The organism is Chitinophaga sp. GbtcB8 (genome assembly GCF_019091455.1).
Lineage (GTDB): Bacteria > Bacteroidota > Bacteroidia > Chitinophagales > Chitinophagaceae > Chitinophaga.
The window spans coordinates 1-57671 of record NZ_JAGXJN010000046.1 but is presented as its reverse complement, the minus strand read 5'-3'; the positions used below and the strand labels follow the sequence as shown (position 1 = coordinate 57671).

Here is a 57671-nt window from a genome sequence, read left to right as displayed (position 1 = left end):
GGTACAATATTCTCCTGGTGTGCGCGCGATGCCAGCTCAGGCACCACGCCCCCATATTGTTCATGTACGGTTTGATTGGCAATGATATTGCTTAACACCTTACCGTCGGTAAGTACGGCTGCACTGGTCTCGTCGCAGGAAGATTCTATAGCTAAAATATGTACGGGCATGGGTGCAAAACTACAGCATTTGCAGCTTTTATTGCGCCTTAATACAGTCTATGCGCACCAGCTTACCCGACATGCAGGCAGACATTTGCCCGCGCAGCTCCGTATAATTTACCCGTACACGCTGGCCGGGCTGCAGGTGAAAGCTTGTATCTATAATGGCCAATGGTTGCAGGCGGGTATGTGCGCTGTCGTTCAGTATGATCATTAACCCGCAGCCATCCAGTCCCCTCATGTCCATTACAATGCCTTCATAACGGCAGTCGCGGGTATTGATCTGGTTAGTGGTGGAGCAGGAATAAGCAAAGGCTGCCAGGCAAAAGGCAGCAATGTATATACGAAGTTTCATACACAGACAATGTTTGGTCATGAAAGCGCGAAGTTAATATTCCGCCCTCACTTTTCATGTTAATTGCTTCGGATAGCAACCACCGGATCCAGCTTGGAGGCAGAAAAAGCAGGTATAAACCCGGCCACAATACCCACAACGGCGGATATGCTCAGGCCAAGAATAATGTTCTTGACCGATAAGGTAATGGTAAAACTCTGGCTGCCGGATGCCAATAACGTACCCGTATACACGATCAGTAATCCAAAGCCCCCGCCTATCAAACACAATACAATTGCTTCCAGCAGAAACTCCATCAAAATTACACTGCGGCGCGCACCAATGGCCTTTTTAAGCCCAATGATGTTGGTACGTTCTTTCACGGTTACAAACATAATATTGGCAATACCAAAACCTCCCACTATCAGGGCAAATATGGCGATGATGCCACCGGCAACATTCATGATGGAAAACAGCCCGTTCAGGTTATCGCTCAGGGTAGTGATCTCGTTGAGGGAAAAATCATCTTCCTCACGTGGCCGTAAACGGTGCATGGCGCGCTCCACGCCCCGCAGCTCGTCTTTCAGCTGTACCAGGGGCACATTGGGCGCTGCTTTTACCATTATATAAGGATCGCCAAAACGGCGTTCATCCATAATAGTACGCCCGTAACCGTAAGGCACTATTACCGCGTTATCATAATTAATACCGCCCAGCAGGCTTTCTCCCTTTTTCTTCAGCAGGCCTATCACTTTACAGGGGCGGCCTGCAACCTGCACCACCTTATTCAATGCGGCATCCGAACTGTTGAACAGCCCTTCCCAGATGTTGGCGCCCAGTATCACTACGTTGGAGCTGTTTTCATTACCTGTAAAATAACGCCCGTTAATGATCGCCGGGTTCTGGATCTTATCAAAATCCTGTGATACCGCCATCACCTCTACCCCATCCATATAATCATCCCGGTATTCTATTTTTTTGCTGTAGGCCGAAAAAGCAAAGGCAGCAGAGGCAGCGCTTTGCACTTTATCCTGTATCACCTTCAGCTCCTTATGCTCAGGCTCCGGACGGTTCATGTATTTCCACCAGGGATATTCGCCCCCGCCGCCCCAGGGCCATTTCTGTATGTAGATCACATCACTGCCTAATGCCTGTACATCGCTGCGGATGTTGTTTTCCATACTGTCTGTAACGGTAAAAACGGCAATAATGCAAAAGATGCCAATGGTAATGCCCAGTAAGGAGAGAAAAGTGCGTAGCTTATTCACTTTCAGCTCCAGCAGCGCCATTTTAAGGCTGTTCCATAGTATTTTAAGGGTAGCTAACATATTCCCAAATATAATCTATTAAGTTAATAGTTGAGTAGCCGATAGTCCATGGCACACGCCACATAACAAGTTTATCCGGGCCATGGTACCGGCAACGCAGCGCTGGTAATGCTTAACTATGCCATGGACTATCAACCATGGATCATGGACCCAAAAATTTTACCTATTTTTGCACCCATTTTACAAAAACTACGAATGAAGTACTCCAGCGAGATCAACAAACGGAAAACATTTGCCATCATAGCCCACCCGGATGCCGGTAAAACCACCTTAACGGAGAAATTCCTGTTATTCGGCGGCGCCATACAAACGGCCGGTGCGGTAAAATCCAATAAGATCAAGAAGCACACCACCTCTGACTTTATGGAAATTGAGCGGCAGCGCGGTATTTCCGTGGCTACCTCCGTGATGACCTTTGAATACCGCGATGTGCTGGTAAACCTGCTGGATACCCCCGGTCACAAAGACTTTGCAGAAGATACCTACCGCACCCTTACCGCGGTAGACAGCGTAGTGCTGGTAATTGACTGTGTAAAGGGCGTGGAAGAGCAAACCGGAAAGCTCATGGAAGTATGCCGCATGCGCGATACCCCCGTGATCATTTTCGTGAACAAAATGGACCGCGACGGTAAAAACCCCTTTGACCTGCTGGATGAGCTGGAAGAAAAGCTTAACATCAAAGTACGCCCTCTGAGCTGGCCTATTAACGGCGGAACGGATTTCAAAGGCGTGTATAACCTCTATAACAAAAGCTTTGTATCCTTTTTGCCCAATAAAAAGGCTACAGATGATGATATAGTGCCGCTGGCCGATCTCAGCTCCACTTATATAGATGAACACTTTTCCGCAAAAGATGCCGCACAGCTGCGCAACGATGTTGAGCTGATAGAAGGCGTATATGATCCCTTTGATAATAAGCCCTACCTGGAAGGCAAACAGGCCCCTGTGTTCTTTGGCAGCGCGGTGAATAACTTTGGAGTAAAAGACCTGCTGGATACTTTTGTGGAGATAGCCCCTGTGCCCCGCGACCGGGAAGCCAGCACCCGCCCTATTGCGGTAGGGGAAGATAAGTTCAGCGGCTTTGTATTTAAGATCCACGCCAACCTGGATCCCCGCCACCGCGACCGTATTGCATTCCTGCGGGTATGCTCCGGCCGTTTTGAGCGTAACAAATTTTACCACCATGTACGCCTGGATAAAGATGTGCGCTTCAGCAACCCTTACACTTTCCTGGCCCGTGAAAAGAACGTGGTAGATGATGCCTACCCCGGCGATGTGGTAGGTCTTTTTGATACCGGCAACTTTAAGATCGGCGATACCCTTACAGAAGGCGAATCCTTTTACTTCACCGGCATTCCCAGCTTTTCACCGGAGCTGTTCAAAGAGCTGGTGAATAAGGATCCGATGAAAACAAAACAGCTGGAAAAAGGCATCCGCCAGCTAACGGACGAAGGCGTGGCCCAGCTGTTCACCCAGCATGGCGGCAACCGCAAGATCATAGGCTGCGTGGGCGACCTGCAGTTTGAAGTGATCCAGTACCGCCTGTTGCAGGAGTACGGAGCAGCCTGCCAGTTCAATACCCTGCCCTTTTACAAAGCCTGCTGGATCACCGGCAATAAACAGAAGATCGAAGAATTTACCCGTTTTAAACAGGCTAACATTGTAGAGGATAAAGATGGCCACCTGGTATACCTGGCCCAGTCTGAATGGTACCTGAATACAGAACGTACCAACAACCCGGAAATAGAGTTTCACTTTACTTCAGAAATACATAAATAAATGTGTGGATGTGCAAATATGCAGATGTGCGGATGAAGGTACTCCGCTTTAAATCATCTGCACATTTGCATATCTGCATATTTGCTCATTTACATCTTTCCGCTTCACGTAAATCGTTTTCCCGAATGCATAAATGCCTTATGCAGGGTACTCTTATTTTTGCATCATTCAATTAACACGTGGTAAAGCAATTTGCTTTCTTAGAAATAGCAACGTAGTTTAATTTGAGTTGGTCGTACAAAAAAAGCCGCACCTGTTCCCGGGAGCGGCTTTCTTTTAATTACGGATTATTTAATTACTCCTGCTTATTATACTGAAATAAGAATTCCCCCACCGTATTCCCCTGCTTCCCTTCCACCTTCACATCAAGGTGAGTTTCGCTTTTCCAGCGATAGGTGATCTTTTTAGGGAAATCATTAGCGGGGTTCTCTGCTATAAAGCCAATGGGTTTTAGTACGGTGAGTTTAACGCGTGCCGGTGTATTATTGAGCTGCCCGGTCATCACAGGAATATAATAAATGCCATCTGCGGCACGCACCAGCTGCATACTTTCCTGCAGGCTGCTATCCCGGCCAACAATGCGCCAGGTGTGGCCCTGCCAGGTGGAGTCATTAACCCTATGCCACTGCTCCGTGATCACACTTTCCCGGGTACGCATGTTCCAGGTACCTTCCAGCAGGTTTAAATAATGGAAGTCTGCTGTACGGGCCTGCCCCGCAGCCGTAGCGCCCCACAGGATCAATAGCAGGAACAGGCTACTGCTGCACCACCGCTTCTTCTCCATATATCTGGTGTTTGTATTTCAGGGAGGGTGATGTTATGAAAGGTCCCAGGTCCAGCGCTTTCCACTTTTCATCTACCTTCTGGATGGTAGCATCATCTGCCACAATAATATTAGGCCAGTCACGCTCAAAATTATCCAGGATGCGGGTTTTCAGCGTACCGTCAAAGCCAATGCCGGCCCTTCTTTTACCATTGGGCAATGGTAGGTTCACTACAAAGCTGTCGCGTTTAGGGTCCAGGTTATTGCAAAACCGCCACAGGGCAGAAGGCAGGTCGCTTACATCCACGGTATGTTCTACATACAGCACCATTTTAATACCTGCCATTTCCGGCAGTTCATATAAACGGTCATTCAGCTCTTTAATATGAAAAGGCCGTTTCTTTTCCACTGCTACCAGCAAACAGGAAATATCCATTTTCAGCAGCGCCGCATTCACTCCCTTTATCTCCGCAAACCGCTCCAGCAGCGCCGCTGCATTAAATTCGTAATTCGTAATTCCTAATTCGTAATTCTCATCTATTTCCTCTTCGTACTTCCTCGTTCCGTCAATACACATTTTACCGCCAAAGCCCATTTTAGAACAGGAATGGTCCAGCACATCCATAGGGCCCTGGCTTAAATAAATATCCGTAGCGGGGTTCAGGTGACGGAACACATACTGCGCCAGCTGTTTATAATCCTGTATGCCAGTACCTTCGTCTGTTACTACCAGTATTTTATTGAACATCATTTGCCCGGCGCCCCACATGGCGTTCATCACTTTTTGCGCCTGGCCGGCATAATCCTTTTTGATCTGCGCAATTACCAGGTTATGGAACACGCCTTCCACCGGCATATCCATATCCACTATTTCGGGTACCAGCGTCATTTTTATAGGCGCCAGGAAAATACGTTCTGTGGCCTTGCCTATCCAGGCGTCTTCCTGCGGAGGTATGCCTACTATCGTTGAGGGGTATACGGCGTCTTTACGGTGGGTAATGCAGGTTACATGAAAACGCGGGTACCAGTCGGCCAGGGAATAATAACCGGTATGGTCGCCAAAAGGTCCTTCCCATATCAGCTCTTCCCCGGGGTCTACATATCCTTCTATTACAAAATCCGCATCTGCAGGCACTTCCAGCTCCGGCTGGGTTATACATTTTACCAGCTCCACTTTCCGCTTACGCAGAAAACCAGCCAGCATGTACTCATCTACATTCTCCGGTAAGGGGGCTGTAGCAGAATAGGTATATACGGGATCGCCGCCCAGTATAACTGCCACGGGCATACGCTTGTTCAGCTTTTTGTATTCCATAAAGTGTTTGGCGCTCACTTTATGTTTATGCCAGTGCATACCCGTCATGGTTTTATCAAACACCTGCATGCGGTACATGCCCACATTGCGGCTGCCATTGTTCGGGTCTTTGGTGTGTATCACCGGCAGGGTTATAAAAGGGCCGCCATCTTTAGGCCAGCATTGCATTACCGGCAGTTTGGCCAGGTCAGGGTCGGCCATCACTACTTCCTGGCAGCTGCCTTTGCCGCCCACTACCTTGGGCATCCAGGAAGCAAACTGGCTAAGCTTGGGCAGCATAGATAATTTATCCAGGATGCTTTCTTTGGGTTTTGACAGCATTTTAAACAGCCCTTCAATCTCCGAAGCCACATCATCCAGCTCCTGCACGCCCAGCGCGAGGCACATACGTTTATAGCTGCCCATGGAGTTGATCAGCACCGGGAAATCATATCCTGTGTTCTCAAACAGCAGGGCCTTGCCCCCGCACGGCGATTTGCTTACCCGGTCGGTGATTTCGGCTATTTCCAGCTTAGGATCTACATAAGTTTTGATGCGTATCAGCTCTCCCGCCTTTTCCAGCGTATCAATGAAGTGTTTTAAATGCTTGTATGACATAGCGAAATGAAAAGACAAAGTAAGCTCAAAAATATGTCAATAAAAAATGTCCCGTCACGGAACTAATCCATGACGGGACTTTACCTATTTCAATCTTCATCTAAACATTTCAGACAGCACAAGGCATTTTCACAATATATATTAACGGACAAATGTAACACCCGCATTAATCACCACGTGGGCACGTGGTCTTGCCGGGTAATAAACTACAGGTGGAGGTGGAGGAGGAGCAACATATACCGGGGGGCCATATACTACCGGGCGTTCATACACTACTACCCTGCGGTCCCTGCACTCATTGTAATACCCGCCATAATAACGGCGGTCATCGCAACGGTCTCTTTTCCAGTGTTTGTGATGTCCCGGAGGTCCATAGCCCCTTCTTTGCGCCTGAGCAGATAATACGATGCCCCCTAACAGCAGCATCATGAATAGTACGCGTTTCATGCTGTTTCAATTTTAGTTCTTAATAATTGTTGTGAGCAGATGGTAGATGCTACCAGAGAATGGTCAAAGGCGGATTGTGTTTTTCGGTTTGCCGGTTGATAGATTTAAGTTAGCAATGATACGGTGTATATTATAACAGGTAGTTGAAGCGTCCCTCCTGGCGGGCCTTTCCGGCTCTTACTCTCTTCGCGGTTTCTGATCCTTATGGCAGTTGCCGGTGGGTCATCCGCTTCTTATATACCTGTTCTGTTGTATATATTTCAAAGAGTATGCCAAATAAAAAAAATCCCGTCAACAAGATAGTTGACGGGATACCTTTTTTTTATTGTGGACTTTGTTGGGGGCGAATGATTGTACGCTTAACCAACAAGTACTATGCCAAAATGAGTGCTGTACTAGTATTTGGGACAGGTAGAAAACTTTTGTTTGCCGAACATACCGCGACCGCCTATACGATAAGTGAGGGTTAAGCCGGAAAAAATGTACCAGTCCTTATTTTTATCAGATCCTCTGATAGTGCCGTCTGCAGGGTAAGTGCCGGGCGTAATGCCTTTGGTATTTACTTCATCCCCGCGGTAGGCAAAATCAACGGCCTCCTGCCCTCTCCAGTATCTTAAGCGGGTTGCTTCGTCAACATAGGTTTTGCTTACATCATCCAGGTAATCGGTAAAGGTTTTACGGAAACCAATCTCCAGTCCCAGGGTCCAGGTATCATTCAGCATTACCTTTATACCCGCGCCAAAAGGAATGGCAAACTGGTGCAGCGCATATTGCCTTCTGTCCGGGTATTCCGGGAGGTTCTGCCCTTCAGTGCTCAGGCGGCGCAAAGGCACGCTATTACCCAATGAGTCTTTTGTTGTGGGATAGAACTGGAAAAGTGCGATCCCCCCAAATACATAGGGTGTAAAGCCTTTCTCATAAATATCCAGGAAATTAAATTCTGCAATGAAATGCCCATCCCATATCACTGAACGGAAGCTCAGGTTGCGTTTAAGCAGGTCCTTACTTTCATTGGTGCTGTCAGCGCCTGCAATGTGCCCCCAGTTAAGACCGGCCCGTAAGGTCAGATAACGGTTGATGTCTCTTTTTACCATCAGGCCCAGCGCAGGACGCGTATACTTCATATCTACCCGCTGCTGTGCAAGATCGCCGCTGTAATTACTGATCCCAGCAAAACCACCAATATGCCAGTCTTGTGAAAACGCGCTGAGTGGGGCCAGAAAACTAAGCAATAGTACCCATTTGATCTGTTTCAACTTGATAAGGTTTTTTTAAGAGGCTAATAGAATTATTATTAATAACGTTAAAAAATTGAAAAAAAGTATAAAGTTATAAGTTTCAGTTACCCGTTAATAATTTTTTCTCCATTCCTGCCAAAAACATTAATTTTATTTTAATTGGCAAAAATACATTATTTATTGTTTTTTACATACACCTATAAACGACTGTGTACCAGCAACTTAATCTAACCTCACTAAAACCTGTAACTAATAATGAAGCCCAAAGCGCCCACAAAAGATCAATTGGAGCAATATGCCCTGCGCGGTCTGGGTTATGCCGATGATCATGTAATGGAGTCCTTTAACATGAAGGAAGTATCCGACTGGCTGGGGATCTCCTACTCTTATTTTTATCACATCTTTGCAGAGATCATGGGCGAACCTTACTGGCAGTACGTAAAACGTCATCGCCTGGAACTGGCCGCCGGCCTGCTGCGCCACAGCGGGTATAATATCGGGGAGATCAGCGACCTCTCAGGCTACGCTACCATGGCCGCTTTCACCAAAGCCTTTACCAACCACTTCGGCGGCAGCCCGCGTTATTTTCGCCGGATAGAGGAGCTGCCCAACGAAAAAAGAACCCTGGAAATGACGGCCATGATCACGGCTGTACATGCCCAGCAAGGCAGCACTATCAGCAACTTTTTCAGCTTTGAAAGGGCAGAACATGTAATACTGCCCGATTCCATCATGTATTACACCCTCATTTCCTATGGCCAGGACCCCATAGCCCAGCTGGTAATGAGAATGAGCCGCTACGAGCAGCGCTTCCGCAAAATGCTGGATCTGCTGGATCTGCCACAAGGTAAAATTGTTACCGGTACCCTGGATGCTGTGCCGGTTACCGATTATGAAAGACTAAGCATGTATGCCGGTGTATGCATTCCCGTTAAGGATACCCAGGCTAATATCCAGTTAAGCGAGCAGGTGAAGAATTTAATTCGGAAACGTATATCAGGTGGCCATTACCTGCGCCTGCAGGTGCCGCTGGACTTTGTTAGCGCCGGGGTGCCCATGTATGACTTTATTAACCGCTGCTGCCGCGAAGGCATTTATAAGATGAGCGGCAATCATTTCTTTATGTCACTCACAGGTCCCAATTTGTGCGAGATCTATATTCCCTACATGAAGAATATCTGAATAATGAGCGGATGTGCAAATATGCAGATGTGCAAATGACGGATTACGCTTCAATCCATCTGCATACCTGCATATTTGCATATCTGCACATCTATTTAAACACTGCCTTAAAGCAGTTGGTTGAGGTATTTTCCCCGTCTTTTGCATTGGTCTTGCGGCCGTAATATTCATCCAGAAAAGCCTCTGCCGGCGACCATACCGTTTGCATCATACCCTGGTACATTGGTTTCAGCTCTTTGGTAGCATCCCTGCGAAAATGATCCAGGTCATCCAGCTGGGCTACAGCTACCTGCGGTTTGCGCCAGGGGCAGGTGATCACGCGCAGGCCTTTCATAGCAAAATACACCGGCGTTTTATCCGGGCGGTCATAGTGCCAGTCACAGATCATCACATCTTTCGGGATCAGGTCTACTGCACGGTGGGTATTATTCATGCTGGCCTCCCACATACCCATGCCCGTGGTTTTACCATCCAGCAGGCGGTCGCCCCAGATCCACAGCTCACGGTGTTTCTCTGCCAGGTGGTTGCGCAGCGTACGTACCTCGCCGGCAAAAAGTTCCGCTTTATCACGGCCGCCACAACGCGGGCATTTATCATTGCCTATATAGAACACTTCATCCATACCGGCATGAAAAGCATCTGTTTCAAACGCATCACAAATTTCATCCATCACATCAAACACCACCTTATGCACTTCCGGGTGCAGCGGGCAATAGCTTTTACAATAAAGGCCGTCTTCATTGGGCCATACATAGTTAGCCGGCATTTTCACCTCCGGGTTTTCATCAAACGCAGGGTATACCCGTAACAAAGTACCGGTGCTGCCTGCCCAGGATTGGTGCCCCAGCAGGTTCACCTGTGGTATCAGATGTATACGGTCTTCCTTACAGGCCTGTACCAGTTTGGCCACATCCTGTTTGGATAATGCACCGGGATCACTCAGCTCCGGGTGGCTTTTATACTGGTAATTATAATCTATGCGCAGCACTAAGGTATTGATATGGCGGGGCGCCAGCTCCTTGTGAATGAAGGTGATAAATTCATCCAGCCCCTTTACGGAAGGTGCGCCAATACAGAATCCGCGCACCGGCAGGCTGTCTATTGGATTGTATTTTGCCGTGGACTGGGCATGGCTGTCAGCATGTACCAGCAGTATCAGGCATAGCGGTAACAGGTATAGCAATTTTTGCATCTGGTTAAATTGGTTTAATCATTGATGATGTGATAGGCAGCTTAAACTACTAATAATAAATTGATAAACCAACTAACCAATAATCTGTTATTTTTGAATAAATCTTTATATAAGATGAACGAAAGCAGACTCCCTTTTAATGCGCGCCTGGCCTTCACCCTGTTATCACTTGTACTGATCATTTACATTGCGCATTTCAGCGCCACCATCCTCATTCCGCTGGTGTTTGCCTTTCTGGTGGCCATTATGCTGCTGCCGCTGGCCAACCTGCTGGAGAGCTTCCGCTTTTCCCGGGGCCTGGCCGCTTTTTGCGCGGTGTTCATCTTCATAATACTTTTATCCAGCGTAGTAGCCCTGCTTACCACGCAAATGGGAGCTTTTGTATCCGACTTTCCGCATTTACAGCAACAGCTGATAAAAAGCCTGGATTCCTTACAGCTATGGATAAACGAAGAATTTCACATGAACGCACATAAGCAAATGGATTACCTGGAGCAGCTGGCCATGGGTACCCTGGGCTCTGCCACTACCTTCCTGAGCCAAACCTTAGGCGCCGTATCATCCATGCTGGTGTTCATCATTTTTGTATTGCTGTATTCCTTTTTCCTGCTGTTATACCGTTCCCTGCTCATAGCCTTCCTGGTAAGGCTTTTCCAGGAAAAACACCGGGAAAAGCTGTTGGATGTGATAAAACAGACCCGCATCATTATTAAAAGCTACGTAAGTGGGTTAATGATAGAAATGGTAGTAGTGGCCGTTGTAAACTGCGCCATCTTCTGGACGCTGGGCATTAAATATGCCACGCTGCTGGGTATTATGGCAGCCGTCTTTAACATTATTCCTTACCTGGGCATTTTTACCGCTATTATTATTAGTATGGTGGTAACCATGACCACCAGCACCTTTGGCGCCAGCGTGCAGGTAGGTGTTGCATTGCTCACCGTGCACTTCCTGGACAGTAATATCCTGCTGCCCCGTATCGTGGGCTCCAAGGTAAAGATCAATGCATTGGTAACCATTATTGGTGTAGTAACCGGTAACCTGCTCTGGGGTATCCCGGGCATGTTCCTGGCCATTCCGATTATTGCCATCCTGAAGATCATTTTTGAGCATATTGAGGTAATGCAGCCCTGGGCCATTCTGCTGGGTGAGCTGCCGGAAAAGCCCAAAAAGAAAAAGATAAAGCTCACCACACCGGACGAATAAAGTATTTTTACCTCCCATGTCACTCAATTTCCGTAATGCACTCCTCTCCGATCTGCCGCTGATCGTAGATATTTACAACACTACCATTCCCTCCCGGATGGTAACTGCAGATACCGCACCTGTTACCGTTGAAAGCCGTGAAAACTGGTTCCATGCCCATGTACCGGGTAAGCGTCCCTTATGGATGGTAGAAGCAGATGGCCAGGTAGCCGGCTGGGTAAGCCTGCAATCTTTTTACGGCCGCCCGGCATACAATGCCACGGTGGAGATCAGTATTTACCTGCATCCTGATTTCCGCGGCAGGGGTTTGGGCAAAGCCGTATTAAGCTACGCCATGGAACAATGCCCGGCCTTAGGTGTAGAAACCCTGTTGGGATTTATTTTTGCGCATAACCAGCCCAGCCTGTTATTGTTTGAAAAAATGGGTTTTGAAGAATGGGCCCACATGCCCGATATTGCTGAATTAGACGGCATAAAACGGAGCCTGAAAATATTAGGAAAAAAGGTAAAGGGCTAAATGGATGACCGTTAAATACTTTCAATCCCTAAATTTGTGTGCTTTAACCATACCCCTATTGTAAAATGGCCATATCCGTAAAAATTGACTTTGAGAACCTGTATGAGATAGAGCACATTTCCGAAGACCTCCGCATCAGTACCTTTAAAACCGAACTGGAAGACGGTACCTATTTACCGCTAAAGGTGGAGATCAGTAATGAATGCCATACCCTGCTGCCCAATGTGTATAACCTGGCCTTTGGCCCGCTGGATAAAAAGGGCGAGATCAATGACAAGGCCCAGCTATCCCATAAGGATTATTCCCGTGTGTTTTCCACCATCCTGTTCGATGGGCTTAATTTCCTGAACAATAATAAAGGTCATTACCTGGGCATAGATGGCTCTGACAATGCGCGGGCCTATATGTATTATATGTTCCTGCAAAGGAATTATGACTACCTGAGCAAGTACTTCAATATTTACGGGCTTAAGTATTATGTGCGTATTACCCGCTTTGGTAAGAACCAGTACGATAATCCTTTTGATTTTACAGATATACAGCCGGTACCGGACCGCATACTGAAAGGCAGCCGGCTGCCACCACCGGTTATGTATAATTATTTCATTTTCAATTCAAAAATTGCAGAATAGAGTGTGCCTGCTTTAAACATAATTTTTTTAGCCTTACTATTTTTTTCTTAACTTTACTTTCATGAAAGAATCCATAGAAGCTAAATTATTGGCCCTCACCAAAAAGGCCAAAGAAAATGGAGCTAACCTTAAAGGGTCAGGCGCTATCCGCAATGGGTCCTCTTTGCATAAAATAATTAAAACCAAAGAGCAAGCCGCTACCTTTATGAAGCTCTTGCAATCTTTATAATTTCATACGTTTTTCAATTTATCAAAAACCTGTCTGTTCAGACAGGTTTTTTTTATTCATACTATTACCATTAAATCCTTAATAATATGTGGTGGCTTTATGCATTACTCTCCGCGCTTTTTGCCGCACTTACAGCCATATTTGCCAAAATAGGTGTATCAGCAGTGAACTCTAACCTGGCCACGGCCATCCGCACCATTATTATATTAATAATAGCCTGGGGCATTGTGCTGGCCCGCGGGGAGGCAAAAGGACTCAGCGGCCTGTCTAAGCACAACCTGCTGTTCCTGGTATTATCCGGCATAGCTACCGGCCTTTCCTGGATCTTTTATTTTAAAGCCTTGCAATTGGGTAAAGTATCCCAGGTAGCCCCGGTAGATAAATTGAGCGTGGCGCTCACGATCATCCTGTCCGTGATCTTCCTGCACGAGGCCCTAACCCTGAAAACAGCCATTGGGGCATTATTAATTATAGGAGGTACGTTGGTGTTGATCTTTTAGGGGTAGTTCCCTGGATAAAAGCAGGGTTGTATGAGGGAGTAACCAGGATCTGACATGAGAGGGACCTGGGAGGGACCTGGGAGCAACATGAAAGAAACACGGGTGCAACCTGGGGTAAAAGCGTATGAAAGCCATAGTAAAAGCGTATACCACTCCTATTAAAAGCGCACTTAATCTTCTTTGAGCGCCAGGTTTTCGATAAGATCAATACGGTACACACAGCGGTGATCGCCGGAAACAATATGATCCGTACGGTGGATCTTTACTTCATCCCCCAGGATGGTGCGGAAGGTCCTTAACTCTGATTGGCAGATATTTACACATTGGGCAGCAGCGCTGCAGATGGGGCAATGATTCTCAACAAAGGTAAAGCCATCCCCGTCCTTACGCCATTCTGCTAAAAAGCCTTCGGCGGTGCGCAGGGCAGCAAAACGGGCTATTTTATCTCCTACATCGGCAGCACCCTCCAAAGCAGCACGGTATTTTTCCAGCTGCTGGTTTTCCCGGGCGCTAATAATCTGGTCCAGCGCTTCCTGTCCCAACTCATGACGGATGGTTTGCATCAGCTGCAGGGTAAGTGCAGCGTGGGTATCCGGAAAATGGGCATTGCCCTGCGCGGTCAGGTTCCATACCTGTACCGGCCGGCCTACGCCTTTGGCGCTTGTAGTAGCAGCCACCAGCCCTTCTTCTGCCAGTTTCAGCAATTGCAAACGGGCCCCTTCTCCTGTCATGCCCAGTTCGGCAGCCAGGGAGGCAGCAGTTTGCGGTCCACGGGTCTTTAATAATACCAGAAACCGGTCGGCCGCAGCTTTGATCTTTGGCATATAATTTTCCAAGTACTTGCTTGTTTTATTGTAAATGTCGTAATTTTGTGTTATTCAAAAAAATATTGTTGTAAGGTTATACGACCTTTGCGGAAGCATCCCAACCGATCTTATCACGTTACAACAATTAACAAACTGATAATTAGATAGTTAAATGAACGTCCTGATATTTAACGGCTCCATGGATGACCGGCCACATGCTACGGCGGGGCGGGTAACCGGCTACTTTGAGGATGCGTTCCGTCAAAAAGGCTTTACCACAGAGGTGTTTAGTCCGGCCAGCACAGAGATACCGTTCTTTGACCCGGCTAAACCTGGCATACCAGCCGGTGTGCAGGCCATGTGTGATGCTTTTTGCAAAGCGGAGCTGCAGGTATGGCTTACCCCCTTATATCATGGCAGCATGACCGGGGTAATGAAGAACTGCCTTGACTGGCTGGAGCTTACCAGCAGGCATGGCCGCCCCTATTTAACGGGAAAGGTCGTAGCTTTGGTGAGTTGGGCCAATGGCACTCAGGCCATGCAGGGTATTAATGCCATGGATGCTGTAGCCAAGGCTCTACGCGCATGGGTGCTGCCTTTTTCAGTACCTGTGCTAAGAGATCATTTATTTGAGCCGGATAGCAGTACCTTTGCACCTTTATACCGGACCAAATTTGACCAGATGATAACGCTGCTGGCCGATGCAAGGCCCGTAGCCATATAATAAAAGCTGTTGGCCGTTCGCTTTTGGCAGTAAGCTGAAAGCCGCCGCTAATAGCTAAACTCTAAAAGCTAAAAGCTCGATATATATGATTACCATTTCAGAAAAAGCAAGTGAATACATTAAGGACCAGATGGTAAGGGAAAATCATGTACCCGGCACTTTTGTGCGCGTAGGCGTAAAGGGTGGCGGCTGCTCCGGCCTGGAATATGTGCTTAAGTTTGAACAGGATGAACAGACTGGCGACCAGGTATTTGAAGATAAAGGCGTTAAGATAGTGGTACAAATGAAAAGCCTCTTATATCTTTACGGCACAGAACTGGACTATTCGGACGGTCTGAATGGTAAAGGATTGTATTTCAACAATCCGAATGCCACCAGGACCTGCAGCTGCGGGGAAAGTTTTGCCGTATAAGATTAAAAGGTAAGGAAAGGAACTTTTAAAGGATTTTAGGTTTACGATTTTAGGCCCGGGTGTAACAATCCTCATATTAAACTAAAATCACCAACCTAAGATCGTAAATCACACAAAGCAGTATGAGAAATAGTAACGAGATAATCGATGATATTGCCAACAAGGAATACGAGTATGGCTTTACCACCGATATTGAAATGGATATAGCGCCGGCAGGTCTTGATGAAGACGTGATCCGCTTTATATCTGCCAAAAAAGAAGAGCCGGAATGGCTGCTGGAATGGCGTCTGAAAGGGTACCAGGCATTCAAGAAAATGCAGCTTCCGAAATGGCAGCATTTTGATATGCCTGAAATGGACTTTCAGAAAGTATCCTACTATGCAGCTCCCAAGAAGAAAAAACAACTCAACAGCCTGGATGAAGTAGACCCTGAACTGCTGGCCACCTTTGAAAAGCTGGGTATCCCGCTGAATGAACAGAAAGCATTGTCAGGCGTAGCCGTAGATGCCGTGTTTGACAGTGTATCCGTTGCTACCACCTTTAAAGGCAAGCTCAAGGAAATGGGCGTTATCTTCTGCTCCTTTGGGGAAGCGGTAAGAGAGCACCCGGACCTGGTAAAGAAATACCTGGGCTCGGTAGTTCCCCACTCCGATAACATTTTTGCAGCATTGAACGCCGCGGTATTCTCCGACGGCTCTTTCGTATATATTCCTAAAGGCGTGCGCTGTCCCATGGAGCTGAGCACGTACTTCCGTATCAACGCACAGAACACCGGCCAGTTTGAACGTACGCTCATCATTGCTGATGACAGCAGCTACGTAAGTTACCTGGAAGGCTGTACCGCTCCTATGCGCGACGAGAACCAGCTGCACGCAGCCGTTGTGGAGCTGGTAGCCCTGGACCACGCGGAAATCAAATACTCCACCGTACAGAACTGGTACCCCGGCGACAAGGACGGTAAAGGCGGTATTTACAACTTTGTAACAAAACGCGGTATCTGTAAAGGTAATAGCAGCAAGATCTCCTGGACACAGGTAGAAACCGGCTCCGCCATTACCTGGAAATATCCCAGCGTAATCCTGCAGGGCGATGATGCCATGGGTGAGTTTTACTCTGTAGCCGTTACCCGCAATAAACAGATTGCAGATACCGGCACCAAGATCTACCACCTGGGCCGCAATACCCGCAGCCGCATTATTTCCAAAGGTATCTCTGCCGGACAGGGAGAGAACACCTACCGTGGCCTGGTACAGGTAGGCCCCCGTGCACACAATGCCCGTAACTTTACCCAATGCGATTCCCTGCTGATCGGTAACCGTTGCGGCGCGCATACGTTCCCTTACATTGAGTCCCGGAACAAAAGCGCCACAGTAGAGCACGAAGCCACTACCTCCAAGATCGGGGAAGACCAGATCTTTTACCTGAACCAAAGAGGTATTGATACGGAAAAAGCAGTAGCACTGATCGTAAATGGTTATGCTAAGGAAGTGCTGAACCAGTTACCCATGGAATTTGCCGTAGAGGCGCAAAAGCTGCTGTCCATCACATTAGAGGGCAGCGTAGGTTAATTATAACGAATAAAACAACAGAGAAACACAAACAATATCATGCTGACGATTAAAAATCTGCACGCAGAAGTAGACGGAAAAGAAATACTGAAGGGTATAGACCTGGAGATCCGCAAAGGCGAGGTGCATGCCATTATGGGACCTAACGGTTCCGGCAAAAGCTCCCTGGCTTCTGTACTGGCAGGCCGCGAAAATTATACTGTAACACAGGGTGAAGTGAACTTTGACGGCAAGGACCTGCTGGAACTGTCGCCCGAAGACCGTGCCCGTGAAGGCATGTTCCTGGCATTCCAGTACCCGGTAGAGATACCCGGTGTATCCAACATCAACTTCCTGAAAACAGCCCTGAACGAAATACGCGCCTATAAAGGTTTACCGGCCATGGAAGCAAAAGAGTTCCTGAAGCTTACCAAAGAAAAACAACAGCTGGTAGAATTTAACGCCAACCTGATGAACCGTTCCCTGAACGAAGGTTTTTCCGGTGGTGAAAAGAAACGTAATGAGATCCTGCAGTTAGCTATGCTGGATCCCAAATTAGGCATCCTGGATGAAACAGATTCCGGTTTGGACATTGATGCGCTGCGTATTGTAGCCGGTGGTGTGAACAAGCTGCGTGGCCCGGAAAAATCTTTCCTGGTTATTACCCACTACCAACGCCTGCTGGATTATATAGTGCCCGACTTTGTACACGTGCTGTACAACGGCCGCATTGTAAAAACCGGCACCAAAGAACTGGCGCTGGAACTGGAAGAAAAAGGCTACGACTGGCTGAAAGAGGCTGAGGTGCATGTCTAAATTAATTATGAAGAATGAATAATTAATAATAAAGGAAGAGGCATTTCAATTCACAGCCTGCTTTTCGTAGCACTTATTAATTATTCATTGTTAATTATTAATTATTACTACAGGACTTATTAATAAACGAATAATTACAATAGCGATGTTGCAGGATGAACCCGCCACCATTATTATTAATTATTCTTTATTAATTATTAATTAAAAAGGATGACAAGCGATATAACAACACCATTTTACCAATATATCCTGGATGGGGGCAATGGGCTTACACCCAAGGAAGATGTGCTGTATGGCGTGCGGCAGGATGCGCTGGCAAGGTTCCGGACACTGGGCCTGCCCGACCTGAAAACAGAAGCCTGGCGCTATACCAACATTCAGCGTGTTTTAAAGGAACAGCCTTTTGTGCTGCAGCAGCAGGCATTACCTGTAACGGCTGCACAGCTGGCGCCCGCTTTTATCCCGGAGCTCTCCTGCTACCGTGCAGTATTGGTGAACGGACACCTGCAACCGGAGCTCTCTGAGCTGCCTGCCGCTAAGGATATTACTATTACCAAACTAAGCGAAGCTACTCAGCAAAAAGGTTTTAAGACCTTCTTTGACAAACACCCGCACCTGGCAGATCAGCCCTTTGCAGCGCTGAACACCGCGCTTTTTGCAGACGGACTTTTCATAGAACTAAAAGCCAACGCAGTACTGGATAAACCTTTACATATCATTCACGTATATACGCTTACACAACATGCTTTCCTGCAACCCCGCCACCTGTGGATCGCACATCCGCACGCATCGGCTACGGTAATAGAAAGCACCCTGGGCCTGCATAATGATGCAGTTGCCTTTGTGAACAGCGTGAACGAAGTGGTGCTGGAAGAAAATGCCGAACTATGGCATTACAACATCCAGAATGCTGTACAGAACAGCCGGCACATAAACCAAACCGCTGCCCGGCAGGAAACCTACAGCCGTTACCACCACTATAACTTTGCATTGCCGCAAGCTACCATGATCCGTAATAATACCAGCGTAGCGCTGACCGGCAGCTATACAGAAACAGACCTGCATGGCCTGTACCTGGCTAACGGCAATCAGCATGTGGACAATCATACTTTTGTAGACCACCTGGTACCCCATTGCAACAGCAATGAGCTGTACAAGGGCGTGCTGCTGGATACCGCCAACAGCGTATTCACCGGCCGTATCCATGTACACCAGGATGCACAAAAGACCAATGCTTTCCAGCAGAACAACAACCTGCTGCTGAGCGAAAAGGCCACCATCAACTCCCAGCCCCAGCTGGAAATATATGCAGATGATGTAAAATGCAGCCACGGTTTTACCGTAGGTCAGTTCAGCGATGAATCCCTGTTCTACCTGCGCACGCGCGGTATTGGCGCAGAAGCAGCCAAACACCTGCTGGTGAATGCATTTGCCTTTGATATCACCGACCAGGTGCATATCCCCGCCCTGCAGCACTATTTGACAGAAGAGATCAGAACTGTGATCAGTAATTAATAATTACGAATTGTCAATTACGAAATGCGAAGCATTCATGAATGCCATTGAAAGTAATTATGATATGAATAATTACGAATTGGGTATAGCGTGGATGTCGTAATTCGTAATTTCGTAGTTCGTAATTGAAAATCGTAATAGTATGGACAACGTATCAACTCTCGCCGCCCCGGCATTGGACGTAGCACGCATCCGGAAAGATTTTCCGCTGTTGCAGCAAGCCACCGTGTATGGTTTACCCTTAGTGTATCTTGATAATGGCGCTACAACCCAAAAGCCGCAGGTGGTGCTGGATACGCTGGAGCAATATTATACCGGGTATAACAGCAATGTGCACCGCGGCGTACACCACCTGAGCCAAAAAGCTACAGATGCTTACGAAGAAGCCCGCAAAACTGCCGCCGGTTACATCAACGCACAATACAGCCACGAAGTTATTTTTACCAAAGGCACTACTGACAGTATTAACCTGGTAGCCAGCAGCTTTGGCCGCACCTTCCTGCAAGGGGGCGATGTGGTGCTCATCTCCACCATGGAGCATCATTCCCACATTGTTCCCTGGCAAATGATCTGCGAAGAAAAAGGCGCAGAACTGAAGGTGATCCCCATTAATGAAAGGGGCGAGCTGCTGATGGACGAATTTTCCCGGCTGCTGGATGAGCGCGTGAAAATAGTAGCTGTAACATATGTATCCAATACCATGGGCACCATTAACCCGGTAAAGGACATTATTACACAGGCGCATGCACGTAATATACCCGTATTACTGGATGCTGCACAGGCCATTCAGCACATTACCATAGATGTGCAGGAGCTGCAGCCTGATTTCCTGGCCTTTTCCGGCCATAAAATATACGGCCCTACCGGTATTGGCGTGCTGTATGGAAAAGAGGCCTGGCTGAATAAAATGCCCCCTTACCAGGGCGGTGGCGATATGATCAAGACCGTGACCTTTGCCAAAACGATCTATAACGAGCTCCCTTATAAATTTGAAGCCGGCACCCCGGATGTATCCGGCGCTATTGGCTTAGCTGCTGCCTTAAACTACCTGCAGCAGGTAGGGCTGGAAAAAATACAGCAGTATGAAGAGCAGCTGATGGAATATGCCCTACAGGCATTACAGCAGGTGCCCGGCATACGTTTTATAGGACAGGCCGCACACCGCTCCGGCGCTATCTCTTTCCTGGTGGATGATATTCATCCCTATGACCTGGGTGAGCTGCTGGACAAACAGGGCATTGCCGTACGTACAGGCCACCATTGTACAGAACCTTTAATGGACCTGTTTAAGATACCCGGGACCGTACGCGCCTCCCTCTCCTTTTACAATACTTTTGAAGAAGTGGATAAGCTGGTAGCTGCCGTAAACAGGGCTGCCGCCATGCTGCGCTAAATAACCGACGAAAATGACGATCAACGAAAAACAGGATGAGCTGGTAGCGGATTTTTCCATGATGGAAGAATGGATGGATAAATACGAATACATTATTCAACTGGGAAAAGAGCTGCCGCTGATAGCAGAACAATATAAAACCGACGATAACCTGATCAAAGGCTGTCAGTCAAGAGTGTGGCTGCATACGGAATTAAAAGACGGCAAACTTTTTTTCACCGGCGACAGTGACGCCGTGATCACCAAAGGCCTCATCAGCCTTATGATATCCGTACTCTCCGGCCAGACACCTAAGGATATTGCAGCCACAGAGATTTATTTCATTGACGCCATCGGCCTGCGCAGCCACCTGTCCCCTACCCGATCCAACGGCTTACTGAGCATGCTTAAACAAATGAAGCTGTATGCAGTAGCCTACAAGGCAAAAATGGAAAGTTAACGTACAATTCAATACTAAAAACATGGAAGAACTTAGCTTACGGGATCAGATAGAAGCCACGCTCAGAACCGTATATGACCCGGAGATACCGGTGAATATCTTTGAGCTGGGACTGGTATATGAAATTAAGATCGGCGAAAATAACCGCATAGGCATCACCATGACCCTTACCGCCCCGGGCTGCCCCGTTGCCGGCGATATTATAATGGAGGTAGACCAGAAAGTGCGTGCCATTGAAGGGGTGAGCGATGTAGATGTGCACCTTACTTTTGACCCGCCCTGGACCAAGGAAATGATGACAGAAGAGGCCCGGCTGGAGCTGGGGTTCATGTAGAAATAATTCTTTAGTTACAGCAAAGGGTCCCGGTATTTGCACCGGGACCCTTTGTATTTTTAGCGACCTGCGCGCTTAGCTTAATTGTAAGGTAGGCTGCAGCACCATTCCCAGGTGAATATGCGCACCGGTATGATACTGGTCTGCTGTCAGGATCTGCTCAAACATCTTTTTAGCCTGTGGCTTTTTACCCAAGCCCAGCTGCCCTAAACCGATCAGGTAGTGGCAATGCAGGCGGTTACGGCGGTTCAGGTCATCGTCCCATATCAGCAGGTCAGGCAGCGACACGGCAAAGTAATCGATCTTTACCTCATCAAATAAATGCTGCTCCCCATAGTCTATCAGCTTATTAAACCGGCTGTGCGCTTCTGCAGTACGGTTCAGCCGCAGCAGGGCCAGTCCCTGGTAAAAGATCTTATCCGGCTGCTGATCATTATAATACATAGCTGCCGAAGGTACGGCCTGCCCGGTGGCAGCGCGCTCCCAGCAGGCTTTTGCTTCTGCGGTTTTTCCCAAACCGGCATAGGCGCAGCCGCTCCAGTAATCAATATCATTTTCCTGCGCGCCATACAGCTTGCCTTCTCCCAGGTTATGCGGGTATTGGCGGGCCTGTTCCAGCAGCTGTAATGCTTTCGTATAGTCAGCCGCGTTAATGGCCGCTTTGGCCATAGAAACCAGGCTATACACATACTGGAAAGTTACCTTTCCCTCACCGCCTTCCCAGGGGTGAAAGTTGCGCTGCATCAGCAGGTTATAGGCTTCCTGGTGGCGGCCCAGCAGGTTATATAAGGTGATCTTTTCCAGGAACAGATCGTCACGGTCATTTACCAGTGCAGGGTATTTTTCCAGCATAAGCAGGCGGGTGGCCGCCGGTTTATTCAGGCGTTTGTACAGCTGGTCCAGCTCCATGCAAATGCGGGCGTCGGTTTCATCCAGCTCAAAAGCTTTTTCAAGGCTGGCCGTAGCTTCTGCAGGCTGGTTACGTTTGTTATACAGCGCTAAGGCCAGGTTACGGTGCACGGTGGTAAAACGGTCGTCCAGCTGCCGGGCTTTTTCCCAGCAGGCAATGGCTTTTTCATACTGGCGGAAATGGTACCAGTAGTTACCCAGGTAATAAGGCGCACGCGCATCTTCCGGGTGTTGCTGTATGGCCAGCTGTAAGGCCAGGGCAGCCTCCTGCTGATGCGGGAAACAATAATCCGGCGCAGCCTGTGCTGCTTTTTTCCAGTAATTGTGTGCAGCGGCTGTATTGCCGGCTTCCCATGCAGCGGATGCCATAAAATACCACGCTAAAGGGTATACGCTGGTTTGCTGGTCAATACCGGCTTGCAGCAGCTGCAATGCTTCCGCATACATGCCGGCAGCCTGGTAGTCCAATGCAAACTCTATGTAGTTATGAATATTGCCGCGTAACAATACCTGCAGCTCCTGTAATACTTTTTGATCGTTCGTCAGCAGGTATTTTTCAAAGTGCGCACCGGTATTAAAATGATCCAGCTGCAGGGATGCATTGGCTAATTCCAGCGCTGCTGCCTGTTTGCCCTGTTGCCGTAAAATGCTGATCAGCAGGTGGCGTGTTTTATGATGGTGCCAGTTGCCGTGCAGGGAGCGGGTAGCTTCGTCCAGCGCAGCATCCCAGTTCTGGCGGGTAGCAGATATCAGCGCCAGCTGGTAGTAACCGGCAGGCTGCCAGGCTGCATTCCAGGCGCCTTTATAGAACGCGCCGTAGGCTTCCGTTAAACGCTGCTGCCAGCGCAGGCACAGGCCCAGGTTGTAATAAGGCTCTCCGTCATAAGGGTTGGGATTCCGGCTGGTTAAAGTATCAATAGCACGGCGGAAACATTTTTCCGCATCCTCTAATAACAAACGGCGCAGGTACCATTTCCCCAGGGCATTGTTGCAGCGCACATCTCCAGGATCGCGGCGCAGGCCTTCCTGGTAATAATCTACCGGGTTATAGGTGGCATGCCGGTATTGTTCCAGGTGCAGGCCGGTAAGATACAGCTGTTCTATCTCCGTTATATCTGCCGGCGCCAGTGCAGCGCGGGCTGCCAGGGGCATAGCTTGTATAGTATCCGGCGCGGGCTGCCATTCCAGCATTAGCTTACCCTGCTGGTTGTAGATGGCAATACGGTAACGGGTGCTTTCGCCTGCATCTGTTAAAGCAATGGCTTCTTCCAGGTAAGCGGCAGGCAACAGGTCTGCCGTGCGGCTCCAGATCTCCGTACCCTGGTCATACAGCACAATGCGACTTTGCGGGAAAACGCCGGTAGCGTAAAGCTTCAGCATAGCCGTGCCGTTACTTACCTCCAGGTTCATCACCAGGTCTTTGCTGGCATTTTTCACCAGCCCTACCTGGCTGTAAGGCATAAAGTATTGCGTAAAACTTTTTTCCTCATAGGGCATCAGCCAGGAAAAATCCGGCTGGTTATCGGTGTACACACCGCACATCAGCTCTATATAAGGCCCGTCTTCATCCGTAAGGTTGCGGTCCCAGGCCAGTCCAAAATCACTGTTACCCCAGGTCCACTGTTTTTTACCGGGCGATACGTGATGATTGGCCACATGCAGCAAACCACCCTGCGTATCATGCTCATAACCGCCTACAAAATCGTAGTTAGAGGTAATGGCCATGTAAGAAGTAGGTACGGGTATATTACGGTAGCGGGAAATATCCACGCCCGCGGAATAATCTACTTTATAATAAGTGCCTGTAGCCACCGGGAAGCGCGATACATCCCGCTTACCGTGATCAAACACTGCATGTACATCCGGCGGAAATACGGACTGGGAGTGCTCATTCACATGCACCGCGGGGTGGGCCCACCATAAAAAGGTTTGCGGCAATGGGGTACGGTGGTAGAGCTGCACTTTTATTTCCATATACGCCTTATCCGGGTACAGGGTAAAACCGGCCATGCCTTTGGTACGGAACATTCTTTCCAGCTCACTGCACCATACGGTTACGCTGCCATCCGCGAAGTGTTCAATGCTCCAGTCAACCGGCTCATACGTACCGGGGCGGTGGTGCTGGGGCCAGTTAAACTCTATGCCGCCGGAGATCCAGGGCCCGGTAAGGCCCACCAGCGCAGGTTTTATAACCTGGTTATGATATACAAAATGCCGTTGTTTCACTTTATCATAGGCGCGTTGTATGCGGCCGCCCAGTTCCGGCAGGATCATAATAAGCAGGTAATCATTTTCCAGGAAAACGGCCTGCCATTCCTGGTCCGTTTTTTCATCCAATATTTTCTCTACTACCGGGTACGGGTATACGGCGCCGCTGCTGCCCTGGTATACTCTTTTTTCCAGGAATACCGGATGTTTCTCAGGCTGCCCGATGCCATAGGTTGGGATACGGACGGCCTGCTGCCAGGCTTTAACTTCCATAACAAATTGTTGTATTTAAATGAGATAATGTACGCTTGTTAATTAGCGGCAAAATGCCGGCCGTCTGCAACAGCCGTTGTGCCAATGGATTGTTCTATCTCTTCCAGCGTTTTGCCTTTTGTTTCGGGTAAAGAGCTCCGGATAAATATGAAACCTGCAATGCAGATCACGCCGTAGCCCCAGAATGTGCCGGAGGCGCCCAGGGCGCTGTTCAGCAAAGGAAAGGTGTATGTAAGCCCAAAGCTGGCCGCCCAGAGGGAAAGTGTGGCTATAGACATCATACTACCCCGCAAGCGGTTAGGGAAGATCTCAGAAAGCACCACCCAGGTTACCGGCGCCAGCGACATAGCATAACAGCCAATAGCCATTACCACCAGCAGCAGCAAAGGCCAGCCGCTGAAATGCATAAAGTATAACAGCCCCATAATGGCGTAGATCATAGCCAAACCACCAGCCCCAATCAGCATTAAACGGCGCCTGCCCCAACGGTCTACCGTGTACATGGCCACCAGTGTGAATATTAAATTCACGCCGCCGGTGATCACAATATTCAGCAGTATCTGCGATACGCCATAACCGGCCGCCGCAAATACTTCCTCCGCATAATTGAAAATAACATTGATGCCGCACCATTGCTGGAATGCCGCAATGACGATCCCTATGAGCAGAATGCGTGACACACCGGGTTTCAGCAGCTGCTGTAAGCGCACGCGGGTATCGCCATCCGTAGTTTGTGTAATGGCCTGCAGCTCTGCCTGCGCATAGGCTGCGCCACCTATTTTGGTGAGCACCTGCCGGGCTTTATCACTATAATTTTTAGTGGCCAGCCAGCGCGGGCTTTCCGGTAACCAGATCAGCAACAGCAGGAATAATGCAGAGGGTACCAGCGCAGCCCAGAACATAATACGCCAGCCGGTTTGCCCGTTCCAGGATTGCAGGATAAGATCGTCCGTAGCGCCGGTAGGTACCGGTTCTGCGATCAGCCAGTTAAAGATCTGTGCAGCCAGTATGCCTATTACCAGTGTAAGCTGGTTAATGGATACATATTTGCCCCGCAAATGGGCCGGTGTAACCTCTGCAATGTACATAGGCGACAGGTTGGAGGCCAGGCCAATACCAATGCCGCCAATAATACGATAGACCACAAAACTCTGGAAAGAATGCGCTGCGCCTGTAAGCCAGGAGGATACCAGGAACAAGGCAGCAGACAGCATCAGCAGTTTTTTACGGCCATACCGGTCACTGAGGATACCGGAAATAGCCGCGCCTGCCAAACAGCCTACCAGGGCACAGCTCATGGCCCAGCCCTGTGCAGCCGGTGACTGGGTGATACCAAAAAAGCGTTCGTAAAAAGGTTTAGCCCCTCCTATCACTACCCAGTCGTACCCAAAAAGGAACCCGCCCATTGCGGAGATCATGGAAATAATAAACAGGTAAAGGTGGTTGTACGTATCATTTTTCATAACAACGCTAAATTACAATATCCCCCAGCCTGCTGACAATAGAGATTCTTTTTCAATTGATGGACAATTTTTCTATTTTTTCTGCTCACTAATGTATACCGGCCGCATAGCTATTATAAGAGTACCACCTGTTACAAATCACCGGACCTCCTTTGCCGCAATGCCAGTACTGACACGCATTAAAGGGCATTTCACCACAGTAGTCTGCGCGGTCATTGCCTGCTATTATTACTCCTGCCCGCATTTTTCCCCTGCTGTTACCTGCGCTTTTTGTACATCATTCCACCACTATGTAAAAACGGTTAAAACCCTTTAAAATTAAGGCATTCCCAGGCGCTTCTCCGTTTTACCCCCGTAACCTGATAATAATATTGTCCATTAAAAAGGTTAGGCCATTTTGGGTGTTACGCCTGTGGCTGCTGCTGTTTTAGCTGGCCTGATGCTTGTATAGGCATAGTATAACCAAAACCCAATGTTATGCTTACTTCATTAGTTGTGCTGGGTATTCTCCTTTTGTTAGTGATCATTTATATCGTGTGGCCTTACCGTGGCAAAAAAGGTACCATGAAGGAAAAACAGTAGCGATCACTCTTTAAAAATTGATATTATGCAAACAAAAGATCAACTTGACCCGAAACAGAAGCAGAACAATGATCTGCGCGATCCTTCCAACAGCAAAAATTCGGGGTTAAACCCACAGGATGATCAGAGTTTACGGATGCAGGACCAGGATGAGCGCGAAGATGAGGAGGACAAAAAACATCGTGATACAGCGGATCTGAATGAATCCGGTTTTGAAGAGGATGAATTAACGGACGGAAAACCTACAAATAGCTAAGACACAAACAACGGAATGGAAATAACACATAACCCCAGCTATTCAACAGCCTCAAAACGTGTGTTGTACACGCATTTCACGGGCTACCGCAATTTCAAATATGGGGATTCTGTTTACAATCCGTGTTTAAAAATCCACATTCATTACCCGCCTGCTAATTCCTGCCAACCGCATGCACAGTCTATAATTACGTGATAATCATATCAATAGAGCATACTCCTTCTGCCTTAAAAAGGATGCAGGGTTTTAGTTACCTGTATTAATGAAATTTTATCACTCACCATAAAAATTAAGTCATGAAAAAGCATCTCACCATTTTAAGCTTAGCCATGGCCTTTGGTGGCCTGGTCATAGCACAGGGCACCATGCCCCATAATGTAGCCCCCTCTAATTCATATCAGCAGGACACTTCAATACGGGACACTTCCATGAGAAAACACAAAATGAAAGGAGACAAAGAGTGGAAGAAAAAGGACAAGGACTGGAAGAAGAAGGATACTACCATGAAGTACTAATAGTGAAGAATTAAGAATGAATAATTAATAGTCAGATAGCCAGGAGTGCAAAAAATGAGGGGGGCGATTATTAATTATTCATTCTTCATTATTATTAATTCTTAAGGACACCGTCCTTAAGCAGCTGCGCCACCAGCTTTTGCGGATATTCCCGCACAAACTGATCTACACTGGCGGGATTAATAGTTTCAGACTGGGCAGACCATAACAGCTGCTCATTACCGGCATCATAAAGGTTAGCCTCCAGGAAATACGTTCTTTCCTTTGCATAATACCCCGGATCATACACCCAGGGATACCAGTGTGCGTAATAAGCATAAAAACCGCGGTACCATCCATAAGCAGGCACCGGCGCATAAGTAATGGCGCCCGGTACATAACGGGTTTCACTACGCTTATCCAATAAGGACACTGTAAAAATAGTTTGTGCACCGCTGGCCTGGATCTTCTGTACCAGCTCCTGCCGCTCCGGCATACGTTTTTCTACAAAACGGGGGGATAAATAATCTGTGCTCTTGAAGGGTTTAATATCGCGCATATCAGCCTGCACGGCCAGGGCATTTTCCAGCTTCACACGAACTTCCGGATTGCGGATCATGGCGGCAATAAAAACGCTGTTATAACTTTTTGCAGCTGGTTTGGCCTCCGGATTTTTCCAGGAGCCGGTAATACGTGTGGAACCTGAGCAGGCGCCCAAAACAATGCCTATACCCAGCAGAACACTCCGCAACTTTTTCATTACGATCATTTTATGTGAATTTGTAGCGTATGACGGTTCCTCATAAGGGTGGCATGGTTATAATTATAACAGCACGCTGCATAAAATGTTTATCCCATCCCGAAACAGATACCACTAAAATGCCATATCTACATATTATCGTTTTTTATTATTTTTGAAACGTCACTATTCCAATATTCCTATTAACCGACTTGTACACCTATGAAGACCAACAGCTTTAAGGAGGGGGTGGCCCTGGTTGCCACGATTGCTGCCATCGCATTAACATCATTCCGGAACAACGACGAGGGTAATACGGATCGCCCCTTTCTGCAAGCTATTAACAGTCATGCCAGTACTACACTGATCACTTACAATCTGCAGCATGCCATTAGCAGGCTAACACGCATACAGCGCACCGTAGAAGAAACGTATACCGATATACGTATTCCGGTGTATGAAAGCGGGCACCTGGTAAGCACCCTGGTATCTGACCGGGCAAACGGGGAAGACAGCCAGCTCTTTTCTTCTTTTGATTACACCGATGATTACAGCCGCATAGAAAAGATCCACTATTACACTGAAGGCAGCATTCAGGCTTACGATTCGCTGGTATATAACGAAACCGGCCATATCACCGCCCGTTACTTTTTCGGCAAAAACGTAAACAATCATTTTGAAAATCATAATTACCAGGCTTACACCTGGGACAATGCAGGAAATGTGATCCAGCTGGATAATTACGGCAGAATGGGCACCAGTGGCAACTTTGCCCTTAGCAGCACCATGTTGTACAGCTATGATAAAAAGCTGAATCCGCAGCAGCGCATAAACGGGCTGTGTTACATTACCGACATTATGCCGGCCTTTTTATCCAACAACAATGTTTTAACCGAACAAATTATCAGCACACAGGGTGCTGATAAAACTACGACGAGCTATAAATACGAATATAATAGCGCTCAATATCCAACCAGCGTAACGGCCATTTATGGTGCTGACGGGAGCAGGGAGACAACACGATTGAGCTACGAGTGATAATTACGAATTTACGAATGCAATTGTGTCATATTAAAGGGGGGGATGATTTAATTGCGGATTATTCAATTACGGGTTACGAATGTTTTAGTTGCATGCTGTTTTTTTAATTTGTAATCCGTAATTGATGATCCGTAATTAGTGTATTTCTGTTCTCTTAAAAAACTCTGATAATCCTTTATCGCTTCCGGCTACCCACACAATATCTCCTTCTTCCAATACCGTAGTAGATTCAGGGTTCAGGATACGCTGCCCGCTGCGTTCAATACCCAATACCATTCCCTGGGTTTTCTCCCGTATGCCTGCTTCGCGGATGGTTTTGCGGAACAATGGCATACCTTCCTTTATCAGGTAGCGGCGCAATACAATATCGTGCCCCCGCATGGTCTTTCCTTCCAGACTGCCATCTGCCTCTTCCAGGAAATGATTGAGCTGCGTGATCTGGTCATCCGTACCTATTACCGTTACTACATCACCAGGGTATAAACGTTCCGTACCACCCGGAGCTGCAAATTGCTGCTGCCCCCTTTTTATTAACACGATATTGGTACCAAACTTTTCACGCAGGGCCAGCTCCAGCAATGTTTTGCCAATAGCGGGTGAGGTAGGTTGTATTTCAATTACGGCCAGGTGCGCATCCCAGGGCGCCAGTACCTGTTTGTTAATACTGCCTACACGGGCATCCCTTTCATTGAAGTTGGAAAAGAAACGCGCTTCAATAGAGCCATAAAATGCCTGCAGCCTGCGGGAGAATATCAGCAGTAACCCTATGATAACCAATGTAACCACCAGGGCTACTGTGGTGGAAAAGAACTGGTCTACAGAAAAACCAACAAAGAATACTGCCACCGCTACCCGAAAGGTACGCAGCAGCACCAGCGGGCCCCGGTATTTCTTTTGCTGCCAGATGTTAGCGGCTGCCTGGCTGCCCGCCCCGCGGAATACCAGCGCCCACAAAAATGGCGATAATACCAGCAGGGTTACCAGCGCAGTGGCAATACGTGCCCAGTGATGGTCTGGTGTGTTGCCACCGGTCATGGGCAGTATGTAATAGGCCGATAGCAGCACAATAGCCACAATGATCACGGAGAACAGGATGATGTTCATGAAGTAGGAACGCAGCACCTGCTTCCAGTCGCTTACCACTGCAATGGTTTGTGTAGCTGCGCTATAGCGGTTTAATGTGGTCTTCCAGCGGTGCGGTAATACAGCTGCAATACGCGTGTATACCGGCTCTGAAACTTTTATAAGGTAAGGGGTGGTAAAGGTGGTAACGGCAGATACTGCCACTGCAATAGGATACAGGAAATCGCTGGTTACTTTCAATGTTACCCCCAGCGTGGCAATGATAAAGGAGAACTCCCCTATCTGCGCCAGGCTCATACCTGCCTGTACTGCCGGTTTTAATGGCTGGCCAGCTACCAGTGCGCCAATAGTGGTGCTTAGCAGCTTGCCCAATACCGTAATAACGGTGATAATGACTACCGGTACGGCATATTTCAGGATCATGGCCGGGTCTATTAGCATACCCACTGATACAAAGAACACGGCGCCAAACAGCTCTTTTACCGGTTTTACCAGGTGTTCTATCTTTTCCGCCTGCGTAGTTTCAGCCAGTATAGAACCCATTACAAAGGCGCCCAGGGCCGGTGAAAAACCAGCCTGTGTAGCCAGCACCACCATTAACAGGCATAAGCCAATGGAAGTAACCAGCAGGGTTTCCTCGTTCATGAGCTTACGGGTGCGTTTCAGCAAAGTCGGCAGGAAAAAGATGCCTGACACAAACCAGATGATGAGGAAGAACAACAGCTTTACCACAGAGCCTAACATTTCCATGCCGGCAAACTGCCGGCTGGCTGCCAGGGTGGATAATAACACCAGTAACACAATGGCCACCAGGTCTTCTACCACCAGGATACCGAATACCAGGCCGGCAAACTGCTGGCCTTTAATACCCAGCTCCTCAAAAGCGCGGATTATAATGGTAGTAGAGGAAACAGACAGGATACCACCCAGGAAAATGCTGTCCATGGTAGACCAGCCCAGCAAATGCCCGGCTGCATACCCCAGCCCCAGCATAATAACTACTTCTATAACAGCGGTAATAGAGGCGCTCCCTCCTACCTTTATTAACTTCTTGAAACTGAACTCCAGGCCCAGGCTAAAGAGCAGGAAAATAACCCCTATTTCGGACCAGGTTTGAATATTGGCTTCGTCAGATACCGTAGGTACCAGCGATACATGCGGCCCTACCAGCAGGCCGGCTACAATGTACCCTAACACCAGCGGTTGCCGCAACTTTTTGAAGATCAGTGTTGTAACGGCCGCGGCCGCCAGTATTAATGCCAGATCTGTAATAAGTGCGGGTAAATGCATGCAAACAATTAAAGGTTAGGAAATAACAGCTAATAAAATAGACTATGCTGCCGATGTTATTGCAGCACAAATTAATTATTAATTATTCATTCTTAATTCCTTAGGTGCGTATTTTGTCTAAGAGGTCGCTGAGCTGCTGTGCTTCCTCGCTGGTTATGCGGGTGCCCAGGTCTTCGTAGAATGCTTTCATAGGTGTTTCCAGCTCATCCAGCAGCTCCAGCCCCTCAGAGGTAATGGTAATGTCCATTTTGCGGCGGTTATACTCACAAAGCTGGCGTTTTACATATCCCTGTTTTACCAGCTTATCCAGCAAACGGGTTACGTCACTGGCCTTATCCAGTAATACCTCTTTGATCTCTCCTGCAGACACCGGTTTGGGATGCCGGCCTTTGATGATACGCAAAGCATTGAAATGCTGAGGCAGGATGTCATATTTTTTGAAAATTTCGGCATTTGCATCCCGAAGCCAGTTGCTGGTGAATATTAGGTTGACCAGGGCCTTGTGGAAATTATTGCTGAACTTGCCCTGCTTAATGGCTTCTTCTATTCTCATAGACCGCAAAGTTAACAAAAACACAACAGACGTTGTAACGGATTTGAGCTGCTGAGGATAACGGGGGTATAAATAGGGGATATTTCGTACGCTCATTGTCGTTCTTTTTAGCGCAAAGTTTGTTAACTCCTCGTTAAGAAACGCCAAATATTCACGTTTACTAGATAAAACCCACACTTCACCAAATGTATAGGGTTTGGTAAGGCTGAGGGTATATCTTTGTTATAGGTTTTTCATAGGATATGGTTAAAAAATTAGGCGGTATTCCTACCGCCTTTTTTATTTCTTCTAAGTTCTTCATGCTGAATGCCTAACGGCTGAAACCCAATAGCAGTAAGCCATTGCGCCTTTGTAATTATTACCAGAAACGTACATACAACGCGCTCAATATCAATAATGTAATTACAATTAACACCATAGTTGCAGGTTTTACACGGAACATGCTGGCATCCAGTTCAAATGCTTTCGGATTCACTTTAGGACCGGCTAAACTCATAAGCACCATCACTAACACTGTGAAAAAGAAAGCCCATCCCATACAAATGAGGAACGGAATTTCGTATTTGCCCTTCCCGTTAGGAAATGCAGTGTATAAAAGTGTTTCATTACCAAACCATTGCGGTGCGTAGTTGTTGAATACCACTGATAAAGCAAAGCCCGTAACAATGCCTGCCACTGCGGCGGCACCGGTAGTGCGCTTCCAGAACATACCCAGCAGGAACATGGCAAATACACCCGGACTAATAAAACCAGTGTACTTCTGGATAAAAGTAAAACCACCTTCCCCGCCAATACCTAACAGATCATTCCAGGTAAATAAAATAGCCAGCAACATAGCTGCTACAATCACCAGGCGGCCGGTCCATACCAGCTGCTTTTCATTAGCATCCTTACTAATGTATTTTTTGTAAATATCCAGTGTGAAGATGGTAGAGATACTATTGGCCTTACCTGCCAGCGATGCTACGATGGCTGCCGTTAAAGCCGCCAGTGACAAGCCTTTGAGGCCGGTGGGTAAAAATCCAAGGATAGCAGAATATGCATTATCTGCATTAAAATGTCCGCCCGGCGCCATCTCATTTTGTAAGGCACCATTTCTATATAAAACAAAAGCAGCAATACCCGGTAACATTACAATTACAGGCATCATAAGCTTCAGTAAACCGGCAAACAGGATACCGTTGCGGGCTGTTTGCAGATTGGCGCCCAGCGCACGTTGGGTAATATACTGGTTACAACCCCAGTAGTTAAGGTTCACGATCCACTGCCCTGCTAAGTACATTGATAAACCGGGCAGCATCAGGTATTTATTGATCTCATGTTGCGGTGCATCTGCAGCCGGTTTTTGCATGATCATTTTAAAGTGATCCGGAGAATCTTTCATGAGTGCCTGGAAACCCGCCAGCACATTGCTGCCCAGGCCAAAGTGCTCACTCACCATAGTGAGCGCCAGATATGTAGTGGCTAATCCGCCAATGATCAATACAGCTACCTGTATCACATCGGTATAAACAATTACCCTCATGCCGCCCAGGGTGATCAGCAACGCAAATACCGATAACCCGATCATGATCAAATGAAAATTACCATGGCCTACCAGGCTGTTAATGGCCAGGGCGCCCAGGAACAGGATGGAGGTAAGATTCACAAACACATACAGGAATAACCAGAAAATAGCCATAATAAGGCTTACCGTTTCATTATAACGGGTTTTCAGGAATTGCGGCATGGTAAAGATCTTGTTCTTCAGATACACGGGCATAAACCACACGGCCACAATGATCAGCGCAATAGCCGCAATCCATTCATAGGCAGCTACGGCCACACCTACAGAAAAACCGTTGCCGCTCATGCCAATGAACTGCTCCGCCGAAATGTTGGAGGCAATCAAAGAGGCGCCAATGGCCCACCAGGTAAGGGAACCCTCTGCCAGGAAAAAATCCTTGGTATCCATGCTGGTCTTTCTCTTACGCCGGTAGATCCAGTATCCGTAAGAAGCTACTACCAAAAAGTAGATAATAAAAATAACGTAGTCTATTAGTGCGAGTTTGTTCATAACGGTGAATTACAGTATTAACGGTACTAATATATTGTCAATTCGACAATTATTCAAATAAATGTAATCAAATAAGGCAAATGGGGAAAAATATTAACCGGTAAGCGGGTCTTTTCTTCCCTGTTTATCTACCCGGAAAATGGCCTCATTTTCAAACAGCACAGCTTCTGAAATGCCTTCTGCATGCAGCGTATCCACATCTATTACTTTCCCCTCAAAAAAGGTGGTTAATTGATCTACCGTAGTGTGGCCAATAACAATATGCTGCACCTGGAACCGGTGCAGGGTGTCATTTACTTCCTGCGGGGTGGCCTGCCCAAGGGCATACCCACGGTACCAGAAGGGCGAAGCCGGTGAGTACATGAGCAGGTATAAGGCCGGATGCCAGGGCGGCCTGCCCGTAAAGTACCAGGGGCGGCACAGCGCATTCATATCCGGGATGGAGAGCTGTAAGGCATTTACCAGGCTGCTGATGCCTCCATGCACAAACAGCACGGCGCCTATTTTTTCAATAATGTTCTTGGTGGCCAGCCAGCGCCCCAGCTCTGTGTGGGGCTTGTACCAAAGCGTATAGCCGCGCTGCAGCAAGCGGGCATTGTCCAGGTATTTTTCAGGCACATAGCGCAGGTCATCCGTCATGTTCATGATCTCATGGTTACCCAGTATAAAATGCACGTAACCACCCTGCTCCCTGGCTTTTATTTCCAGGCTGTAAAACAGCCATAAACATTCCGTTACATGCGGGCCACGGTCCATGCAGTCGCCGGTGAGCACCAGGCGCCCATTTCCGAAGGTCCAGCTGTATTGGTGGTCTATTACGCCATTAGCTAGCAGCAGGCCGCGCAGGGCGTTAAAATTGCCTTCTATGTCCGAAATAGCTAACAGCTTACCGGCTGCCGGGTAAACAGATGGCTGCGGCTGTAAAACAGGCTGTAAGGGGGTGGAAAAATTCCATTCCGGGTGTTCCGGGAAAGTGCAGTGAACGGTTATGCGGTCTTTTTCTTCCAGGGGAAGGGACTGAACGGCTGCAACCGGCTTACCCTGCCTGCTGGTAATGGACTTTACCAGGATGGTATTTCCTTCGTAAAAGATATGCGGGCCATCGGTTGCTGCTTTCATGATAACTAATATACTAATTATCGCAGCCCTGTTAAAAAGTGAAGGGTGAGATATAAAAGCTGCTTCAAGCTTCCATACTCACCCTTGTAATGGTTATTAATAATACGATTAATGCGTTTCTTTCAGGTGCAGGGTTTCCTTGTCATAATAGAAATCTATTCCCACGCCTGTGTTTTTCAGATTTTTCAGGAAAAAAGGCAGATCATGATGTTTATCCAGCACACCGGTAAAAGGTGCGTTGGCCAGTGCCTCATCATCAAACACCACATTTACACCAAACCAGCGTTTGATCACCGGCACCAGGTCGCGCAGGCGGGTATTATCAAACTGAAAAACGCCGTTCATCCATGACAGCACAACCTCGCTATCAAACTGCTGTACGGTAAAGCCCAGGTGCTCGGTATATACCGCTTCCTGACCGGGTTTTAAGACCAGGGTAGACGAGCCTGAGTGGGTAGCTACTGCGCCGGATACCAGGCTGGTGCTGGTGATGCCGGTTTTGTAGGTATTAATGTTAAATTCTGTGCCCAGCACTTCTACATCTGTTTGCGGTGTATGTACAATAAACGGCTTTTCTGCATTTTTGGTTACCTTAAAATATCCTTCCCCTTCTAAATACACTTCTCTGCGGCCTTCGCGGAAAGCAAAGGGGAATTTCAGGGTGGAAGTGGCATTCAGCCATACTTCCGTACCGTCGGATAAAATAAGGCGGTAGTCCATTTTAGGCGGTACAATGAGGGTATTCAAACCACCCATGGTACGGTCTTCTGTAGTATACTGCAGGGTTCTGGCGCCGGCGTTCAGCGCTACGCTGCCGGCTGTGATCTGCTGTGAAGGTTCGTTGTAAGGGAGCTGAATGGTTTTACCGTTGGAGAGTTTTAAGCGCAGTCCCTTTGCATGGGAGGCTGCTTCGGCCATTTCCGCACCAGACATGGGTGCAGACGGTTTCAGGAGAAAATACGCGCCGGTGGCCATAACACCCAGCACGCAGGCGGCTGCCAGCCATTTTACGATTGGGAGCCGCCGGATCTTATGTTGTGGTTGCAGCAATTCCTGTTCAATTTTTTGCCAGGCGGCCTCATTATCCTCGATCTCATACCAGACATCCTCATCAAAATCGTGCAGCCTGATATCATCCCATAAGCGGCTAACGTCCTCGTTGCCTGCCATTAGCTGTTCCAGGTACTGGTTATCCGCATGGTTAATGTTCCCCTTCTTCTTGCGTAACAGCAATTCGTAAATATGCTCCTGAGTATATTCCATTTGATCGATTAGTGCCAATTGGTGATAAGTTAAAATTTTGAACAGCATTCTGAGGAAAAATATACCATGACAATGAAGCTGAAAGCATAGAGCTAAATACAGCGGTTCAATTACGCTGTTCTCATTGCGTAGACAGTACCAAAAGTAACGCTAATCGATTTAGCAGTAGTTAACAGGCCGTTAATCCCGCTGTTAAGAATATGTTAAACCCACGGGTTGCAGCCACTGTTTATAGGGCACTTCCACCTGTTGCAACAGCTTGTCTTCCAATAACGTAGCAAAGGTTTCCAGGTACACCACCACATCATCCCGCTGGTTCCTTTTTAACCAGCGAAAACCACCTGGTAAACGGTCCAGCACATCCCGGTCCTGTAAATATTCAATATTATGTATATCCGTTGGCGTAAGTCCTTTTTCCAGCAGCCTGGTGATCAGCATGGCTACCGGGGCATTGGATACCACGCAGTACTCCTCTGCCAGCTCTGTCCACTCCCCTATGCCGGTTTGGGCATAGTACAGGATATCGTCTTTACTCAGGTTTGTAACAACCTGCAGCAGATTGCCGCAGTTGCAGGTGCCATGGTTGCCCCATGCATACGGGGCCCCGTTTTTCAGGCGTTTGGCCGTTTCACGTAAAGCGGCTATCAGTTCAATGTTAGGCTGGGCCATAAAACACGCTTTTACTTAAAGTTACGGAAAATGGCCGATAGTCGGTAGTGCATAGTCCACGGCCTGCTGCGGGGAGGAGAATGGTCTATTGACTATGGACCATCGACCATGGACTCTGAACATAATCCACCGCAGTCCTGCCACCACGCAATATGCAATGGACCATGGATCATCGACCATGGACCCTTAACCAAAAACTTTTAATTGTATAATTGACATTTATAAAAATTATACCTAGCTTAGTGACTCAAACTTCACGTTATAATGAAAAAAATACTCAGCTCCTTTGCGGCCTTGTTATCTTTTTTATATGTGTCCGGGCAAAATGATGCCACGCTCACTATTCAGCAAAATAATACCGGTGCAACCATCAGCCGGCATATTTACGGTCACTTTTCCGAACATCTGGGAAGGTGCATCTACGACGGCTTTTGGGTAGATGAAAAATTGCCGGTGAAAAAAAAGGACCGTATCCGCCTGGATGTGGTAGAGGCCCTGAAAAAAATACAAATTCCCAACCTCCGCTGGCCAGGTGGCTGCTTTGCAGATGAATACCATTGGCGCGATGGCATTGGTCCCCGCGACCAGCGCCCTAAAATGGTGAACACCAACTGGGGCGGCGTTACAGAAGATAACAGCTTTGGCACCCACGAATTCCTGGAGCTTTGCAGCCTGCTGGGCTGCGAACCTTATATCAGCGGCAATGTGGGCAGCGGCACCGTAGAAGAAATGAATAAATGGGTAGAGTACCTGAACTTTAACGGAGAAAGCCCCATGACCAAAATGCGGAAACAGAACGGGCGCGAAGAACCCTGGAATGTACATTTCTGGGGAGTAGGCAATGAAAGCTGGGGATGCGGCGGCAATATGACTGCTGCCCACTATGCAGACGAATACCGCCGTTATGCCGTTTTTGCCAAAAATTACCCGGGCGCTACGCTGAAGAAAATTGCCTGCGGCGCTTCTGATGGTGATTATAAATGGACGGAAACCGAGATGCAGAACATTCCGCTGAACCAGATGTGGGGCCTTTCCCTGCACTATTATACCGTGCCAGGAACCTGGCAGAAAAAAGGTTCCGCCACCGCATTTGATGAGCAGGCATATTTTACCACAATGAAGAAATGCCTTCATATGGAGGAGCTGGTAAGCCGCCACAGCGCCATCATGGATCACTACGATCCGCAGAAACGTGTAGCCCTGGCCGTAGATGAATGGGGCATCTGGACCGACGTAGAACCCGGCACCAATCCTGGTTTCCTTTATCAGCAAAACAGCTTGCGCGATGCGCTGGTAGCGGCTTCCACACTCAACATCTTTAACAACCATTGCGACCGCGTACGCCTGGCTAACCTGGCGCAAACCGTGAATGTGCTGCAGGCCCTTATCCTTACCGACAAGGAAAAAATGCTGCTCACACCTACCTACTACGTGTTTGACCTGTTTAAAGTACACCAGGATGCCAAGCTGCTGCCTATATTACTGAATAGCCCGCAGTACAGCATGGGTGATGAAAAGATCCCATCAGTAAATGCATCTGCTTCTGTGGATTCCAATAATGTGATCCATGTTACATTGGTGAACCTGGATCCGCACCGTACCATTAATGTATCTACACAGATCAGTAACCTTTCCTGGAAAACGGTAGACGGACAGGTGTTAACAGCGGCCAAATACACTGCTGTAAATACCTTTGAGGCACCACATACTGTGCAACCCGCCAAATTTAGCGGCGCCAAAAAGAATGGCAATAACCTGAACGTGAGCTTACCTCCACAATCTGTGGTGTTACTGGAGATGAAGAATTAATAATTAATATAACGAAGCGGATAAACACCAAGCAGGCTGTGTTCCTTTATAGAACACAGCCTGCTTTTTTATTGGGGATGGATGTTGGTATAGGGTCAATAATAATTATTATTTGTGTTTTGTATTGCCGGGTTTAGCCGGTTGGCCGGACTTCTGGCGGTCTTTTGCTTTGTTCTTTTCTACTACTATATCTGAGACATCATTCTTTTGTGCCTCACGGGTAATATTACGGCTGTAATCATTCCCTACGTTAGGGCCGCCCTGTTCTAAACCCTGGCTTCCGATTGATCTGTCTTTTGCCGGCATATCTATTAGTTTTAATGTTAAAAAATAGTTTCCGTTTAACCACTTTTACAGCGCTAAAATGGTGCCAGCCTGTTTATGGAAGGGGCAGCTAAAACGGCTGCCGGCGTGGCATTGCTCACTCTGCCGGTTTGCGTAACAGGTATTGTATGCAAGGTGTTCTGAATGCAAAGAGAGTAGCTATGCTTTTCAAATGCGTCAAAACAATTCCACACTCCATGCCCGCTCAAACTCCGCATCCGGCACCAGTTCTATGACGCCTTCCTTTTCTTCCAGCCTGCCGCTGGCATCCACATGATCGGCAATTCCACACCAGGGCTCTATGCATACAAAGTCTGCATTTTTAGCGGCCCAGATGCCCAGGTAAGGGAATCCCTTAAAATGAAAAGTAAGGCCATGCGGCGTTTTATCACTTTTCAGGGTAACGGTATCAGAAGCCAGGTCTTTAAATACCAGGGCATCCTGGTAAAATAAAGATCGTTTTAATGGTAAGGTATGCGTATGTTCCAGCAAAGGCTGTGTAGTGCGCTCAATTAATCCGGCTGCAGACAGCGGCCATTTACCGGCATTCTCTTCTTTATTAAAATACAGGTAATAATCTTCATAAGCAGTACCATCTGCCAAAGGCAGCCTGAAGGCAGGATGGCCGCCCACGGAGAACAGCAGCTTTTCCTTGCCGGTATTTTTTACGCGGTAGGTAACAGTTAAGCCGGCATCCTGCAACGCATATGCTACCTCAAACTGAAAACGGAAGGGATATACCTTTAACGTATCTGCATTATCTGTCAGGCGTAAAGTGGCGCTGGTGGCTGTTTGCTCCACTACTGTAAAAACCATGTCCCGCGCAAAACCATGACGGCCCAGCGTGTACGTTTCACCGTTATACCGGTAGCTGTTATTATGCAGGCCGCCTACAATGGGAAAAAGCACCGGGCTTTTTTTACCCCAGAACGCTGCATCGCCATTCCAGAGGTATTCCAGCGGCATATCCTTACGGGTAAGGGTTTGCAGCTCGGCTCCGTGTTCAGCAATAGTGATGTTTATTTTGTCGTTGGAAAGCTGTAGCATAAGATGGTTAGTTATGGGGGCAAAAATAATGAAAAAGTCGATGGTCCATAGCTGATGGTCCATTGACTTTTGCGCCCCGGCAGCCTACCACACAAAAGTGGCTACTGCCCTGCCTTCCATGGAGTAAGTATATTGATGCGTACCATCTGTAACCGCAAAGGTTTTAGCGCTCTCTTCCCGGTTCAGCACTACCAGCACTTTGGAATTATCCTTATTCAAAAATGCTACGCTTTCCAGGCCGGGAATGGCGCTACCGGTCATCGTTACACGAAAAGCGCCGGGCCGTACAAATTTCGACAAGTGGCCAATTGCATAATACTCCACATTACGGGTAATATTGCCGCCCGATGTTATGGTTACCACGCCCCTGCAGTCCTGGCAACCTCCGTTACGCGGCCCGCTATTGCTGTCCAGCGCCAGGTTCCAGAGCAAAGTGATCTTAGACCAGTTGTTCATGGCGCCAATGAATAAATTACTCATGTTCCAGTCCAGGTTGGATGCAAAATCCGTGGCCCAGGCGCCGCCGGAAATTTCTGTAAAATACAGGCCTTTGTCCGGGTGCTGCGCATGTACCTGCGTCATAGCGCTTACCTGGCCTGCATAGGCATGAAATGCGGAACCGGTTATATATTGTTTGGCCTGCGCATCGTTCAGTATGTTAATGGGGTATTCCGGATGATCCCAGTTATGATCATATACAATAATGCCGGTACCAAGCTTATTCTTTTGTAAAGCAGGTCCCAGGTGATCTTTAATGAATGCGGCCTGCATAGCGGCATCCATGTACATGGAAGGATATTTGGCTTCAAACAGCGGCTCATTCTGCGGGGTAATGGTATTAATAGTAATACCCTCCTGCTGCATGGCCTGCAGGTATTTTACAAAGTAGTTGGCGTAGGCTGCATTCCATTCTGCTTTTAAACGGCCGCCGGCCAGCTTACCATTATCCTTCATCCAGGCAGGTGCGCTCCAGGGCGTGGCCATCAGCTGCAGGTCCGGCGCCAGCGCTTTAATGGCCTTTAGAACGGGCAGCACATCGGCCTTATCTTTTTCTATAGAAAAATGTGTTAACCCGGGATCTGTTTGCCCTGCGGGCAGATCATCGTAAGTAAAATCAGCCAGGGAAAAATCCGATGCGCCCATGGTTAACCGCAGGTAGCTGATGCCTATACCCTGCTGCGGATCAAACAGGTCCTGCAGCAGCTGCTGGCGCTGTGTGCTGTTAAGCTTATTGATCACGTAGGCTGATGAGCCGGTGAGCGCAGCGCCAAAACCGTCTACCTCCTGCAGCTTTTTTGCAAAGTCAATATTTATAATGGCGTCAGCTGAAGCAGCGCCGGTAGTAATATCAATGTCTTTTTGCGGCTGTAACAGCTTCACCTGGTTGCCGGTGGTTACCCATACTTTGGCTTTACCCGCTGCTGCTATAGTATCTTCAGGCGGCGTAGTGGTTTGTTTAGCGGGGCTTTTACCGCAAGCCGCGGCCAGTACCAGGCAGCAAATGCCGTATGGTATTCTTTTCATACACACTGGTTAAACTAGTAATAAAAAGCGGACCGGCCAGGGCTTGAAATGATGGCCGGTCCGCGGTATTAATGACGTGGAGATATTAATTATATCCCTGGTTCTGTGATAACTGTTTGTTACGGTCGCGCTCCTGCTGCGGAATAGGCATCAGCTCCTTATCCTTGGTCATTTTGTAATCCACGCGCTGGTTGTTGCGCAGGTCTATTTCATTCAGCGCATTCATCACGGTTTCTGCACGGTTATAGCGGCGCAGGTCGTCCCAGCGCTGGCCTTCCTGTGCCAGCTCCAGGCGGCGTTCTTTTTCAATGGCCAGCTGCATGGCTTCTTTAGTGGTAGCGGTTACCCCAGGCAGATTAACACGGGTGCGCACCTTATTCAGCTCAATAGCAGCTTCCGGCGTACGGCTTAAAGCATTCAGGGCTTCTGCTTTTAACAGTATAATATCGCCCAGGCGGAACAGGTATTGCCGGTTGGTGCTGGCCCAGCCGTTAGCGCTTTTCCACTTGTAGGCAAATGGCACGCTGCCGCCGCCAATAGCCCAGTATTCATCTGTCCAGCTTACGTTCTCAAACAGGATACTGGCGTTCTTGCGAATAACATCCTTCTCGCTGTCAAAAGCCTTTACCAGATCCTGGGAGGGTGTTACGAATTTGCGCCAGGTATCGCCGCTTACAGAAGGCGGCAACAGCAGCTGCGGGCCAAAATTAGCTTCTGTTCCACCGGTGTACTGTATTTCCATGATGGATTCATCATTGTTATAATGGCTGCCATCAAACAGGAAATTATAATTAATAAGCTGGTAACCGGCCGGGCTGCTGGTTACCGCATTACAGTATTCCAGCACCTTGTTGTAATCACGGTCCGACTTCTGAGCGTATACCTTTGCCAGCAGCGCATTTACGGCGCCTTTGGTGGCGCGTGCCTTATTTACGCTGGCATCATCGGAATAAGAATCCGGCAGGCGGGTTAAAGCAAATTCCAGGTCTTTAATGATCTGCGCATATACTTCCGCATCCGTAGCACGGGCTTTATTGGTTTCGCCGGGATCTGCAGAGGTAGCGGGTTCCAGCACCAGCGGCACGCCGCCAAAAGTTTTCACTAACTGGTAATAGTGGTAAGCGCGCAGAAAAGATGCTTCCCCTAAGATCTGCTCTTTGCGGTTATTGGCGTCCAGCTTGGGATCGGTTATATCCGGCACTTTTTGCAGGATGATGTTGACGCGTGCAATACCGGTATACAGCTGGCTCCAGGCATTAAACAGGCGGCTGTTAACCGGTGTGTAGGTGAGCAGGTCCATCTGGAAAATTTCCGGGTTATCGCCGCCGGCATAATAGTTATCGGATACTACATCCGTAAAATTAATGTTGTCCCATACGTAGTATTCCTGCTGAAAGGCGTCGTAAGCCCCGGTGAGCGCGGCTTCCGCATCGCTGGCAGACTGGTAGGCATTTCCCGTTGTGGCGTCTGAAATGGGCGACAGGTCCACAAATTTGCTGCAGGCGCCCAGGCTCAAAACCAACACACATAATACAATATATCTTGCTTGCATAGTTGTAAGAATTAGAATGAAACATTTAAGCCCACAATCAGGTTACGCGTTTGCGGGTAGGTGCCAAAGTCAACACCCATAGAGGTATTAGCTTCTGTAGCGTTAGTGCTGTTACCCAGGAAATTCACTTCCGGATCAAAACCGGTGTATTTGGTAAAGGTGAACAGGTTTTCACCGGTTATGTATACACGCAGGTTTTTGAGCTTGATCCTGCTCAGCAGATCTGCCGGCAGATCGTAGCTCAGGGTAGCGGATTTCACGCGCATGTAAGAGCCGTTTTCCACATAACGGGTAGAGATGCGGGAGTTATCTGAATTATTAGCCACTGCTTTGGGAATATCTGTTACCTGGCCCGGTGTTTTCCAGCGGCGCAGCACGGCTGTGCTCTGGTTACGCGGGTCTATCATGGATTCTGTTTCTATGCGGGAGGCGTTGAACATATCATTGCCCTGTGAGCCCTGCAGGAATACGCTCAAACGGATGTTCTTATAGCTGAAATTGTTGGTTAACCCGTAAAGGAAATCCGGGTTGGGATCACCAATGATCGTGCGGTCCTCAGCAGCAGGCGTAAATGTTTTTTTACCGGTTTTATCCAGGTACTGCATATTGCCGGTTTCCGGATCCACGCCGGCGGCCACATAACCGTAGAACACGCCCAGGGGCTCGCCTTCACGCGCCAGGCTTACGTTGCCGCGGTTAGATACATTGGCGTTGAAAATATCCTGCCCAACAATGTCTACTACCTTATTGCGGTTAAATGAAATATTGAAATCCGTTTCCCACTGGAACTCACCTACGAAGTTGCGGGAGCTTACCAGGAACTCAAAACCTTTATTCTGGATCTTACCAATGTTCTGGGTAGAGATATCAAAACCGGTTGATTTAGGCACTGGCACATTCAGCAGCAGGTCAGAGGTATTTTTCACATAAGCATCTGCGCTAAAGCTCAGGCGGGAATCCAGCACGGCTACATCTATACCTACGTTATACTGTTCGGTAGCTTCCCATTTCAGGTTCCTGTTCTCGAAAGAAGAAGGTGTGTTACCGGGCAATACCACACCGCCAATGGGATAGTTGCTGCCGCTGCCTACAAGGCCCAGCCATGCATAACGGCTATCGCCCAATTGGTCATTACCTACCTTGCCCCAGCCGGCACGCAGCTTCAGGTCATTGATAGCGGTTACGCCCTTCATAAACTCTTCCTGTGAAATACGCCAGCCTACTGATGCGGATGGGAAATAACCCCAACGGTGCGCAGGCCCGAAAATGGAAGATGCATCTGCGCGGAAGTTAGCCGTCAGCAAATATTTATCAGCATAACCATAGTTGATCCTGCCCAGGAAAGAGGCATTGCTTTTTTCTGATTTGGTATTGTCTGCGCTCACAAAAACAGAACCGGCATTGGTAGTGGGAATGCTGCCACCGGAAAAACCTGTTTTTTCTATAGTGGCGCTTTCCCATTTGGTTTTTTGCGCTACCACACCACCCAAAGCACCAATGGTATGTTTGCCAAAGGTTTTGTTGTAGGAAAGGGTGTTCTCTGCGATCCAGTAGTTCACCAGGTCGGTTGTATTCTTACCCCTGCCCTTTTGCGCACGGCCATAGCTGGTGCGGAAGGGGTCCAGGAAATAATCGTATAGGGAGTTGTTATAATCTACCCCAAAGTTGCTGCGGAACTTCAGCTCCGGCAGCAGGTATATTTCTGCATACACATTACCCAGCAGGCGCTGTTGTTTATAACCGCGGTCCGCACCATCTGTGCTGGCAACGGGGTTTTCCCAGTCCTGGAAAGGGTTGCTGGTAAAAGTACCGTCCGGGTTATAAATGCCTATTACCGGCGGGGTGGCCAGGGTGCCTAACAGCACGCCGCCTCTGTCCACGCCAATGTTATCCGTTACATCCACATCGTGCCAGCGGCTGTAAGCCACGTTGGTACCCATGGTAAGCCAGTTATTTACCTTTTGTTCCAGGTTTACCTTAAAGTTAAAACGGTCCATGGTAGCGGAACGGATAGCACCGTTCTGCTGTACCCAGCCACCGGAAAGGTAATAGGTGGTTTTATCCGTTTTACCGGACATAGACAGCTGGTAGTTCTGAGAAGTGCCTTTGCGGAATATTTCATCCTGCCAGCTGGTGTTCTGGTTGTATTTGTTCCAGTCGGTAATGTAGCCTAATTCGGTCATCAGGTCTTTATACTGGGGGCCGTTCAGCACATCCATTCTTTTCCATACAGAGGAGTAACCGCCGTAGGCATTGAACTCAAACCGGGGATCGCCCGTTTTTCCCCTGCGGGTAGTGATCAATACCACGCCGTTAGCACCGGAAGCGCCGTAGATAGCGGCAGAGGAAGCATCTTTTAATACAGATACGCTTTCAATATCCGATGGGTTCAGTGAGCGGGTATCTGTAGTAGGCACTCCATCTATTACATACAGCGGGTTGCTGCTGCTGCTGATAGAGCTGGTACCGCGTATGCGGATGTTTAACCCGGCAGAGGGCTTACCGGAAGAGGCCAGCACCTGCACGCCGGGCGCTTTGCCCTGCAGCACAGATCCCAGCTGGGTATTGGGACGGGAAGCAAATTCCTTTTCCCCTACCACGGATACGGAACCGGTAATGTCCTTTTTCCGCTGGGTGCCATACCCTACTACTACCACCTCATTCAGCTGCTTGTTCTGATCCTGTAAGGTAATGTTGACGGTGGTTTGGTTGTTCACCGGCACCTCCTGGGCAACAAACCCGATGTAGGAAAATACCAGCACGTCCGATGCAGCTGCCTGGATGCTGAAGTTACCATCCGGCTGGGTAATGGCGCCCTTGCTGGTATTTTTAATTGAGATGGACACACCTGGCAGGGGATTTCCCTGCTGGTCCTGGACATGTCCCTTTATGGCAAGATCCTGTGCGCCGGCATACAGCACCGCCAGCAACAGGAAGGCCATTAAAAGTGTAAACTTCTTTTGCATGTGGATAAACATAAAATGTAATAGAATAACGAATCTTTGGTTTTGTATCTGTTTTGGTTGGATCTCATAAACGTTCGCGGTTCTGATCTCACAACATGGAAAAACTTACGGTAGAACTATTGCTGTAAAGTTATCTGAAAATTAAGTTGAAAACCAAAAATATTTTTTATAACTTGTTGATAATAAAGTTGTTATAATTATTTTGATACGCTTGGCTACCGTAAATTGAAACGGGTGAACGACCCTGATAATCAAGGGCATTCCACCCGTTGCCGGGGGGTAAATTGCAAGAAACTGATACGGATGATTACCTGTCTGAAAAGGGGTTAATCGTATTCCATTACCAGCTTACTCCATCCTTTTTCGTCGGAATTTTGCAGGGTTTTCTTCCTTTCCTCCATAACTTTTTTAATACGGGTGCTGTAAGACCAGCAGGTACTTTGGCGGATGCTGAGGATCTCGGAGAGCTTATGGGAAGATATTTTGCCCTTGGTGGAGTACACCAGGAAGATCATGTAAAAGGCCTTATTGATATCTATACGGGTATTCTGTAAAATGGTATTGGCGGTTACGGATTCCTCGTACCCGCATTTGGCGCAGCGGCGGCTGTATATTAAATGCCCGTTGAAATAATGATCGTGCCCGCATTTCCGGCAGGCATAACCCTGGTTCCATTTCAGCTCTGCCAGGAACTTAAAGCAGCTTTCCTTATCGGGATAGATCTTGCTGAACTCCTCAAAATCCACCGGGGCAGAAAGCACCCTGGCCCGGGATACCTTTTCCACATTGGTTTGCAGCTGCCGGTTATCCTGTTCCAGCAGGTCGTTCATACGGGATATTTCCAGGGACTGCTCCTGCAGCAGCTGATTGGCCTGCTGCAGCTCCTCATTCTGCTGCGCGATCAGCTCTGATTTCTCAAACAGCTCCCGGGTACGCTCCTTTACCTGCGATTCCAGCTCCCGGTTCAGCGTGTCCTTCAGGCGGGCGTTCTCTGTCATCTGGCTAATGATCTGCCGCTGCGCCTTGTCTTTTTTCTTTTTCAGCAGGCGCACCTTATCGCCAATGGCAAAGGACAGGAAGAACATTTCCAGGATAAAGCAAAAGCTCAGGCTGTAATAGCTGATCACCCCAAAGTTCAGCCACTCATACCCCAGCATAATAAAGAACTTGAGCATAAATCCCACGAACAGAAAGCTATAGGCCAGCACAAAAAAACGGGCCGGCCGGTATCCCCGCCTCCATATATAAATGCCGGTACCAAAAGCAACGGCCAGGGGCAGCATTTCTATAAACTTGTAATTGAACCAGCTACGGTTCAGCACCAGGGCTGCCAGGAAGAATAACACGCGCGCGGCAATAATGCCCATGATGATCTTATTCAGCAAGGGCGCCCTTGACCTTACATACAGCAGCTTGCGGGTGAACAGCAGGGCAAAAATGCTCATACAGCAGAGCGGTACGGCAAAGGCATACTGGTTCCAGGCCGGGGAATGCGGCCACAGGTATTGGTAGGCAATACCATCCGTACACATCTCGTACAGCGCTACGCTGAGGTTATACAATACATAGTATAAATACTGGCGCTGCCGTACGGCCAGGAACATGATCAGGTTGTAAAAACTGAAGATCAGGATCATACCATAAAAGATCCCGAAGCTGAAGTATTCGTTGAGGGCGTATCCCACAAATTTGTTAACGGAGCGCAGCACAATGATCACATCTGCTATTTGTGCAGAGCGGATGCGGAAGTAATACACCTGCTCCCCTGCTGTACTGTTATCCAGGTCCAGCTCAAAATTCTTGTGCAGGAACATGCGCTGCTGAAAAGGGTATTGATCGCCCATTTGCAGCTGCCGGAAATGCCCGTCTGTACCCGGCATGTAGGCCGTTAGCTCATCAATGGTCTGGTCAAAGTATTCCAGGATAAAATGCTTTTTTACTGCGGGATCATTTTTTATTTTGATGCGGTACCAGTATACTTTTCCTAACTGATGGTTTTGCGGAGTGCTTTGTTTATTGGGTGTAAAACCGTTAAAGGCCGGGCTGCTAACCTGCTGAATGGTAAGGGCGCCGGATGGATCCTGCAGGTATTCGATCTCTCCAAAAGTAAAAATATGCTGCTCCAGCTCATTGCTGATGGTTACCGGCTGCTGTGCGCGGGCTGGTATTACTACCATCATTAACAGGCATAAGAACAGTATTGTGGAATTGCGCCTAAAAGCGATCTGTAAATATTGGCCCCCCATTCTGGTTCACGAATTACGGGGATAAAGGTAGGGGATATTTAATTAAGGCGCTGTTACTCCACTTTCTCCAGGTAATAGCTATCTACTTCTTTGCGGTCTGCATCCAGCTCCATCAGGCGGTTACCGTTAATGCGGTAGCTGTGGGATGTGCCGTCGCTTTTGCTTTGCAGCAGATAGATCATGTCCTTCCCTTTTTTCACCTGCCAGGTGCCGCTATCTGTAAAGGTATTATCGTTTTCCCGGCAGTGCTGGCTCATTTGGTAAGTGCCGGTATCTGCGCCGCGTGCGCGGGTAAAGGTAAGCTGCACATCAATATCCTGGCAGGTAACGGCATGGATCACGCCCTGCCATTTTTCAGCGGTGTGGAGTGAATCGGTGGCTTTATCTGCAACGGTTGCTTTACCGCATTGTTTGCCGTTGCAGGCCCAGAGGAAGAGGCAGGAGACGTAGAGGAGAACGTTTTTCATGAATTACGAATTGTCAATTACGAATGGATGGAAGCGAAGATAATTATCAATTATTTTAAATTCTTTTTCACTAACGGCAGGCATGTAACAAAAGAGTCCTTACAAGTGTAGTTATCTTTCCCTAAAAACAAGATCAATTTGCTTTTGATAGTACGTTGGCATTCCCGCTTTGCGGGCAGACTGAGAATACTTTGCTTTGCTAATTAAAACGATGCCATCGCCTTGATCACGCCATTCCTGGGATCCAGCCAGCTTTCAAAGTTATCCTTTACGGCATCAAAGCCAACGCGGTGGGTAATGTAAGTAGCTGGTTTTACCAATCCTTTTTTCATGGAGCTTATTACATGCTCAAAATCTTCACGGGTGGCGTTGCGGCTGCTCATAAGGGTTGATTCCCGTTTGTGAAATTCAGGATGGGAAAAGCTGATCTCCCCTTTCTGCAGCCCTACCAGCACATAACGGGCGCCATGGGCCATATATTGAAATGCGTTTTGAATGGCTTTTAAGCTGCCGGTTGCATCTATTACCACCGTAGGCATGTCGCCGTTAGTGATCTGTTTCAGCTGCTCCATTACATCGGCAGAAGTAGCATTTACCGTATGGGCTATCTGCAATTTATCTTTACAGAATGCCAGGCGGTGTTCATTAATATCCATGGCAATTACCTGTGCGCCGGCAATACGGGAAAATTCCATAATGCCCAGGCCAATAGGCCCTGCGCCTACTACCAGCACAAACTCGCCCGGTTGCACGGCGGCCCGGCGTACGCCATGCGCGCCAATGGCCAGCGGCTCTACCAGGGCCAGCTCATCAAAAGAAAGCCCCTGCCCATGTACCAGGGTATGGCTGGGTACAGATAAATACTCCACCATGCCCCCATCCACATGCACACCGCATACTTTCAGGCTGGTGCAGCAATTGGGCTTGCCGGAGCGGCAGGCAATACAGGTACCGCAATTAAAATAAGGTATAAAGGTTACGGCTTCGCCCTTTTCAAACCCGGGTGCACCATCGGCTTCCACTAACTCACCGGATAGCTCATGCCCTAAAATGCGGGGATATTCAAAATAAGGCTGGGTGCCTTCAAATGCATGCAGATCCGTACCGCAAATGCCAATGCGGTTTATTTTGATAATAGCCTGGCCTTTTGTTAGAACCGGTTTTTCCTTTTCTCCGTAGGCAAATTGCCCGGGCGTAGTGCAAATCAGTGTTTTCATGAACGTTTTAAATGTATAAATGACAAGTAACAGGTCAGCGCGAATATACAACGCAAAGATATATTCTTTATATGCACCGGTATACCAAACCAAACCTCCCGTAAAGTCACAAGTAAGAAATAACCGCCATATTGAATAATAGCCCCGGTTAGTTGTATAATTCCATAACTATCCCCGGGAAGCGCTGCTGTAAATTTTAGCAGGACAATTTACCTGTAATGATCCCTTTTCTGCAGAAAATCCACTACCAATAGCCCTTTTGCCGGGTCATCTACCCCGGAATGCCCATCAAACATGAAAAAAGCGCTCGCACTTATTCACACCAAAAGATGTTTTCCACAGCAGAGTTATTCACATATTAGTTGTATACTGAAATACAATTAGTTACGATTTTTTAAAATGTTCCACGTGTAACATTTATCCACATTAAAGATATCCACACCGCTTGTTCATGTCATTTAAAAGTTATCTGACCCTACATTTTAGCTTTATAAATATGTATGCCGGGGAGGTGAAAATGAGAGAAATTGTTTGTTATTTAGGTATCGGGTTACGTGCCCAGCTATACGAAGAACACAAACCAAAATCTTTCTACACTGTTTACAGCATTCCCTTCCAGGAAAATGGTTTAAGGATACAGGTATGTTATACCTGTATTACATAACCACTATTATTCAATAAAATGTTGCAACTATGAAAAAAAATTTCCTGCTATTGCTGAGCGGTGCCAGCCTGTTACTTTCCCTTGCAGTATGGGCACAGCAAAAGGGTACGGCTGCTTTAAAACAAACGGCTGTCACGGACATACAGTCACAATACGACTTCTATAAAAAAACCGAGCTGCAAATATGGAATTATGCAGAAGTAGGTTACAAAGAATATAAAAGCACTGCCTTGCTGCAGCAAACACTGAAAGACAATGGCTTTAGTGTAGATACCGGCGTAGCAGGCATTCCCACCGCTTTTGTAGCCACCTATGGCAGCGGTAAACCGGTAATCGGTATCCTGGCGGAGTATGATGCGCTGCCCGGCCTGTCGCAGGAAGCAGTACCGGAAAAACAGCCTAAAAGCGGCATGATCGCCGGGCATGGCTGCGGGCATCATTTATTTGGCGTGGCCTCCATAGCTGCCGGCATAGAACTGAAAAAACTGATAGCCGGTGGTAAGCTAAAAGGCACGGTTAAAGTATATGGCTGCCCGGCCGAAGAAGGCGGCTCCGGCAAAGTATATATGGTGCGTGCCGGTTTGTTTAAGGACGTGGATGCCGTAATTCACTGGCATCCGGGCGACAATAACGGAGTAATGACGGGCAGCACCATGGCTAACATCAGCGCCAAATTCCGCTTTCATGGCCTCTCCGCCCATGCAGCAGGCGCGCCGGAAAAGGGCCGTTCTGCACTGGATGGTGTAGAAGCTATGGATAACATGGTGAATATGATGCGAGAACACATCCCCTCCTCTACCCGCATCCATTACGTAATTACCAACGGCGGCAAGGCCCCTAACGTGGTGCCTGATTTTGCAGAAGTATATTATTATGTGCGCAACGTGGACCGGGATATTGTGCGCAGTGTTTTTGACAGAGTGGTGAATGCCGCCAGGGGCGCAGCTTTGGGCACTGATACCAAAGTGGAATACGAAATTACCGGCGGCGTATATGACCTGCTGCCTAACCAGACGCTGATAACAGCCATGTATAACAACCTGCAACAGGTGGGCGGCGTAAATTACACACCCGAAGAAATAACGTTTGGGAAAAAGATACAAACCAGCTTTACCTATAAAGTGCCGGCAATAAGTGAGGCTGCTACCATAGATACCCTGCAATCCGGGGGCAAAGGCGATATCAGCGGATCTACAGACGTGGCAGATGTAAGCTGGAATGTGCCTACCGTAGGGTTAAGCGCAGCTACCTGGGTGCCCGGCACACCGGCGCATAGCTGGCAGGCGGTAGCCAGCGGCGGAACCGACATTGGCGCCAAAGGTATGATGGTGGCGGCTAAAACCATGGCCTTGACGGGCATAGACCTGCTCTCTGATCCGGTACTGATACAAAAAGCCACACAGGAATACCAGAAAGTAAGAGGCGCAGATTTCCAGTATAAAGCCCTGCTGGGGGATAGGAAGCCGGCGCTGAATTATAGAGATGCGAGTGAGTAATTACGAATTGGGTAGTGCGAAATATAAAGTGCTGCGCTAATGATTGTAGTAGAGACACTTTAATCGGCTCCGGCTGTTTTATTTGCAATTAAAATATTAGATTGTGCACATTCTTTCTTTATTCTTCCTAAGCTTAAAACCATCGTTATGAACAACAGCAGAAGGTCTTTTATTCAGCAGGTGGCATTAATGACCGCCGGCTTAGCCCTCCCCTCTTCCATATTCAGCTGTAAACCCGCCACAGAGGCTAGTGGCCGCAAATTAGGCATACAGCTTTATACGCTGCGCGATCAGCTGACCAAAGATGTAAAAGATACCATAGCAAAGGTAGCCCAGGCGGGATATGAACAAGTAGAAACCTATTTCGGGTATAACGGTCCCGGTTCTACGTTCTGGGGATTAACAACCGATCAGCTGAAAGCCCTGCTGAAAGAGCATAACCTTACTACGCCCAGCGGGCATTACCAGCTTAGTGATTATTTAACCCTGGGCAATGGGAAAGATGAAGCGCTGAAAGCGCAGGCCGACCTGGCCGCAGCCCTGGGGCAGGAGTATTTCACCATACCCGTTCCACCCATGGACCTCATAGCTAAATACCCTGTGCCGGCAGATGATTATAAATTTGTAGCCGCACAACTGAATAAGGCCGGCGAGCTGTTAAAAAAATCAAACATAAAAGTAGCGTACCATAACCACTTCTGGGAGTTCCGTAAACTGGCTGATGGAAAGTCTACTGCATATGATATACTCCTGAATGAAACAGATCCCGCGCTGGTACATTTTGAACTGGACCTGTTCTGGGCTAAAAAAGCCGGGCAGGACCCGGTTCAGCTTTTTGAAAAAGCGCCCGGCCGTTTTCCTATGTGGCATGTGAAAGACATGAGCAAGGATGCCCCGCAGCCCGTGGCAGATACCGGCACCATAGACCTTAGCAAAATTACCAATGATATTAAGTTTGCAGAAGTAGGTACCGGCACCATTGATTTCAAAGCTATTTTTGCAAAAGCTAAAACCGCCGGTGTACAATACTTTTTTGTTGAGCAGGACCAGATCACTATTGATCCTTTCGTGAGTATTAAGCAAAGCGCAGACTATGTGAAAAAGAACCTGTTCTAAACATTACTGCCTCAAAATAGTATAGCCGTCCCGGTAAATACCGGGGCGGCTTTTTATTATAAAAAAACGGAAGTATATTAGCTCCCACAATTACAGAGGACAATATATTACCGGAACGAGGGTACGCTTTTGATGTTTGTTATACACCGGGATCTTTTATACTGTTAACTTATTTCTAACCAATAAAAAACTATTGCTTTCCCATGCCACAAAAAGGCCTTACTAAAACAAGATGGACTATTGACGACGCCTGTATAACCATATATCCCTACCGCGTATTTCTTATTTTCAGTATAGTGTTAGGCGTTCTTTTTGGCGGATTGCTTTTCCTGTTCATAACTATAGAACGCAGCAGCGCCAATACTATGGGGTCTGTTGCGCTTTTGCTGGCGGCTATTGTGATCCTGTTCCTTGCCTATTCAAGAACACAGATCATTTTTGACAGGGCTACCGGTAACATGCAGCAAAAACTGCTGGGACTGATCCCCATCAGAACCATTCCTTTTGACCGCTTACATGGCGTAAATACGGTAACACAACAGTACGGCGGTTTTAACTTCAGGATATTTCCCAAAAATAATAAATACGGAAAAGGCATTACTATTTCATCCGGCTACGGAAAAGAAACAGACCCTAACGCGGTTGCATTCAGCCAGGAAGTAATACCCCTGATCCATGAATACATAGCGCAGTATGCACCCCTAACGGAACATACTAACAGCAACATTACAGCTTACCAGTATTTTAACGAAAGTGCAGGTGTTTATACACTTAAAAATAAAAAGGCCGGCACTATCATCATAGGTATTGTGCTTTTAGCGTTAGGCATTCATGAGTGCACCGGCAGCGCCTGGATCCAAACCAACGGCACTACCGGCAGAATAATATTCCTCCTTTGCTGCTTTGGCTTAGGCCTGATATTCCTGCTGGCGGCTTTTACACGTATCATATTAAATCCCACTGCCCGTACCATTGAAAGAATAAGCCCTATAGGTATTGGCAATAAAAAATATGCTTTCAGTGATTTCTCAGGATTCCGTACCGTACGTAAGTCTTACAACATGGTATACGCAGGTACTGAAGTGCAGATGTATTTTACACCGCCTAATATAAAACAGCCTAATGTAATGGTGGTATCAACCATCCGGCAAAGCAGGAAAATTGAGCGTTTTATTGAAGAGATTAAAAGTATAATGGAAAAATAGGTATTGCTTTGTGCAGCAGTAACTAAACAGGGGCACCGGCATATTTCTCTACTATAGCCAGCAGCTCATCGCGGTGAAATGGTTTTTCCATAAAGGCATCTGCACCGGCCTGCCGGGCGGCCCTGCTTAAACCAGGGGTAGCGGAGATCATTATTACAGGAATATGCCGGGTGCTTTCCTGGCTTTTAAGATGGCGGCAAAGATCCAACCCGTCATAACCAACCAGCTGTTTATCCAGCAAAAAGATAACAGGACATACAAACCGGTTCTTCATGATCTGTTCCCCATCAGGGACCAAATCGGTAGCATAACCGGCCTTTTCAAGTATTAACTTGTAAATATCCTGAATGCCCGGATCATCATCTGTTATCATTATTGTTTTCTTCATGCCCTATTAACTAAGGGAATAGCTGCAAATGACATACCACATAAAACCGCTATAACGCGCCCCTAAAGGTGTGTATACATGGTGGTATATTGAGGAACCTATTTCACACGTAACACTACATGCCTGATATTTTTTCTATCAGCCGTATAGGTTATGTGTAACAGCCCATCCGGTGTTTGAATAATGGCGGGATAACTAAACTCTCCTTTTTGCTGATCTTCCAATGCATAGATGTCTTTCCAGTGCCGCCCGTCTGAAGAGAGGGCTACGTTTAATTTGCTGCGGCCTTCAAACCACTCTTTGCCTGCGCTAAGCGGATTGTACACCAGCACCTGCAGCCCATTGCGCAGGGTTACGGCATCCGTGCCGGAATTAGGGTTGGGCAGGTCTGTTTTGGATAAGGGGCCCCAGGTAACTCCCTGGTCGCCGGACCAGCATTGCACCACATAGTTCTGCCGGCTCCTGCACAACAGCTGCAAACTATCGCCCTTATGAAATAAAATGCTGGGCTGTATTACGCCAAAGGTATCGTTGTTAACGGGCAGGTATTGCCAGTGCTGCGCCTCTGCATCTGACTTTTCCAGGTGAATATGCCACTGTTTTTCATCTTTACTTTCTGTGCTGGAAGGATATAAAATATCGCCATTGGCCAGCTGCACCGGCTTGTTCTTAATAGGCCCCAGCAGGCTATCCCGGAGCTTTTGCGCGGCCGACCAATGTTTGCCGTCATCGCTGGAAGTACGCATTACACCCCACCACTCGCGGGGCGATTTACCTATTTTATAGAACAGCAGTAAGCGGCCAGCCCTTGTGCGGAACAGTACCGGGTTCCAGCAGGGATAACGCAGGGTATCATTGATCACGCCGTCGGCTACACGCCGGGGTGCGCTCCACTGCCCATCCTCATAAGTGGAGGTGTAAATACATACATCCGGGGCGCTTTCCCGCGAACCGCCAAACCAGGCTGCCATTAAGCGGTTATTTGATAATGCCGTAATGGTGGATGCATGGCAGGCTGCAAAGGGCGGGTTTTGCATGATCAGCTCATTCTTAACTAAAGTAACGCGCAGCTTTTGCGCATGGGTTTGTGTGCAACACAACAACAGGAAAATGTAAAGGGAGTATCTCACGTATGTAAATATACGTTTTCAGGAAAGTAAATGTTCATTGTCTTTCAGCTGCACACCAGATAGCTGCAGGCGTACCGCTTCACGCAGCAAATAAAAGGTTTTGGCCGCGGCTGCTTCATAAGATAAGCCTGCTTCCCGGATATTGGAAATACAGTTTCGCGCCTCATCTGTTAACCCCACTTTGGGGCGGTAGGTAAGGTACATGCCCAGGCTGTCCGGTGAGCTTAAACCCGGCCTTTCCCCGATGAGCATAATGGCGGCCTTTGCCTGTAATAAAGCGGCTACTTCATCGCCCACTGCTACCCTGCCCTGCTGTACCAGGCAAATGGCGCCAATGCTCATACCAGCGCCCTGTATCAAAGGAATCAGCTGCTGCAGTAAAGGCACTGCATGTTTGTTCACCGCAGTGGCAGATAAACCATCTGCAATAATAATGGCTACATCACTGTTGGCTGCCGTTAATAATTGCGCGGAGCTTTCATTCAGCTTACGCCCTTTATCCGGGCGCTGCAGGTACTCATGCCGGTCGGTTGCACTGCTGTGCAGTATGTGTACAGGTAGCTGGAATGTGCTTAGCTGATCCTGCAAGGTTTTTACATCTGCTAAGGAATATACGGCATCCCGCGCATGGGCATGCGCCATGCGGAATTGCAATACTTCCTTTAACGGAATGGCAGTACCGGTTCTGCCCAGCGCTATGCGCGCGGGGGTGAAGGATTTTAGCTGTATCCAGGGATCGGGCATAAACGATGAATTAATTGACCCAAAAGCCCGTCATTGCGAGGAGCAGGGGGATTTTGCTTCGTCGCGCCTCCCGCTTTTTCCACCCTGCTTCTCGCAATGACGCGCATAATTACTTCAAATTCTCTAATAGTCTGTGCGTATGTACGGGCAGCTGATTCCCCCGTGCATCCATAATGCCCTGCTGCAATAGCCATTGCTCAAATTCAGGAGCCGGTCGCAAACCCAGCACCTTACGCACATACAGCGCATCATGAAAAGATGTGGACTGGTAATTGAGCATAATATCATCTGCACCGGGTATGACCATTATGTAGTTACAACCTGCCACGCACAGCAGTGTTAGCAGGTTATCCATATCGACCTGGTCCGCTT

Annotated in this window: 52 protein-coding genes (1 of these 52 running past the window's edge); 22 read left to right on the top strand and 30 right to left on the bottom strand. The window is 47.9% G+C overall.

All coding sequences use genetic code 11. The annotated features are described in order from the left end of the window. The 3 genes in view from tsaD to KVT36_RS28160 are tightly spaced (at most 59 nt apart) and all read right to left on the bottom strand, a layout consistent with a single transcriptional unit that may run on beyond the window. Nucleotides 1-170, bottom strand: the 5' portion of a protein-coding gene (gene tsaD, locus KVT36_RS28170; RefSeq protein ID WP_217606778.1) for a tRNA (adenosine(37)-N6)-threonylcarbamoyltransferase complex transferase subunit TsaD. It extends 835 nt beyond the left edge of the window; only the first 170 of its 1005 coding nucleotides appear in the window; the start codon lies at nt 168-170; the stop codon falls past the left edge of the window. 28 nt (nt 171-198) lie between these two features. Next, nucleotides 199-516 carry a hypothetical protein gene (locus KVT36_RS28165; RefSeq protein ID WP_217606777.1) on the bottom strand — a complete coding sequence of 106 codons (318 nt, stop codon included), beginning with the start codon at nt 514-516 and terminating at the stop codon, nt 199-201. A gap of 59 nt (nt 517-575) precedes the next feature. Further along, the gene (locus tag KVT36_RS28160; protein WP_217606776.1) at nt 576-1823 is read right to left on the bottom strand and encodes an ABC transporter permease; all 1248 of its coding nucleotides are present in this window, start codon (nt 1821-1823) and stop codon (nt 576-578) included. Between the two features lie 195 nt (nt 1824-2018). Between KVT36_RS28160 and KVT36_RS28155 the strand changes: the two genes are divergently transcribed. Continuing rightward, nucleotides 2019-3602 carry a peptide chain release factor 3 gene (locus tag KVT36_RS28155; protein ID WP_217606775.1) on the top strand — a complete coding sequence of 528 codons (1584 nt, stop codon included), beginning with the start codon at nt 2019-2021 and terminating at the stop codon, nt 3600-3602. A gap of 295 nt (nt 3603-3897) precedes the next feature. On the opposite strand, the gene KVT36_RS28150 is transcribed toward KVT36_RS28155, so the two are convergent. From KVT36_RS28150 to KVT36_RS28135, 4 genes are all read right to left on the bottom strand, one after another. After that, nucleotides 3898-4386: a DUF6265 family protein gene (locus tag KVT36_RS28150; RefSeq protein WP_217606774.1), complete on the bottom strand. Its 489-nt coding sequence runs from the start codon at nt 4384-4386 to the stop codon at nt 3898-3900. Beyond that, on the bottom strand, nt 4358-6277 hold the full coding sequence (locus KVT36_RS28145; protein ID WP_217606773.1) for a menaquinone biosynthesis decarboxylase: 1920 nt from the start codon (nt 6275-6277) through the stop codon (nt 4358-4360). The genes KVT36_RS28150 and KVT36_RS28145 overlap by 29 nt, the downstream gene beginning before the upstream one ends. Nucleotides 6278-6418: 141 nt before the next feature. Beyond that, a complete protein-coding gene (locus tag KVT36_RS28140; RefSeq protein WP_217606772.1) occupies nt 6419-6724 on the bottom strand; it encodes a hypothetical protein in 306 nt (101 codons plus the stop codon). A gap of 395 nt (nt 6725-7119) precedes the next feature. Next, nucleotides 7120-7980, bottom strand: coding sequence for a DUF6089 family protein (locus KVT36_RS28135; RefSeq protein ID WP_217606771.1), 861 nt, complete (start codon nt 7978-7980; stop codon nt 7120-7122). A gap of 237 nt (nt 7981-8217) precedes the next feature. Between KVT36_RS28135 and KVT36_RS28130 the strand changes: the two genes are divergently transcribed. Next, nucleotides 8218-9144 (top strand): AraC family transcriptional regulator, encoded by a 927-nt coding sequence (locus KVT36_RS28130; RefSeq protein ID WP_217606770.1) that lies wholly within the window; start codon nt 8218-8220, stop codon nt 9142-9144. Between the two features lie 91 nt (nt 9145-9235). On the opposite strand, the gene KVT36_RS28125 is transcribed toward KVT36_RS28130, so the two are convergent. Then, entirely contained in the window at nt 9236-10336 is a 1101-nt protein-coding gene (locus KVT36_RS28125) for a family 20 glycosylhydrolase (protein ID WP_217606769.1), read from the bottom strand. A gap of 114 nt (nt 10337-10450) precedes the next feature. On the opposite strand from KVT36_RS28125, the gene KVT36_RS28120 reads away from it, so the two are divergent. The 5 genes from KVT36_RS28120 (at nt 10451) to KVT36_RS28100 (ending at nt 13420) form a co-directional block, all read left to right on the top strand. Further along, nucleotides 10451-11542, top strand: a complete 1092-nt coding sequence (locus KVT36_RS28120) for an AI-2E family transporter (RefSeq protein WP_217606768.1) — start codon at nt 10451-10453, stop codon at nt 11540-11542. A 16-nt stretch (nt 11543-11558) separates the two neighbouring features. After that, the gene (locus tag KVT36_RS28115; RefSeq protein WP_217606767.1) at nt 11559-12059 is read left to right on the top strand and encodes a GNAT family N-acetyltransferase; all 501 of its coding nucleotides are present in this window, start codon (nt 11559-11561) and stop codon (nt 12057-12059) included. 65 nt (nt 12060-12124) lie between these two features. Continuing rightward, nucleotides 12125-12691: a hypothetical protein gene (locus KVT36_RS28110; protein WP_089915981.1), complete on the top strand. Its 567-nt coding sequence runs from the start codon at nt 12125-12127 to the stop codon at nt 12689-12691. A 61-nt stretch (nt 12692-12752) separates the two neighbouring features. After that, nucleotides 12753-12920, top strand: coding sequence for a hypothetical protein (locus tag KVT36_RS28105; RefSeq protein WP_156093021.1), 168 nt, complete (start codon nt 12753-12755; stop codon nt 12918-12920). Nucleotides 12921-13006: 86 nt separating this feature from the next. Continuing rightward, complete coding sequence (locus KVT36_RS28100) at nt 13007-13420, top strand: EamA family transporter (RefSeq protein ID WP_217606766.1); 414 nt, start codon at nt 13007-13009, stop codon at nt 13418-13420. Nucleotides 13421-13590: 170 nt separating this feature from the next. Here the strand turns inward: KVT36_RS28100 and KVT36_RS28095 are convergent, their stop codons facing one another. After that, nucleotides 13591-14244 (bottom strand): metalloregulator ArsR/SmtB family transcription factor, encoded by a 654-nt coding sequence (locus KVT36_RS28095; protein ID WP_254640233.1) that lies wholly within the window; start codon nt 14242-14244, stop codon nt 13591-13593. A gap of 154 nt (nt 14245-14398) precedes the next feature. On the opposite strand from KVT36_RS28095, the gene KVT36_RS28090 reads away from it, so the two are divergent. The 8 genes from KVT36_RS28090 to KVT36_RS28055 all read left to right on the top strand — a co-directional run bounded on the left by KVT36_RS28090 (nt 14399) and on the right by KVT36_RS28055 (nt 21406). Next, complete coding sequence (locus tag KVT36_RS28090) at nt 14399-14950, top strand: NADPH-dependent FMN reductase (protein ID WP_217606764.1); 552 nt, start codon at nt 14399-14401, stop codon at nt 14948-14950. An 85-nt stretch (nt 14951-15035) separates the two neighbouring features. Further along, on the top strand, nt 15036-15362 hold the full coding sequence (locus tag KVT36_RS28085) for an iron-sulfur cluster assembly accessory protein (RefSeq protein ID WP_217606763.1): 327 nt from the start codon (nt 15036-15038) through the stop codon (nt 15360-15362). Nucleotides 15363-15484: 122 nt separating this feature from the next. Further along, nucleotides 15485-16930, top strand: a complete 1446-nt coding sequence (gene sufB, locus KVT36_RS28080; RefSeq protein WP_217606762.1) for a Fe-S cluster assembly protein SufB — start codon at nt 15485-15487, stop codon at nt 16928-16930. A 39-nt stretch (nt 16931-16969) separates the two neighbouring features. Further along, on the top strand, nt 16970-17725 hold the full coding sequence (gene sufC, locus KVT36_RS28075; protein ID WP_089915964.1) for a Fe-S cluster assembly ATPase SufC: 756 nt from the start codon (nt 16970-16972) through the stop codon (nt 17723-17725). Nucleotides 17726-17935: 210 nt separating this feature from the next. Then, nucleotides 17936-19240, top strand: a complete 1305-nt coding sequence (gene sufD, locus KVT36_RS28070) for a Fe-S cluster assembly protein SufD (protein WP_217606761.1) — start codon at nt 17936-17938, stop codon at nt 19238-19240. 142 nt (nt 19241-19382) lie between these two features. Then, a complete protein-coding gene (locus KVT36_RS28065; RefSeq protein WP_217606760.1) occupies nt 19383-20633 on the top strand; it encodes an aminotransferase class V-fold PLP-dependent enzyme in 1251 nt (416 codons plus the stop codon). A gap of 13 nt (nt 20634-20646) precedes the next feature. Further along, nucleotides 20647-21072: a SufE family protein gene (locus tag KVT36_RS28060; protein ID WP_217606759.1), complete on the top strand. Its 426-nt coding sequence runs from the start codon at nt 20647-20649 to the stop codon at nt 21070-21072. A 22-nt stretch (nt 21073-21094) separates the two neighbouring features. After that, nucleotides 21095-21406, top strand: a complete 312-nt coding sequence (locus tag KVT36_RS28055; RefSeq protein WP_217606758.1) for a DUF59 domain-containing protein — start codon at nt 21095-21097, stop codon at nt 21404-21406. Nucleotides 21407-21481: 75 nt separating this feature from the next. Here the strand turns inward: KVT36_RS28055 and KVT36_RS28050 are convergent, their stop codons facing one another. Then, nucleotides 21482-24796, bottom strand: a complete 3315-nt coding sequence (locus tag KVT36_RS28050; protein WP_217606757.1) for a DUF5107 domain-containing protein — start codon at nt 24794-24796, stop codon at nt 21482-21484. A 38-nt stretch (nt 24797-24834) separates the two neighbouring features. Continuing rightward, complete coding sequence (locus KVT36_RS28045; protein ID WP_217606756.1) at nt 24835-26259, bottom strand: sugar porter family MFS transporter; 1425 nt, start codon at nt 26257-26259, stop codon at nt 24835-24837. A gap of 607 nt (nt 26260-26866) precedes the next feature. Between KVT36_RS28045 and KVT36_RS28040 the strand changes: the two genes are divergently transcribed. Together KVT36_RS28040 and KVT36_RS28035 are read left to right on the top strand one after the other, a co-directional pair. After that, nucleotides 26867-27097, top strand: coding sequence for a hypothetical protein (locus KVT36_RS28040; protein ID WP_217606755.1), 231 nt, complete (start codon nt 26867-26869; stop codon nt 27095-27097). Nucleotides 27098-27393: 296 nt separating this feature from the next. Beyond that, nucleotides 27394-27612, top strand: coding sequence for a hypothetical protein (locus KVT36_RS28035; protein WP_217606754.1), 219 nt, complete (start codon nt 27394-27396; stop codon nt 27610-27612). A 94-nt stretch (nt 27613-27706) separates the two neighbouring features. Here the strand turns inward: KVT36_RS28035 and KVT36_RS28030 are convergent, their stop codons facing one another. Then, the gene (locus tag KVT36_RS28030) at nt 27707-28351 is read right to left on the bottom strand and encodes a hypothetical protein (protein WP_217606753.1); all 645 of its coding nucleotides are present in this window, start codon (nt 28349-28351) and stop codon (nt 27707-27709) included. Nucleotides 28352-28552: 201 nt separating this feature from the next. Here KVT36_RS28030 and KVT36_RS28025 point away from each other — a divergent pair, with 201 nt between their 5' ends. Beyond that, on the top strand, nt 28553-29368 hold the full coding sequence (locus KVT36_RS28025; RefSeq protein ID WP_217606752.1) for a hypothetical protein: 816 nt from the start codon (nt 28553-28555) through the stop codon (nt 29366-29368). Between the two features lie 138 nt (nt 29369-29506). Here the strand turns inward: KVT36_RS28025 and KVT36_RS28020 are convergent, their stop codons facing one another. The 6 genes from KVT36_RS28020 to KVT36_RS27995 form a co-directional block, all read right to left on the bottom strand. Beyond that, nucleotides 29507-31744, bottom strand: coding sequence for a cation:proton antiporter (locus tag KVT36_RS28020; RefSeq protein WP_217606751.1), 2238 nt, complete (start codon nt 31742-31744; stop codon nt 29507-29509). A 100-nt stretch (nt 31745-31844) separates the two neighbouring features. Next, nucleotides 31845-32297 carry a MarR family winged helix-turn-helix transcriptional regulator gene (locus tag KVT36_RS28015; protein ID WP_217606750.1) on the bottom strand — a complete coding sequence of 151 codons (453 nt, stop codon included), beginning with the start codon at nt 32295-32297 and terminating at the stop codon, nt 31845-31847. A 358-nt stretch (nt 32298-32655) separates the two neighbouring features. Next, the gene (locus KVT36_RS28010) at nt 32656-34353 is read right to left on the bottom strand and encodes a sodium/solute symporter (RefSeq protein ID WP_217606749.1); all 1698 of its coding nucleotides are present in this window, start codon (nt 34351-34353) and stop codon (nt 32656-32658) included. Between the two features lie 93 nt (nt 34354-34446). After that, the gene (locus KVT36_RS28005) at nt 34447-35472 is read right to left on the bottom strand and encodes a metallophosphoesterase (protein ID WP_217606748.1); all 1026 of its coding nucleotides are present in this window, start codon (nt 35470-35472) and stop codon (nt 34447-34449) included. 108 nt (nt 35473-35580) lie between these two features. Continuing rightward, a complete protein-coding gene (locus tag KVT36_RS28000) occupies nt 35581-36735 on the bottom strand; it encodes a FecR family protein (RefSeq protein ID WP_217606747.1) in 1155 nt (384 codons plus the stop codon). 192 nt (nt 36736-36927) lie between these two features. Beyond that, entirely contained in the window at nt 36928-37404 is a 477-nt protein-coding gene (locus KVT36_RS27995) for a hypothetical protein (protein WP_217606746.1), read from the bottom strand. Between the two features lie 264 nt (nt 37405-37668). On the opposite strand from KVT36_RS27995, the gene KVT36_RS27990 reads away from it, so the two are divergent. Beyond that, complete coding sequence (locus KVT36_RS27990; RefSeq protein ID WP_217606745.1) at nt 37669-39213, top strand: alpha-N-arabinofuranosidase; 1545 nt, start codon at nt 37669-37671, stop codon at nt 39211-39213. Between the two features lie 108 nt (nt 39214-39321). Here KVT36_RS27990 and KVT36_RS27985 read toward each other — a convergent pair whose 3' ends face one another. From KVT36_RS27985 to KVT36_RS27950, 8 genes are all read right to left on the bottom strand, one after another. Continuing rightward, the gene (locus tag KVT36_RS27985; protein ID WP_217606744.1) at nt 39322-39519 is read right to left on the bottom strand and encodes a hypothetical protein; all 198 of its coding nucleotides are present in this window, start codon (nt 39517-39519) and stop codon (nt 39322-39324) included. Nucleotides 39520-39714: 195 nt separating this feature from the next. Next, the gene (locus KVT36_RS27980; RefSeq protein ID WP_217606743.1) at nt 39715-40584 is read right to left on the bottom strand and encodes an aldose 1-epimerase family protein; all 870 of its coding nucleotides are present in this window, start codon (nt 40582-40584) and stop codon (nt 39715-39717) included. Nucleotides 40585-40668: 84 nt separating this feature from the next. Then, nucleotides 40669-42108 carry a glycoside hydrolase family 30 beta sandwich domain-containing protein gene (locus KVT36_RS27975; RefSeq protein ID WP_217606742.1) on the bottom strand — a complete coding sequence of 480 codons (1440 nt, stop codon included), beginning with the start codon at nt 42106-42108 and terminating at the stop codon, nt 40669-40671. Between the two features lie 85 nt (nt 42109-42193). Beyond that, nucleotides 42194-43660, bottom strand: a complete 1467-nt coding sequence (locus tag KVT36_RS27970; protein WP_217606741.1) for a RagB/SusD family nutrient uptake outer membrane protein — start codon at nt 43658-43660, stop codon at nt 42194-42196. Between the two features lie 11 nt (nt 43661-43671). After that, complete coding sequence (locus KVT36_RS27965; RefSeq protein ID WP_217606740.1) at nt 43672-46626, bottom strand: TonB-dependent receptor; 2955 nt, start codon at nt 46624-46626, stop codon at nt 43672-43674. A gap of 326 nt (nt 46627-46952) precedes the next feature. Next, a complete protein-coding gene (locus KVT36_RS27960) occupies nt 46953-48806 on the bottom strand; it encodes a 7TM diverse intracellular signaling domain-containing protein (protein WP_254640232.1) in 1854 nt (617 codons plus the stop codon). A 119-nt stretch (nt 48807-48925) separates the two neighbouring features. Further along, nucleotides 48926-49339: a copper resistance protein NlpE N-terminal domain-containing protein gene (locus KVT36_RS27955; protein ID WP_217606738.1), complete on the bottom strand. Its 414-nt coding sequence runs from the start codon at nt 49337-49339 to the stop codon at nt 48926-48928. Nucleotides 49340-49542: 203 nt separating this feature from the next. Beyond that, nucleotides 49543-50556, bottom strand: coding sequence for a zinc-binding alcohol dehydrogenase family protein (locus KVT36_RS27950; protein ID WP_217606737.1), 1014 nt, complete (start codon nt 50554-50556; stop codon nt 49543-49545). Nucleotides 50557-51249: 693 nt separating this feature from the next. Between KVT36_RS27950 and KVT36_RS27945 the strand changes: the two genes are divergently transcribed. The 3 genes from KVT36_RS27945 to KVT36_RS27935 all read left to right on the top strand — a co-directional run bounded on the left by KVT36_RS27945 (nt 51250) and on the right by KVT36_RS27935 (nt 55037). Then, a complete protein-coding gene (locus KVT36_RS27945; protein ID WP_217606736.1) occupies nt 51250-52716 on the top strand; it encodes a M20 family metallopeptidase in 1467 nt (488 codons plus the stop codon). A 147-nt stretch (nt 52717-52863) separates the two neighbouring features. After that, entirely contained in the window at nt 52864-53832 is a 969-nt protein-coding gene (locus KVT36_RS27940; RefSeq protein ID WP_217606735.1) for a sugar phosphate isomerase/epimerase, read from the top strand. Nucleotides 53833-54035: 203 nt separating this feature from the next. Then, nucleotides 54036-55037 carry a hypothetical protein gene (locus KVT36_RS27935; RefSeq protein WP_217606734.1) on the top strand — a complete coding sequence of 334 codons (1002 nt, stop codon included), beginning with the start codon at nt 54036-54038 and terminating at the stop codon, nt 55035-55037. A 22-nt stretch (nt 55038-55059) separates the two neighbouring features. Here the strand turns inward: KVT36_RS27935 and KVT36_RS27930 are convergent, their stop codons facing one another. From KVT36_RS27930 to eutB, 4 genes are all read right to left on the bottom strand, one after another. Further along, a complete protein-coding gene (locus KVT36_RS27930) occupies nt 55060-55425 on the bottom strand; it encodes a PleD family two-component system response regulator (protein WP_217606733.1) in 366 nt (121 codons plus the stop codon). A gap of 98 nt (nt 55426-55523) precedes the next feature. Beyond that, nucleotides 55524-56555 carry an exo-alpha-sialidase gene (locus KVT36_RS27925; protein ID WP_368670055.1) on the bottom strand — a complete coding sequence of 344 codons (1032 nt, stop codon included), beginning with the start codon at nt 56553-56555 and terminating at the stop codon, nt 55524-55526. A gap of 18 nt (nt 56556-56573) precedes the next feature. Then, nucleotides 56574-57299 carry an ethanolamine ammonia-lyase subunit EutC gene (gene eutC, locus KVT36_RS27920; protein WP_217606732.1) on the bottom strand — a complete coding sequence of 242 codons (726 nt, stop codon included), beginning with the start codon at nt 57297-57299 and terminating at the stop codon, nt 56574-56576. 109 nt (nt 57300-57408) lie between these two features. Next, nucleotides 57409-57671 (bottom strand): ethanolamine ammonia-lyase subunit EutB (gene eutB, locus KVT36_RS27915; RefSeq protein WP_217606731.1); only part of this gene is annotated, 263 nt, incomplete at its 5' end.

Excerpts from the sequence above, each read along its gene's own strand:
- KVT36_RS28145 (WP_217606773.1), bottom strand. The coding sequence starts at position 6,277 with ATGTCATACAAGCATTTAAAACACTTCATTGATACGCTGGAAAAGGCG.
- KVT36_RS27930 (WP_217606733.1), bottom strand. The coding sequence starts at position 55,425 with ATGAAGAAAACAATAATGATAACAGATGATGATCCGGGCATTCAGGAT.
- KVT36_RS28010 (WP_217606749.1), bottom strand. The coding sequence starts at position 34,353 with ATGAACAAACTCGCACTAATAGACTACGTTATTTTTATTATCTACTTT.
- KVT36_RS28120 (WP_217606768.1), top strand. The coding sequence starts at position 10,451 with ATGAACGAAAGCAGACTCCCTTTTAATGCGCGCCTGGCCTTCACCCTG.
- KVT36_RS27995 (WP_217606746.1), bottom strand. The coding sequence starts at position 37,404 with ATGGCCCAGCCTAACATTGAACTGATAGCCGCTTTACGTGAAACGGCC.
- KVT36_RS28090 (WP_217606764.1), top strand. The coding sequence starts at position 14,399 with ATGAACGTCCTGATATTTAACGGCTCCATGGATGACCGGCCACATGCT.
- sufC (WP_089915964.1), top strand. The coding sequence starts at position 16,970 with ATGCTGACGATTAAAAATCTGCACGCAGAAGTAGACGGAAAAGAAATA.
- KVT36_RS28160 (WP_217606776.1), bottom strand. The coding sequence starts at position 1,823 with ATGTTAGCTACCCTTAAAATACTATGGAACAGCCTTAAAATGGCGCTG.
- KVT36_RS27965 (WP_217606740.1), bottom strand. The coding sequence starts at position 46,626 with ATGCAAAAGAAGTTTACACTTTTAATGGCCTTCCTGTTGCTGGCGGTG.
- KVT36_RS27935 (WP_217606734.1), top strand. The coding sequence starts at position 54,036 with ATGCCACAAAAAGGCCTTACTAAAACAAGATGGACTATTGACGACGCC.
- KVT36_RS27940 (WP_217606735.1), top strand. The coding sequence starts at position 52,864 with ATGAACAACAGCAGAAGGTCTTTTATTCAGCAGGTGGCATTAATGACC.
- KVT36_RS28095 (WP_254640233.1), bottom strand. The coding sequence starts at position 14,244 with ATGCCAAAGATCAAAGCTGCGGCCGACCGGTTTCTGGTATTATTAAAG.
- KVT36_RS27985 (WP_217606744.1), bottom strand. The coding sequence starts at position 39,519 with ATGCCGGCAAAAGACAGATCAATCGGAAGCCAGGGTTTAGAACAGGGC.
- KVT36_RS28015 (WP_217606750.1), bottom strand. The coding sequence starts at position 32,297 with ATGAGAATAGAAGAAGCCATTAAGCAGGGCAAGTTCAGCAATAATTTC.
- KVT36_RS27955 (WP_217606738.1), bottom strand. The coding sequence starts at position 49,339 with ATGAAAAACGTTCTCCTCTACGTCTCCTGCCTCTTCCTCTGGGCCTGC.
- KVT36_RS28155 (WP_217606775.1), top strand. The coding sequence starts at position 2,019 with ATGAAGTACTCCAGCGAGATCAACAAACGGAAAACATTTGCCATCATA.
- eutC (WP_217606732.1), bottom strand. The coding sequence starts at position 57,299 with ATGCCCGATCCCTGGATACAGCTAAAATCCTTCACCCCCGCGCGCATA.
- KVT36_RS28055 (WP_217606758.1), top strand. The coding sequence starts at position 21,095 with ATGGAAGAACTTAGCTTACGGGATCAGATAGAAGCCACGCTCAGAACC.
- KVT36_RS28050 (WP_217606757.1), bottom strand. The coding sequence starts at position 24,796 with ATGGAAGTTAAAGCCTGGCAGCAGGCCGTCCGTATCCCAACCTATGGC.
- KVT36_RS28140 (WP_217606772.1), bottom strand. The coding sequence starts at position 6,724 with ATGAAACGCGTACTATTCATGATGCTGCTGTTAGGGGGCATCGTATTA.
- KVT36_RS28115 (WP_217606767.1), top strand. The coding sequence starts at position 11,559 with ATGTCACTCAATTTCCGTAATGCACTCCTCTCCGATCTGCCGCTGATC.
- KVT36_RS28030 (WP_217606753.1), bottom strand. The coding sequence starts at position 28,351 with ATGAAAAAGTTGCGGAGTGTTCTGCTGGGTATAGGCATTGTTTTGGGC.
- KVT36_RS28105 (WP_156093021.1), top strand. The coding sequence starts at position 12,753 with ATGAAAGAATCCATAGAAGCTAAATTATTGGCCCTCACCAAAAAGGCC.
- KVT36_RS28035 (WP_217606754.1), top strand. The coding sequence starts at position 27,394 with ATGAAAAAGCATCTCACCATTTTAAGCTTAGCCATGGCCTTTGGTGGC.
- KVT36_RS28065 (WP_217606760.1), top strand. The coding sequence starts at position 19,383 with ATGGACAACGTATCAACTCTCGCCGCCCCGGCATTGGACGTAGCACGC.
- KVT36_RS27975 (WP_217606742.1), bottom strand. The coding sequence starts at position 42,108 with ATGAAAAGAATACCATACGGCATTTGCTGCCTGGTACTGGCCGCGGCT.
- KVT36_RS28165 (WP_217606777.1), bottom strand. The coding sequence starts at position 516 with ATGAAACTTCGTATATACATTGCTGCCTTTTGCCTGGCAGCCTTTGCT.
- KVT36_RS28060 (WP_217606759.1), top strand. The coding sequence starts at position 20,647 with ATGACGATCAACGAAAAACAGGATGAGCTGGTAGCGGATTTTTCCATG.
- KVT36_RS28100 (WP_217606766.1), top strand. The coding sequence starts at position 13,007 with ATGTGGTGGCTTTATGCATTACTCTCCGCGCTTTTTGCCGCACTTACA.
- KVT36_RS27990 (WP_217606745.1), top strand. The coding sequence starts at position 37,669 with ATGAAAAAAATACTCAGCTCCTTTGCGGCCTTGTTATCTTTTTTATAT.
- KVT36_RS28045 (WP_217606756.1), bottom strand. The coding sequence starts at position 26,259 with ATGAAAAATGATACGTACAACCACCTTTACCTGTTTATTATTTCCATG.
- sufD (WP_217606761.1), top strand. The coding sequence starts at position 17,936 with ATGACAAGCGATATAACAACACCATTTTACCAATATATCCTGGATGGG.
- KVT36_RS28025 (WP_217606752.1), top strand. The coding sequence starts at position 28,553 with ATGAAGACCAACAGCTTTAAGGAGGGGGTGGCCCTGGTTGCCACGATT.
- KVT36_RS27980 (WP_217606743.1), bottom strand. The coding sequence starts at position 40,584 with ATGCTACAGCTTTCCAACGACAAAATAAACATCACTATTGCTGAACAC.
- KVT36_RS27945 (WP_217606736.1), top strand. The coding sequence starts at position 51,250 with ATGAAAAAAAATTTCCTGCTATTGCTGAGCGGTGCCAGCCTGTTACTT.
- KVT36_RS28040 (WP_217606755.1), top strand. The coding sequence starts at position 26,867 with ATGCAAACAAAAGATCAACTTGACCCGAAACAGAAGCAGAACAATGAT.
- KVT36_RS27960 (WP_254640232.1), bottom strand. The coding sequence starts at position 48,806 with ATGATGGTAGTAATACCAGCCCGCGCACAGCAGCCGGTAACCATCAGC.
- KVT36_RS28150 (WP_217606774.1), bottom strand. The coding sequence starts at position 4,386 with ATGGAGAAGAAGCGGTGGTGCAGCAGTAGCCTGTTCCTGCTATTGATC.
- sufB (WP_217606762.1), top strand. The coding sequence starts at position 15,485 with ATGAGAAATAGTAACGAGATAATCGATGATATTGCCAACAAGGAATAC.
- KVT36_RS28020 (WP_217606751.1), bottom strand. The coding sequence starts at position 31,744 with ATGCATTTACCCGCACTTATTACAGATCTGGCATTAATACTGGCGGCC.
- KVT36_RS28000 (WP_217606747.1), bottom strand. The coding sequence starts at position 36,735 with ATGGAATATACTCAGGAGCATATTTACGAATTGCTGTTACGCAAGAAG.
- KVT36_RS28005 (WP_217606748.1), bottom strand. The coding sequence starts at position 35,472 with ATGAAAGCAGCAACCGATGGCCCGCATATCTTTTACGAAGGAAATACC.
- KVT36_RS27970 (WP_217606741.1), bottom strand. The coding sequence starts at position 43,660 with ATGCAAGCAAGATATATTGTATTATGTGTGTTGGTTTTGAGCCTGGGC.
- KVT36_RS28130 (WP_217606770.1), top strand. The coding sequence starts at position 8,218 with ATGAAGCCCAAAGCGCCCACAAAAGATCAATTGGAGCAATATGCCCTG.
- KVT36_RS28085 (WP_217606763.1), top strand. The coding sequence starts at position 15,036 with ATGATTACCATTTCAGAAAAAGCAAGTGAATACATTAAGGACCAGATG.
- KVT36_RS28125 (WP_217606769.1), bottom strand. The coding sequence starts at position 10,336 with ATGCAAAAATTGCTATACCTGTTACCGCTATGCCTGATACTGCTGGTA.
- KVT36_RS27950 (WP_217606737.1), bottom strand. The coding sequence starts at position 50,556 with ATGAAAACACTGATTTGCACTACGCCCGGGCAATTTGCCTACGGAGAA.
- KVT36_RS28110 (WP_089915981.1), top strand. The coding sequence starts at position 12,125 with ATGGCCATATCCGTAAAAATTGACTTTGAGAACCTGTATGAGATAGAG.